The 54,946-nt window shown below is 71.4% G+C and carries 59 protein-coding genes (1 of these 59 cut by a window edge); 22 read left to right on the top strand and 37 right to left on the bottom strand.

Translation table 11 applies throughout. From position 1 onward, the window contains the following. Positions 1-639, top strand: partial view of a TetR/AcrR family transcriptional regulator gene (locus IEX47_RS12405; protein WP_188784324.1) — the 3' portion only. 39 nt of this gene lie to the left of the window's left edge; 639 of the gene's 678 nt are visible here — the last part of the coding sequence; the start codon falls outside the window, past its left edge; its stop codon occupies positions 637-639. 87 nt (positions 640-726) lie between these two features. On the opposite strand, the gene IEX47_RS12400 is transcribed toward IEX47_RS12405, so the two are convergent. Continuing rightward, positions 727-2,007 carry an acetyl-CoA C-acetyltransferase gene (locus IEX47_RS12400; RefSeq protein WP_188784323.1) on the bottom strand — a complete coding sequence of 427 codons (1,281 nt, stop codon included), beginning with the start codon at positions 2,005-2,007 and terminating at the stop codon, positions 727-729. A 192-nt stretch (positions 2,008-2,199) separates the two neighbouring features. Here IEX47_RS12400 and IEX47_RS12395 point away from each other — a divergent pair, with 192 nt between their 5' ends. Further along, positions 2,200-3,531, top strand: coding sequence for a 3-oxoacyl-ACP reductase (locus IEX47_RS12395; RefSeq protein WP_188784322.1), 1,332 nt, complete (start codon positions 2,200-2,202; stop codon positions 3,529-3,531). Position 3,532: 1 nt separating this feature from the next. Further along, on the top strand, positions 3,533-4,408 hold the full coding sequence (locus IEX47_RS12390; RefSeq protein ID WP_188784321.1) for a MaoC family dehydratase: 876 nt from the start codon (positions 3,533-3,535) through the stop codon (positions 4,406-4,408). Positions 4,409-4,501: 93 nt separating this feature from the next. Here the strand turns inward: IEX47_RS12390 and tesB are convergent, their stop codons facing one another. Both tesB and IEX47_RS12380 read right to left on the bottom strand, forming a co-directional pair. Then, the gene (tesB, locus tag IEX47_RS12385) at positions 4,502-5,374 is read right to left on the bottom strand and encodes an acyl-CoA thioesterase II (RefSeq protein ID WP_188784320.1); all 873 of its coding nucleotides are present in this window, start codon (positions 5,372-5,374) and stop codon (positions 4,502-4,504) included. Further along, entirely contained in the window at positions 5,374-6,309 is a 936-nt protein-coding gene (locus IEX47_RS12380; protein WP_188784319.1) for a proteasome assembly chaperone family protein, read from the bottom strand. The genes tesB and IEX47_RS12380 overlap by 1 nt, the downstream gene beginning before the upstream one ends. A 133-nt stretch (positions 6,310-6,442) precedes the next feature. Between IEX47_RS12380 and IEX47_RS12375 the strand changes: the two genes are divergently transcribed. Next, positions 6,443-7,654, top strand: coding sequence for a thiolase family protein (locus tag IEX47_RS12375; RefSeq protein ID WP_188784318.1), 1,212 nt, complete (start codon positions 6,443-6,445; stop codon positions 7,652-7,654). Further along, positions 7,651-9,741, top strand: coding sequence for a 3-hydroxyacyl-CoA dehydrogenase NAD-binding domain-containing protein (locus IEX47_RS12370; RefSeq protein ID WP_229662838.1), 2,091 nt, complete (start codon positions 7,651-7,653; stop codon positions 9,739-9,741). Before IEX47_RS12375 ends, IEX47_RS12370 begins: the two co-directional genes overlap by 4 nt. A gap of 70 nt (positions 9,742-9,811) precedes the next feature. On the opposite strand, the gene IEX47_RS12365 is transcribed toward IEX47_RS12370, so the two are convergent. The 12 genes from IEX47_RS12365 to acnA all read right to left on the bottom strand — a co-directional run bounded on the left by IEX47_RS12365 (position 9,812) and on the right by acnA (position 21,731). Beyond that, positions 9,812-11,308: an amino acid permease gene (locus IEX47_RS12365; RefSeq protein ID WP_188784317.1), complete on the bottom strand. Its 1,497-nt coding sequence runs from the start codon at positions 11,306-11,308 to the stop codon at positions 9,812-9,814. Positions 11,309-11,326: 18 nt separating this feature from the next. Then, positions 11,327-12,583 carry a hypothetical protein gene (locus IEX47_RS12360; RefSeq protein WP_188784316.1) on the bottom strand — a complete coding sequence of 419 codons (1,257 nt, stop codon included), beginning with the start codon at positions 12,581-12,583 and terminating at the stop codon, positions 11,327-11,329. After that, positions 12,564-14,438, bottom strand: coding sequence for a 1-deoxy-D-xylulose-5-phosphate synthase (gene dxs / locus IEX47_RS12355; RefSeq protein WP_188784315.1), 1,875 nt, complete (start codon positions 14,436-14,438; stop codon positions 12,564-12,566). The genes IEX47_RS12360 and dxs overlap by 20 nt, the downstream gene beginning before the upstream one ends. 38 nt (positions 14,439-14,476) lie before the next feature. After that, a complete protein-coding gene (locus tag IEX47_RS12350; protein ID WP_188784314.1) occupies positions 14,477-14,944 on the bottom strand; it encodes an NUDIX domain-containing protein in 468 nt (155 codons plus the stop codon). Then, positions 14,941-15,375, bottom strand: a complete 435-nt coding sequence (locus IEX47_RS12345; RefSeq protein WP_188784313.1) for an NUDIX domain-containing protein — start codon at positions 15,373-15,375, stop codon at positions 14,941-14,943. Before IEX47_RS12345 ends, IEX47_RS12350 begins: the two co-directional genes overlap by 4 nt. Position 15,376: 1 nt before the next feature. Further along, positions 15,377-15,925, bottom strand: a complete 549-nt coding sequence (locus tag IEX47_RS12340) for a thioredoxin-like domain-containing protein (RefSeq protein WP_188784312.1) — start codon at positions 15,923-15,925, stop codon at positions 15,377-15,379. Continuing rightward, positions 15,922-16,233 carry a thiamine-binding protein gene (locus IEX47_RS12335; RefSeq protein ID WP_188784311.1) on the bottom strand — a complete coding sequence of 104 codons (312 nt, stop codon included), beginning with the start codon at positions 16,231-16,233 and terminating at the stop codon, positions 15,922-15,924. The genes IEX47_RS12340 and IEX47_RS12335 overlap by 4 nt, the downstream gene beginning before the upstream one ends. Further along, positions 16,230-16,613 carry an MmcQ/YjbR family DNA-binding protein gene (locus IEX47_RS12330; protein WP_188784310.1) on the bottom strand — a complete coding sequence of 128 codons (384 nt, stop codon included), beginning with the start codon at positions 16,611-16,613 and terminating at the stop codon, positions 16,230-16,232. Before IEX47_RS12330 ends, IEX47_RS12335 begins: the two co-directional genes overlap by 4 nt. A 1-nt stretch (position 16,614) precedes the next feature. Then, positions 16,615-17,019, bottom strand: a complete 405-nt coding sequence (locus IEX47_RS12325) for a secondary thiamine-phosphate synthase enzyme YjbQ (protein ID WP_188784309.1) — start codon at positions 17,017-17,019, stop codon at positions 16,615-16,617. Positions 17,020-17,039: 20 nt separating this feature from the next. Further along, positions 17,040-17,519 (bottom strand): SigE family RNA polymerase sigma factor, encoded by a 480-nt coding sequence (locus IEX47_RS12320; protein WP_188784308.1) that lies wholly within the window; start codon positions 17,517-17,519, stop codon positions 17,040-17,042. After that, a complete protein-coding gene (locus IEX47_RS12315) occupies positions 17,506-18,858 on the bottom strand; it encodes a hypothetical protein (protein ID WP_188784307.1) in 1,353 nt (450 codons plus the stop codon). The genes IEX47_RS12320 and IEX47_RS12315 overlap by 14 nt, the downstream gene beginning before the upstream one ends. A 191-nt stretch (positions 18,859-19,049) precedes the next feature. Next, positions 19,050-21,731, bottom strand: a complete 2,682-nt coding sequence (gene acnA / locus IEX47_RS12310) for an aconitate hydratase AcnA (protein WP_188784306.1) — start codon at positions 21,729-21,731, stop codon at positions 19,050-19,052. 320 nt (positions 21,732-22,051) lie between these two features. On the opposite strand from acnA, the gene IEX47_RS12305 reads away from it, so the two are divergent. Continuing rightward, positions 22,052-22,543 (top strand): sigma factor-like helix-turn-helix DNA-binding protein, encoded by a 492-nt coding sequence (locus IEX47_RS12305; RefSeq protein ID WP_188784305.1) that lies wholly within the window; start codon positions 22,052-22,054, stop codon positions 22,541-22,543. Here IEX47_RS12305 and IEX47_RS12300 read toward each other — a convergent pair. Both IEX47_RS12300 and IEX47_RS12295 read right to left on the bottom strand, forming a co-directional pair. Then, a complete protein-coding gene (locus IEX47_RS12300; RefSeq protein ID WP_373289219.1) occupies positions 22,515-23,750 on the bottom strand; it encodes a class I SAM-dependent RNA methyltransferase in 1,236 nt (411 codons plus the stop codon). The two genes, IEX47_RS12305 and IEX47_RS12300, sit on opposite strands and share 29 nt — an antisense overlap. Further along, complete coding sequence (locus tag IEX47_RS12295) at positions 23,747-25,804, bottom strand: APC family permease (RefSeq protein WP_188784304.1); 2,058 nt, start codon at positions 25,802-25,804, stop codon at positions 23,747-23,749. The genes IEX47_RS12300 and IEX47_RS12295 overlap by 4 nt, the downstream gene beginning before the upstream one ends. Before the next feature lie 95 nt (positions 25,805-25,899). On the opposite strand from IEX47_RS12295, the gene IEX47_RS12290 reads away from it, so the two are divergent. Continuing rightward, positions 25,900-26,547, top strand: a complete 648-nt coding sequence (locus IEX47_RS12290) for a potassium channel family protein (protein ID WP_444544083.1) — start codon at positions 25,900-25,902, stop codon at positions 26,545-26,547. Continuing rightward, positions 26,547-27,215: a potassium channel family protein gene (locus IEX47_RS12285; protein WP_188784302.1), complete on the top strand. Its 669-nt coding sequence runs from the start codon at positions 26,547-26,549 to the stop codon at positions 27,213-27,215. The genes IEX47_RS12290 and IEX47_RS12285 overlap by 1 nt, the downstream gene beginning before the upstream one ends. Positions 27,216-27,270: 55 nt before the next feature. On the opposite strand, the gene IEX47_RS12280 is transcribed toward IEX47_RS12285, so the two are convergent. The 4 genes from IEX47_RS12280 to dut are packed head-to-tail and all read right to left on the bottom strand — an operon-like array spanning position 27,271 to position 29,508. Then, positions 27,271-27,999 (bottom strand): DUF3159 domain-containing protein, encoded by a 729-nt coding sequence (locus tag IEX47_RS12280; protein WP_188784301.1) that lies wholly within the window; start codon positions 27,997-27,999, stop codon positions 27,271-27,273. Beyond that, positions 27,996-28,361, bottom strand: coding sequence for an OB-fold nucleic acid binding domain-containing protein (locus tag IEX47_RS12275; RefSeq protein ID WP_188784300.1), 366 nt, complete (start codon positions 28,359-28,361; stop codon positions 27,996-27,998). The genes IEX47_RS12280 and IEX47_RS12275 overlap by 4 nt, the downstream gene beginning before the upstream one ends. A gap of 23 nt (positions 28,362-28,384) precedes the next feature. Next, positions 28,385-29,011, bottom strand: a complete 627-nt coding sequence (locus IEX47_RS12270; protein WP_188784299.1) for a DUF3710 domain-containing protein — start codon at positions 29,009-29,011, stop codon at positions 28,385-28,387. Then, positions 29,011-29,508, bottom strand: coding sequence for a dUTP diphosphatase (dut, locus tag IEX47_RS12265; protein ID WP_188784298.1), 498 nt, complete (start codon positions 29,506-29,508; stop codon positions 29,011-29,013). Before dut ends, IEX47_RS12270 begins: the two co-directional genes overlap by 1 nt. Before the next feature lie 53 nt (positions 29,509-29,561). Between dut and IEX47_RS12260 the strand changes: the two genes are divergently transcribed. Together IEX47_RS12260 and IEX47_RS12255 are read left to right on the top strand one after the other, a co-directional pair. Next, entirely contained in the window at positions 29,562-30,008 is a 447-nt protein-coding gene (locus IEX47_RS12260) for a DUF3093 domain-containing protein (RefSeq protein ID WP_229662837.1), read from the top strand. 55 nt (positions 30,009-30,063) lie between these two features. After that, the gene (locus tag IEX47_RS12255; RefSeq protein ID WP_188784297.1) at positions 30,064-30,441 is read left to right on the top strand and encodes a DUF4235 domain-containing protein; all 378 of its coding nucleotides are present in this window, start codon (positions 30,064-30,066) and stop codon (positions 30,439-30,441) included. A 69-nt stretch (positions 30,442-30,510) separates the two neighbouring features. Here the strand turns inward: IEX47_RS12255 and IEX47_RS12250 are convergent, their stop codons facing one another. From IEX47_RS12250 to IEX47_RS12240, 3 genes are all read right to left on the bottom strand, one after another. After that, a complete protein-coding gene (locus IEX47_RS12250; RefSeq protein ID WP_188784296.1) occupies positions 30,511-30,801 on the bottom strand; it encodes a DUF4193 domain-containing protein in 291 nt (96 codons plus the stop codon). A gap of 149 nt (positions 30,802-30,950) precedes the next feature. After that, positions 30,951-31,781, bottom strand: coding sequence for an inositol monophosphatase family protein (locus IEX47_RS12245; RefSeq protein WP_229662836.1), 831 nt, complete (start codon positions 31,779-31,781; stop codon positions 30,951-30,953). Then, entirely contained in the window at positions 31,778-32,878 is a 1,101-nt protein-coding gene (locus IEX47_RS12240) for a ferrochelatase (protein ID WP_188784295.1), read from the bottom strand. Before IEX47_RS12240 ends, IEX47_RS12245 begins: the two co-directional genes overlap by 4 nt. Positions 32,879-32,954: 76 nt before the next feature. Here IEX47_RS12240 and sepH point away from each other — a divergent pair, with 76 nt between their 5' ends. Further along, positions 32,955-33,902, top strand: coding sequence for a septation protein SepH (gene sepH / locus IEX47_RS12235; RefSeq protein WP_188784294.1), 948 nt, complete (start codon positions 32,955-32,957; stop codon positions 33,900-33,902). 5 nt (positions 33,903-33,907) lie between these two features. Here the strand turns inward: sepH and IEX47_RS12230 are convergent, their stop codons facing one another. From IEX47_RS12230 to IEX47_RS12220, 3 genes are read right to left on the bottom strand one after another with little or no spacing between them, the layout of a single operon-like run. Next, positions 33,908-34,696: a DUF2127 domain-containing protein gene (locus IEX47_RS12230; protein WP_188784293.1), complete on the bottom strand. Its 789-nt coding sequence runs from the start codon at positions 34,694-34,696 to the stop codon at positions 33,908-33,910. 22 nt (positions 34,697-34,718) lie between these two features. Further along, a complete protein-coding gene (locus IEX47_RS12225) occupies positions 34,719-35,540 on the bottom strand; it encodes a sulfurtransferase (protein ID WP_188784292.1) in 822 nt (273 codons plus the stop codon). A 39-nt stretch (positions 35,541-35,579) separates the two neighbouring features. Continuing rightward, complete coding sequence (locus tag IEX47_RS12220; protein WP_188784291.1) at positions 35,580-36,590, bottom strand: aldo/keto reductase family protein; 1,011 nt, start codon at positions 36,588-36,590, stop codon at positions 35,580-35,582. A gap of 76 nt (positions 36,591-36,666) precedes the next feature. Here IEX47_RS12220 and IEX47_RS12215 point away from each other — a divergent pair, with 76 nt between their 5' ends. Next, positions 36,667-37,314: a thymidine kinase gene (locus tag IEX47_RS12215; RefSeq protein ID WP_188784290.1), complete on the top strand. Its 648-nt coding sequence runs from the start codon at positions 36,667-36,669 to the stop codon at positions 37,312-37,314. Here the strand turns inward: IEX47_RS12215 and IEX47_RS12210 are convergent, their stop codons facing one another. From IEX47_RS12210 to IEX47_RS12200, 3 genes are all read right to left on the bottom strand, one after another. Then, a complete protein-coding gene (locus IEX47_RS12210; protein ID WP_188784289.1) occupies positions 37,315-37,794 on the bottom strand; it encodes a hypothetical protein in 480 nt (159 codons plus the stop codon). An 85-nt stretch (positions 37,795-37,879) separates the two neighbouring features. Continuing rightward, positions 37,880-39,001, bottom strand: a complete 1,122-nt coding sequence (locus tag IEX47_RS12205) for an alkaline phosphatase family protein (RefSeq protein ID WP_188784288.1) — start codon at positions 38,999-39,001, stop codon at positions 37,880-37,882. After that, complete coding sequence (locus IEX47_RS12200; RefSeq protein WP_188784287.1) at positions 38,998-39,582, bottom strand: DUF5998 family protein; 585 nt, start codon at positions 39,580-39,582, stop codon at positions 38,998-39,000. The genes IEX47_RS12205 and IEX47_RS12200 overlap by 4 nt, the downstream gene beginning before the upstream one ends. Positions 39,583-39,732: 150 nt before the next feature. Between IEX47_RS12200 and IEX47_RS12195 the strand changes: the two genes are divergently transcribed. The 4 genes from IEX47_RS12195 (at position 39,733) to IEX47_RS12180 (ending at position 45,314) form a co-directional block, all read left to right on the top strand. Continuing rightward, positions 39,733-41,235, top strand: a complete 1,503-nt coding sequence (locus IEX47_RS12195; protein ID WP_188784286.1) for a pyridoxal phosphate-dependent decarboxylase family protein — start codon at positions 39,733-39,735, stop codon at positions 41,233-41,235. Beyond that, the gene (locus IEX47_RS12190; RefSeq protein WP_188784285.1) at positions 41,235-42,563 is read left to right on the top strand and encodes a lysine N(6)-hydroxylase/L-ornithine N(5)-oxygenase family protein; all 1,329 of its coding nucleotides are present in this window, start codon (positions 41,235-41,237) and stop codon (positions 42,561-42,563) included. The genes IEX47_RS12195 and IEX47_RS12190 overlap by 1 nt, the downstream gene beginning before the upstream one ends. Next, positions 42,560-44,839: a GNAT family N-acetyltransferase gene (locus tag IEX47_RS12185; RefSeq protein WP_188784284.1), complete on the top strand. Its 2,280-nt coding sequence runs from the start codon at positions 42,560-42,562 to the stop codon at positions 44,837-44,839. Before IEX47_RS12190 ends, IEX47_RS12185 begins: the two co-directional genes overlap by 4 nt. Positions 44,840-45,035: 196 nt before the next feature. Beyond that, positions 45,036-45,314 (top strand): hypothetical protein, encoded by a 279-nt coding sequence (locus IEX47_RS12180; RefSeq protein ID WP_188784283.1) that lies wholly within the window; start codon positions 45,036-45,038, stop codon positions 45,312-45,314. On the opposite strand, the gene IEX47_RS12175 is transcribed toward IEX47_RS12180, so the two are convergent. Next, complete coding sequence (locus tag IEX47_RS12175; RefSeq protein ID WP_188784282.1) at positions 45,307-46,752, bottom strand: FAD-dependent monooxygenase; 1,446 nt, start codon at positions 46,750-46,752, stop codon at positions 45,307-45,309. The two genes, IEX47_RS12180 and IEX47_RS12175, sit on opposite strands and share 8 nt — an antisense overlap. 111 nt (positions 46,753-46,863) lie before the next feature. Between IEX47_RS12175 and IEX47_RS12170 the strand changes: the two genes are divergently transcribed. Further along, positions 46,864-47,673 (top strand): isocitrate lyase/PEP mutase family protein, encoded by an 810-nt coding sequence (locus IEX47_RS12170; RefSeq protein WP_229662835.1) that lies wholly within the window; start codon positions 46,864-46,866, stop codon positions 47,671-47,673. Here IEX47_RS12170 and IEX47_RS12165 read toward each other — a convergent pair. Beyond that, on the bottom strand, positions 47,636-48,571 hold the full coding sequence (locus IEX47_RS12165) for a hypothetical protein (protein WP_188784280.1): 936 nt from the start codon (positions 48,569-48,571) through the stop codon (positions 47,636-47,638). The genes IEX47_RS12170 and IEX47_RS12165 overlap by 38 nt on opposite strands. A 106-nt stretch (positions 48,572-48,677) precedes the next feature. Between IEX47_RS12165 and IEX47_RS12160 the strand changes: the two genes are divergently transcribed. Then, a complete protein-coding gene (locus tag IEX47_RS12160) occupies positions 48,678-49,499 on the top strand; it encodes a class I SAM-dependent methyltransferase (protein ID WP_188784279.1) in 822 nt (273 codons plus the stop codon). Positions 49,500-49,520: 21 nt separating this feature from the next. On the opposite strand, the gene IEX47_RS12155 is transcribed toward IEX47_RS12160, so the two are convergent. From IEX47_RS12155 to IEX47_RS12140, 4 genes are all read right to left on the bottom strand, one after another. Then, positions 49,521-49,952 carry a VOC family protein gene (locus IEX47_RS12155; protein WP_188784278.1) on the bottom strand — a complete coding sequence of 144 codons (432 nt, stop codon included), beginning with the start codon at positions 49,950-49,952 and terminating at the stop codon, positions 49,521-49,523. Between the two features lie 172 nt (positions 49,953-50,124). Continuing rightward, the gene (locus IEX47_RS12150) at positions 50,125-50,331 is read right to left on the bottom strand and encodes a hypothetical protein (RefSeq protein WP_188784277.1); all 207 of its coding nucleotides are present in this window, start codon (positions 50,329-50,331) and stop codon (positions 50,125-50,127) included. A gap of 91 nt (positions 50,332-50,422) precedes the next feature. Next, positions 50,423-50,887, bottom strand: coding sequence for a hypothetical protein (locus IEX47_RS12145; RefSeq protein WP_188784276.1), 465 nt, complete (start codon positions 50,885-50,887; stop codon positions 50,423-50,425). Then, positions 50,884-51,492: a CDP-alcohol phosphatidyltransferase family protein gene (locus tag IEX47_RS12140; protein ID WP_188784275.1), complete on the bottom strand. Its 609-nt coding sequence runs from the start codon at positions 51,490-51,492 to the stop codon at positions 50,884-50,886. The genes IEX47_RS12145 and IEX47_RS12140 overlap by 4 nt, the downstream gene beginning before the upstream one ends. A 157-nt stretch (positions 51,493-51,649) precedes the next feature. Between IEX47_RS12140 and IEX47_RS12135 the strand changes: the two genes are divergently transcribed. The 3 genes from IEX47_RS12135 to IEX47_RS12125 are packed head-to-tail and all read left to right on the top strand — an operon-like array spanning position 51,650 to position 53,988. Further along, on the top strand, positions 51,650-52,747 hold the full coding sequence (locus IEX47_RS12135) for a sensor histidine kinase (RefSeq protein WP_188784274.1): 1,098 nt from the start codon (positions 51,650-51,652) through the stop codon (positions 52,745-52,747). Further along, complete coding sequence (locus IEX47_RS12130) at positions 52,744-53,391, top strand: response regulator transcription factor (protein ID WP_188784273.1); 648 nt, start codon at positions 52,744-52,746, stop codon at positions 53,389-53,391. The genes IEX47_RS12135 and IEX47_RS12130 overlap by 4 nt, the downstream gene beginning before the upstream one ends. A gap of 51 nt (positions 53,392-53,442) precedes the next feature. Then, positions 53,443-53,988 (top strand): DUF6226 family protein, encoded by a 546-nt coding sequence (locus IEX47_RS12125; RefSeq protein ID WP_188784272.1) that lies wholly within the window; start codon positions 53,443-53,445, stop codon positions 53,986-53,988. Here the strand turns inward: IEX47_RS12125 and IEX47_RS12120 are convergent. Then, positions 53,951-54,166, bottom strand: a complete 216-nt coding sequence (locus tag IEX47_RS12120; RefSeq protein ID WP_188784271.1) for a hypothetical protein — start codon at positions 54,164-54,166, stop codon at positions 53,951-53,953. The two genes, IEX47_RS12125 and IEX47_RS12120, sit on opposite strands and share 38 nt — an antisense overlap. A 403-nt stretch (positions 54,167-54,569) precedes the next feature. On the opposite strand from IEX47_RS12120, the gene IEX47_RS12115 reads away from it, so the two are divergent. Further along, on the top strand, positions 54,570-54,946 hold a 377-nt coding region (locus IEX47_RS12115; protein WP_229662834.1), incomplete at its 3' end, for a CPCC family cysteine-rich protein.

Here is a 54,946-nt window from a genome sequence, read left to right as displayed (position 1 = left end):
GCCTCGCGGCGCCGCGAGCGCCGTGCCGAGATCATCGCCGCCACCCGGGAGCTCTTCGACGAGCGCGGTGTGCGCGACGTGCAGATCGAGGACGTCGCCCGGTCGGTCGGCATCAACCGCGCCATCATCTACCGGCACTTCTCCGGCAAGGAGGAGCTCTTCGCGCTCACCCTGTGCGGCTACCTCGACGAGCTCGACGCGCAGCTGGCCGAGGCCGTCGCCCGTCACCGCGCGCCGATGGCCCAGCTGGCTGCCGCGGTCGAGGCCTTCGCCGACTTCGGCATCGCGCACCCGGCGTTCGTCGACTGCTGCCTCACGCTGATGCGCCGGCCGGGTCCCGAGCTCCTCGACGAGGTGAGCGAGAGCGCGATGTTCCGCCTGGGTCGTGGCATCACGGGCTGCATGGAGAAGATGGCCGCCGTCGTCGAGCGTGGCAACGCCGACGGCGAGATGAAGGTCGAGGACCCGTACCAGCTCATCAACACGTTGTACGCCGCCGGCCTCGGGTCACTACAGCTGGCGCGCCTCGGCATCACGGTGCGTCCCGCCTCCCCCGGCATCCCGACGGTCGTTGCGCTCCCGGCCGAACAGGTGAAGGCCTACATGGTCGAGACCGCCAAGGCGCTCACGCGCATCTGAGCTGGCCACCGGCCGCCCGGGCGACTCCGCCGTCAACGACAGGAAGCCCCCGCCCGAAGGCGGGGGCTTCCTGCGTGGAGCAGCGGATCAGCGCTCGACGATGGCGACGATGCCCTGGCCGCCGGCCTCGCAGACGGACAGGAGCACGCGGCCCTTGCCCTTCTCCTTGAGCAGCTTCGCGGCAACGGGGATCAGGCGACCACCGGTGGCGGCGAACGGGTGCGCCGCAGCGAGCGACGAGCCGTTGACGTTGAGCTTCGAGCGGTCGATCTCGCCGAGCGGCTTGTCGAGGCCCAGGCGCTCCTTGCAGAAGACCGGGTCGGCCCAGGCCTTCAGCGTCGAGAGGACCTGCGCGGCGAACGCCTCGTGGATCTCGTAGTAGTCGAAGTCCTGGAGCGTCAGGTTGTTGCGCTCGAGCAGCTGGGCCACGGCGTACGCCGGAGCCATCAGCAGGCCCTCGTGGCCACCGACGAAGTCGACAGCCGCGACCTGGAAGTCGCTGATGTAGGCGAGCGGCTCGTAACCGTTGGCCTTGGCCCACTCCTCGGAGGCGAGGAGGACGGCGGAGGCGCCGTCGGAGAGCGGGGTCGAGTTGCCGGCCGTCATCGTGGCCGCCTCGCCCTTGCCGAAGACCGGCTTCAGCTTGGCGAGCTTCTCGACGGTCGAGTCGGGGCGGAGGTGGTTGTCACGCTCGACGCCACGGAACGGCGTGACGAGGTCGTCCTGCCAGCCCTCGTCCCACGAGCGGGCGAGGTTCTGGTGCGAGCGCGCGGCGAGCTCGTCCTGGTCCTCGCGGGTGATGCCCCACTCGAGGGCGGTGATCGCCTGGTGGTCACCCATCGCGAGACCGGTGCGCGGCTCGGCGTTGGCCGGGGGCAGCAGGCCGATGTCACCCGGGCGGATGCCGAGGAGCGCCTTGACGCGGTCCTTGTTGGTCTTGAGCTGGTTGATCTTGATCAGCTTCTTGCGCAGCTTCTCGGAGATCGCGATCGGCGCGTCGGAGGTGGTGTCCGAGCCACACGCGATGCCGGCCTCGATCTGGCCGGTGGCGATCTGCATGGCGACGACGTTCGCGGCGAAGAGGCCGGTGCCGCACGCCTGCTGGATGTCGACGGCCGGCGTGGCCGGGTCGAGCTGCGTGCCGAGGACGGACTCACGGACCAGGTTGAAGTCACGGCTGTGCTTGACGACGGCGCCGCCGGCGACGAGGCCGAGCTGCTTGCCCTCGAGGTGGAAGCGCGACACGAGGCCGTCGAGGGCCGCGGTCAGCATCTCCTGGTTCGACGCCTCGGCGTACACGGTGTTGGAGCGGGCGAACGGGATGCGGTTGCCGCCGATGATGGCGACGCGGCGGGTCTTGGCCTGCATTGGTCACTCCTCTAGAGGTCTGAGATGTCCCTATCCTTGCCGGTCGGGACGCGTGATGGAACGGTGTGAGTGGCAGATCACGAAATGTGGACACTGAGTTACACGTCTAGTTACATGTTCTCATCACGCCGGCGCGCCTTTCGCGCGCGACCCGCCCGGCCAAGCCGCCCATTCCAGTGGAGGAACCACGCAATGACCGACCGTTACCAGGGCTTCGCGAAGTCGTCGATCGGCAAGCTGCTCGTGAAGCAGCTCGGCCTGCCCAACCCCGTCGAGCTCGACCGCTACACCGAGGGCGCTCCCCTGGTGAAGGGCACCGTCCTCGTCGGCGGCAGCGGCAAGCTCGCCTCCACCCTCCCCGCCACGCTCTCCGGCCTCGGCATCGAGTCGGCGACCTCCGTCGAGGAGGGCGCGAAGTTCAAGGGCCTCGTCTTCGACGCGACCGCCTTCGACTCCGAGGCCGACCTGGTCCAGCTGCAGCAGTTCTTCACCCCGGTGATGCGCAAGCTCGAGAACTGCGCCCGCGTGGTCGTCCTGGGCACCAACCCGACCGAGGTCAAGGGCGGCGCCCGCATCGCGCAGCGCGCCCTCGAGGGCTTCACCCGCTCCCTCGGCAAGGAGATCGGCAAGGGCGCCACCGTCCAGCTCGTCTACGTGACCCCGGGCGCCGAGGACGCGATCGACTCGACCCTCGCCTTCTTCCTCTCCCCCAAGTCCGCCTACGTCTCGGGCCAGGTCGTCCGCATCGGCACCAACGCCAAGAAGGCCGCGGTGAAGGTCGACATCGAGAAGCCGCTGAGCGGCAAGGTCGCCATCGTCACGGGTGCCTCGCGCGGCATCGGCGAGCAGATCGCCCGGGTCCTGCACCGCGACGGCGCCACCGTCCTCGGCATCGACATCCCGCAGGCCGCCTCCGACCTCGCCGCCGTCATGGGCGAGATCGACGGCGTCTCGCTGACGCTCGACATCACGCACGCCGACGCCCCGCAGCGCATCGCGCACTTCGCCAAGGAGCAGTTCGGTGGCGTCGACATCGTCGTGCACAACGCCGGCATCACGCGCGACAAGAAGCTCGCCAACATGGACGAGGCCCGCTGGCAGTCGGTCATCTCCGTCAACCTGACCGCCCCCGAGCGGATCACCCGCGAGCTCCTCGCCCAGGGCGCGATCAACAAGAACGGCCGCATCATCGGCGTCTCCTCGATCGCGGGCATCGCCGGCAACATGGGCCAGACCCAGTACGCCGCGTCGAAGGCCGGCGTCATCGGCTTCGTCGACTCCCTCGCCGACGAGCTCAAGGACGGCATCACGATCAACGCCGTCGCGCCGGGCTTCATCATCACCGCGATGACCGCCGCGATCCCGTTCGCCACCCGCGAGGTCGGTCAGCGCATGAATGCGATGCAGCAGGGTGGCCTCCCGGTCGACGTCGCCGAGACCATCGCCTGGTACGCCTCCCCCGCGTCGACCGCCGTCAACGGCAACGTCGTCCGCGTGTGCGGCCTGATGATGCTCGGTGCCTGACATGGCCGAGACCCGCATCGTCGACTCCCCGGCGGGCGCCGGCGCGATGCTGAAGGCCGTCCTCCCGACGGTCCCCGGCATCAACCAGCTCCCGGGCGTCAAGAAGACCTCCAGGGAGCTGCCCGACCTCGTGCTGCGTCGCGAGGGCGTGGAGATCACCCGCGAGGCCGTCGCGCCGTACGCCGCCATCGCGGGCTTCCCGACCAAGGACGTCGCGCCGCTGCCGTACGTCCACAACCTGGCGTTCCCGCTGCACATGGCGCTCCTCACCGACCAGTCCTTCCCGTTCGCGGCGATGGGCCTGGTGCACCTGGAGAACTCCATCTCGCAGCTCCGCCCGATCGCGTTCGGCGAGAAGGTCGACGTCGAGGTCAAGGCCGCCAACCTGCGCAAGTCCACCAAGGGCAAGGCGTTCGACATGCTGACCACGGTCAGCGTCGGCGGCGAGACCGTGTGGGAGGAGACCTCCACCTACCTGCGCGTCGGTGGCGGCGACAAGGAGAACGGCGACGCCGGCATGGCGCTCTCCGACGTCGAGGCGACCGGCGCGATCTGGTCGCTCCCGACCGACCTCGGCCGCCGCTACGCGGCCGTCTCCGGTGACCGCAACCCGATCCACCTCTACCCGCTGACCGCCAAGGCGCTCGGCTTCAAGGGCCACATCGCCCACGGCATGTGGACCATGTCGAAGGCGGTCGCGACCCTCGAGGCGCGGCTCCCCGACGCGGTGCGGGTCGACGTGGCCTTCAAGACGCCGATCTTCCTGCCGGGCAAGGTCCGCTTCGGCGCCGTCCCCGTCGACGGTGGCCTGGACTTCGCGGTCACCAACCCGAGGAACGGCGCGCCCCACGTGCTCGGACGCACCCGGGCGCTCTGACCCGACGCACCAGACGACGGCCGCGAGTCCCTCAGGGGCTCGCGGCCGTCGTCGTTCCCGGCGGTCACGCCCGTGCCCGGGCGCGCAGCAGGCTCACCTGCCGGCGCGCACCCGGATCAGGCCCTCCTGGGCCGTGCTCGCGATGAGCCGCCCGTCCTGGGTGAAGAGCCGGCCGATCGCGAGCCCCCGCCCCTGCGACGCGCTCGGCGAGACCTGGTCGTAGAGCAGCCACTCGTCGGCCCGGAACGGCCGGTGGAACCAGATCGTGTGGTCGAGCGAGGCCGCCTGCATGTGGGGATCGGCGAAGTTGACGCCGTGGGCGACGAGCGCGCTGCCGAGCAGAGTGACGTCGGTCAGGTAGGTGAGCGCCGCCTTGTGGATCATCGGGCCGTCGGGCAGCCGGCCGTCGACGCGCACCCAGAAGCGCTGCCGGGCCGGGTGGTGCGGGTCGCCCGCGAGCACGCCGCCGGGGCGCGAGTCGCCGGCCGCGCGCATGTCGAGCACGGACCACTCCTGCTCGAGCACCTTGACGTACTCCTCCGGGGCGCGCTTGCGCAGCAGGTCGAGGTTGCGCGGGCAGTCGTCAGGGGCCGGCACCTCGGGCATGGCGTCCTGGTGCTCGAGCCCCTCCTCGGCCACCTGGAAGCTCGCGGTCAGGTAGTAGATCGGGCGACCGTGCTGGCGCGCCTCCACCCGGCGGGTCGCGAACGACGAGCCGTCACGGATCCGCTCGACGTCGTAGATGATCGGAACGTTGGGGTCGCCGGGGCGCAGGAAGTAGCTGTGCAGGGAGTGCATCGTCATGCCCTCCGGCGCCGTCCGCTCGGCCGCGACCATCGCCTGGCCCGCCACCTGCCCACCGAAGACCCGCTGGAAGAACGTGATCGGCTGGCGGCCGCGGTAGAGGTTGGCATCGATGGTCTCGAGGTCGAGCAGGTCCACCAGCTCTTCGACGGACGTCGGCATCAGTCATCTCCTTCAGGCGCCTCGACAGGCGTCGTGTCAGGGCCGTCGAGCCCGGCGAGGAACCGCTCGAACTCCGCGCCGAGCTCCTCCCCGGTCGGCAGCGGCTGCTCGGTCGCGAGGAGGCTGTCGTCGCCGCCACGCTGGAACGCGTCGTACTGCTGCTCCATGCCGGCGACCAGCTCCGCGACGTCGGGGTTCTCCTCGAGGTGCTCGGTGATCTCCGCGAGGCGCTGCGCCGCGGCCACCTTGAGGGCGTCGAGGTCGAAGGTCAGGCCGGTCGAGTCCTCGACACCGGCGAGCAGGGCCCGCGCAGCCTCGGGGTAGTCACTGCCCTGGACGTAGTGCGGCACGTGGGCGACCCAGCCGGTCATCGGGTGGTCGGTCTCCCCCAGCCGCACCTCGAGCAGCGAGTGCGCCGACGACGGGATCCGTAGCTCGCCGCGCCAGTGGTTGACGCGGCGCATCAGCTCGCGACGGTTGGCGTGCTGCGTCACCGCGATCGGACGCGTGTGGGGCACCGCCATCGGCACCGAGCCGAGCGAGACGACGAGGCCCACGCCGAAGTGCTCGACGACCGCGCGCACGGCGTTGACGAACGCCTCCCAACGGTTGTCCGGCTCGGGGCCCGAGAGCAGCAGGAACGGCTTGTCCGCCGCATCGCGCTGCAGGCGAACGACGAGGCGGGGCGCGTCGTACGCCTCGTAGTGGTCCTCGACGAAGGAGATCGCCGGACGACGGGCGCGGTAGTCGTGGAACGCGTCGACGTCGAACGTCGCGACGACCGGACCGGCGCCGCCGGTCCGCTCCAGCTGGTCGACGGCGAGGACCGTGCCGTTGCCCGCGTCGAGGAAGCCGTGGAGCGCGACGACCAGGACGGGAGCGTCACCCAGCCCGTCGACGTCGTCGACGATGTGCACGAACCGATTGCCCGTCACGCGGCGCTCCTCAGGAGTAGTTTCTCGATGGCCTGAGCGTAGTGGTCAGCACCACTCGCAACATGCCTGCCCTGAACTAGTTACTGGCGGGTAGCATTCCCGGTGACATCCACGAACAATCGAGGAGATCCTGTTGTCCCGACAGCTCCGCGACGTCGTCTTCGTTGACGGCGTTCGTACTCCCTTCGGCCGGTCCAAGGGCCAGTACGCCGAGACCCGAGCCGATGACCTGGTCATCAAGTGCATGCGCGAGCTCCTGCGCCGCAACCCGAGCCTCCCGCCCGAGCGCATCGACGAGGTCGCCATCGCCGCGACCACGCAGATCGGCGACCAGGGCCTGACCCTCGGCCGCACCGCCGGCATCCTCGCGGGCCTGCCGAAGACCGTCCCCGGCTTCGCCATCGACCGCATGTGCGCCGGCGCGCTGACCGCCGTCACCACCACCGCGGGCGGCATCGCCTTCGGCTCGTACGACGTGGTCATCGCGGGCGGCGTCGAGCACATGGGCCGCCACCCCATGGGCGAGGGCGTCGACCCGAACCCGCGGATCATCTCCGAGAAGCTGGTCGACCCCGAGGCGCTCGCCATGGGCAACACCGCGGAGAACCTCCACGACCGCTACCCCGCCATCACCAAGGAGCGCGCCGACGCGTTCGCCGTCCAGTCCCAGCAGCGGGCTGCTGCGGCGTACGAGGCGGGCATCATCCAGCCCGACCTCGTGCCGATCGCGACCCGCTCCGCCGAGGACGGCTGGGGCCTGGCCACGACCGACGAGCCGATGCGTCCGCAGACCACCATGGAGACGCTCGGCGCGCTGAAGACGCCGTTCCGCTCGCACGGCCGGGTCACCGCGGGCAACGCGGCCGGCATCAACGACGGCGCCACCGCCGCGCTGCTCTGCGCCGAGCCCGTCGCTGCCGAGCTGGGCCTCGAGCCCAAGATGCGCCTGGTCTCCTTCGCCTATGCGGGCATCGAGGCCGAGTTCATGGGTGCCGGCCCGATCCCGTCGACCGAGAAGGCGCTGGCCCAGGCCGGGCTGACCATCGACGACATCGACGCCTTCGAGATCAACGAGGCGTTCGCCGTCCAGGTCCTCTCGCTGCTCGACCACTACGGCATCGCGGACGACGACGCGCGCGTCAACCCGTTCGGTGGCGCCATCGCCTTCGGCCACCCGCTCGCCTCCTCCGGCGTGCGCCTCATGAACCAGCTCGCTGCGCAGTTCAAGCAGGACCCGGCCAAGCGCTACGGCATCACGACCATGTGCGTCGGCCTCGGCCAGGGCGCCACGGTCGTCTGGGAGAACGTCAACTGGAACGGCGAGAAGAAGGAGAACGCCAAGTGAACGACGTCATCACCCGCGCCCAGGCGCTCGTGACCGACTCCGAGGTCATCACCAAGGCGAAGCTCCGCAAGGTCACCCTCGCCGGTGACGCGGGCGTCATGGGCCTGATCACCCTGGACAACGGCTTCGACCACACCAAGCCGAACACCTTCGGCCCGGGCTCGCTCGTCGAGCTCAACACCGCGATCGACGCCGCCCTCGCAGACGACGAGATCACCTCGATCGGTGTCACCGGCAAGCCGTTCATCCTCGCGGCCGGTGCCGACCTGACCGCACTGCGGTCGGCGGGCTCCCCCGACGCGATCCGCACGATCGCCGAGCTGGGCCACTTCGTCTTCGGCAAGCTCGACTCCGCCGTCGGCGGGAAGAAGTCGTTCGGCTTCATCAACGGCCTCGCCCTCGGTGGTGGCCTCGAGGTCGCCCTCAACTGCGACTACCGCACCTCGATCGACTCCCTGCCCGCGGCGGGCCTGCCCGAGGTCATGCTCGGCCTGGTCCCCGGCTGGGGTGGCGCGTGGCTCGTGCCGAACCTGATCGGCGCCGCGGGCGCGGTGAAGGTCGCGCTCGAGAACCCGCTCAACCAGGGCAAGGTCCTCAAGGGCACCGAGCTCTTCGAGGCCGGCCTGTCGGACGCGTCGTTCGGTGGCGCGGACTTCCTCGAGCAGTCGCTCGTCTGGGCCGGCAAGGTCCTCACCGGCGAGATCAAGGTCGAGCGCCCCGAGGTCGACCGCGGCCAGGCCTGGGACGACGCTGTCGCCTGGGGCCGCGCCGTCGCCGCGGGCAAGACCGGTGGCAAGTCCGTCGCCGCGACCCGCCTGCTCGACCTGGTCGAGGCTGCGAAGACCAACACCAAGGCCGAGGGCTTCGCGCTCGAGGACCAGGCGCTGGTCGACATGGCGCAGACGCCCGAGCTCGACGCGTCGCTCTACTCGTTCGACCTGGTCCAGAAGCGCGCCAAGCGCCCGGCCGGTGCTCCGGACAAGGCGCTCGCCCGCAAGGTCACCAAGGTCGGCATCATCGGCGCCGGCCTGATGGCCTCGCAGTTCGCACTGCTGTTCGCGCGCCGCCTGAAGGTTCCGGTCGTCATGACCGACCTCGACCAGTCGCGCGCCGACAAGGGCGTGGCCTACGTCCACGGCGAGATCGACAAGCTGGTCGCCAAGGGCCGGATCTCCTCCGACATGGGCAACCGCCTCAAGGCGCTCGTGACCGCCGAGGTCGACTACGAGAAGGCCTTCTCCGACGCCGACTTCATCATCGAGGCCGTCTTCGAGGAGATGGGCGTCAAGAAGACCGTCTTCGCGAACGCCGAGAAGGTGGCCCCCGCCGAGGCGGTCTTCGCGACCAACACGTCGTCGCTGTCGATCACCGAGATGGCGGCCGACCTCGAGCACCCCGAGCGGGTCGTCGGCTTCCACTTCTTCAACCCGGTCGCGATCATGCCGCTCGTCGAGATCATCACCGGCGAGGCCACCTCGCAGGAGGCGCTCGCCACGGCGTTCGCCACCTCGAAGGGGCTCGGCAAGACCTCGATCCTGGTCAAGGACTCGCCGTCGTTCATCGTCAACCGCCTGCTCGGCCGCTTCATGGGCACCGTCGCGCAGATCGTCGACGAGGGCACGCCGGTCAAGGACGGCGACGCCGCGTTCGCCGGCCTCACCCCGATGCCGCCGTTCGTGCTGCTCGGGCTGGTCGGCCCGGCCATCGCGCTGCACAACAACGAGACGCTGCACCGGGCCTTCCCGGACCGGATGTACGTCTCCCCCACCCTGCAGCGGGTCGTCGAGGCGAAGCTCCCCGGCTTCTACGGTGCCGACGGCAACGTCGCGCCCGAGGTCGAGGCGCTGCTCGAGAAGCCGGCCAACCCGGTCGTCAAGACCGTCGACGAGACCCGCACCGCGGTCCTCGAGGCGATGGCCGACGAGATCAACCGCATGCTCGAGGAGGGTGTCGCCTCCGCGCCGGAGGACATCGACCTCGCGATGATCACCGGTGCCGGCTTCCAGTTCTGGAACGGTGGCATCACGAAGCTCCTCGACCGTGAGGGCATCTCCGAGAAGGTCACCGGCAAGAAGTTCCACGCCTGACCCAGCTCCACCACGACGACGCCGCCGGCCCCGAGGGGACCGGCGGCGTCTGTCGTCTGCGGGCGAGCCGTCAGGCCTCGCCCTCCAGCACCTTCGCGTGGTGGAGCTGACCGCGCCGGCCGACGCGGCTGTTGGCGTAGCCGTAGGTGAAGTAGATGACGAAGCCGATCACCATCCAGACCAGGAACCGCAGCCACGTCTCGGCGCTCAGGTTGAGCATCAGGTAGAGGCAGACCAGCGCGGCGACCACGGGCAGCACCGGGGAGAGCGGCACGCGGAAGCCACGCTCGAGGTCCGGACGGGTACGCCGGAGCACCGGCACCGCGAGCGAGACCAGTGCGAACGCCGCGAGGGTGCCGATGTTGACCATCTCCTCGAGCTTGCCGATCGGCGTCACCGAGGCGACGATCGCGACGAGCACCGCGATGCCGGCGCTGATCCGCAGCGGGGTGCCGGTGCGGGGGTTGACCTTCGCCAGCGTCTCCGGGAGCAGGCCGTCGCGGCTCATCGCGAAGACCACGCGCACGGCGCCGATCATCAGCGTCATCACGACGGTCGTGAGGCCGGCCACGGCCCCGGCGGAGATGAGCGTGGCGTAGCCGTCCTTGCCGTGCGCCACGAAGGCGTTGGCCAGCGCGGCGTTCGGGTCGATGTGGTCGTAGCGGACCATGCCGGTGATGACGAGCGCGACCGCGACGTACAGCACGGTGCAGACGGCGAGCGAGCCGAGGATGCCGATCGGCAGGTCGCGCTGCGGACGGCGCGCCTCCTCGGCCGTGGTCGCGACGACGTCGAAGCCGATGTAGGCGAAGAAGACCACCGAGGCGGCCGAGATGATGCCGAGCACGCCGTAGACCTGCGGCTGGACGCCGAACACGGTCTGCAGGAGCGGCGCGTGGAGCCATCCCCCGGCGGTGCCCACCGTGCCGGCGGCGTCGGGCACGAACGGGTGGTAGTTGCTGCTGTCGATGAGGCCGATGCCGGCGACGATCACGAAGAGCACGATGAAGAGCTTCACGCCGACCAGCACGAGGTTGACCCGCATGCTCTCCTTGATGCCGTAGCAGACCAGCGCGCCGAGCACCGCGACCATGAGGAACGCCGCCAGGTTGAACGAGCCCTCCGGCCCGAGGTCCGCCGGCCAGGTCAGGCCGATCTCGTCGAGGAACGTCACGAAGTAGGTGCTCCACCCCTGCGCGACGACGCTCGCACCGAGGAGGCACTCCAGCAGCAGGTCCCAGCCGATGATCCACGCGACCAGCTCACCGAGCGTCGCATAGGAGAACGTGTACGCCGACCCGGCGACCGGCACGGTGGAGGCGAACTCCGCGTAGCAGAGGGCCGCCAGCGCACAGCACAGCGCGGCGATCAGGAACGAGAAGACGACGCTGGGACCGGCGTACTGGGCGGCCACCTTGCCGGTGAGGGTGAAGATGCCGGCACCGATGACGACACCCACGCCGAAGACCGTGAGGTCGAGGGCGGTGAGGGTCCGCTTCAGCTGGTGCTCGGGCTCGACGGTCTCGGCGATGGACGCCTCGACGGACTTGGTTCGCAGCAGATCCATGGGGAAGACGCTAGCGGCTCAGCCGAAGTACCTGACGATCCGGCGGCCCGCAGCCGCGGCGAGCTGGGCGCCCGTCATGCCGATGACCCGCTGCAGGACCGCGTCCTGGTCGGCCTCCGGCGTGCCGTCCCCCTTGCCCATCTCGGCGAGCAGGGCCCAGATCCGCTCGGGGCCGAACCGGTCGGCGATGACCTCACAGGCCCACCACGCGATGCCGTAGTTGGCCGACGCGCGCGCCCCATTGAAGTCGGTGTCGCCGGGCAGCGCGGTCAGCCCCGCCTGCGCCATCTCGACCGCGTCGCGCGAGATCACCCGCTGGTCGCGCGGCTCGTCACGGACCGACACCCACTCCGCGATGCCCTCGGCGAGCCAGATCGGAACCCGGTCGTCGCGGTCGGCGATCGCCACGTGGGTCAGCTCGTGCCGGATGAGCCGGTCGCGCCGCGGGTCGTCGTGCTGCAGCATCCGCGGGTTGAGCATGAAACGCACCGAGGCCAGGCCGGAGTTGCCGCCGCCTGCCGGCACGCTGAACGCGACCCCCTCGAGCCGCTCCGGGTCTCCCCCGGGCAGCTCGTCGAGCGAGGCCATCTGGGCCACGTCGCTGAGCGCGTAGACGACCACGTGGTGCGACCACGCCAGCGGGATGCGCGGCGCGATCGCGGCGATGCCGCGCTGCACGGCACGCATCACCTGGTAGGCGTCGTCGACGCTGCGGTCGTCGAAGATGCCCAGCACACCGCCCTGGTTCTCGGCCTGGATGCGGGTGCGCTCCCACGGCTGCAGGTCGACGTCGTGGGCCGCGTCGTACGTCGCGTCGTGGTCGGAGGTGACCTCCCAGTCGCCGTCCACGCGGGCGAAGGTGAAGAGCGCGGGCGTGCGGACCGGGACCGCGTCGTAGCCGTCGAGCTGCATGATCACGGTGACCTCGCCCTGCGCCCGGCCGCCCGGGAGCCGCCGGACGTCGTTCAGCTCGAGGTCGTACGCCGCGAGCGGGAGCTCCTGCAGGTTGGCGAAGAGCCGCCGCTGGCGCTTCCTGAACGCCGAGGGCTTCGGGTCGACGGAGTCCATGAACACCGGCTGGTCGTGCAGCAGCACCGCCTTCGCGCGGCTGCTCAGCAGCGCGGCGAGTGCGACGTCGACGGGCGGGCTGCCGGGCGCGGGCTCGGGGCCGGTGCCGGGCGCGGTGGGCGAGCAGCCGGCGAGCACCAGGGTGCCGAGGAGCAGCGCTGCCAGCGTGCGGAGCCGGCGTCGCGGGTCAGCCGACGCGCTGGGCATCGACGGCAGCCGCGATCGCCGCGGTGAGGTGCTCCGGGGTGAGGCCGAGGCGCTCCAGGATCACCGCCCGCTTGGCGTGGTCGAGGAACTCCTGGGGGATGCCGTGGAGCTGGACCGGCGTGCGGATGCCGGCGGCCGTCAGGGCCTGCAGGAGCGTGGCGCCGACTCCGCCGGTGACGCCGTTGTCCTCGACGCTGACGACGAGCTGGTGGGTGCGGGCCAGGTCGAGCAGCGCCGGGTCGACCGGCTTGACCCAGCGGGGGTCGACCACGGTGACCCCGATGCCACGCGCCTCGAGCAGCGCCGCGGTCTCGAGGGCGGTCGCCGCCATCGCCCCGACGGCGACGAGGAGGACGTCGTGGGTGGTGCCGCGGGCGAGCACGTCGACGCCGCCGACGCGGTCGATCGCCGCCATGTCGAGCGGCGGTGGACCCTTGGGGAAGCGGACGACGGTGGGCGCGTCCTCGACCGCGACGGCCTCGCGGAGCAGCTCGCGCAGGCGGGCACCGTCGCGCGGCGCCGCGATCCGCAGGCCGGGGACGACCTGGAGGATCGACATGTCCCACATGCCGTTGTGGCTGGCGCCGTCGTCGCCGGTGACACCCGAGCGGTCGAGCACGAAGGTCACGCCGCAGCGGTGCAGCGCGACGTCCATGAGGACCTGGTCGAAGGCGCGGTTGAGGAAGGTGGCGTAGACCGCGACGACGGGATGCACGCCGCCCATCGCCAGACCGGCGGCGGCCGTGGCGGCGTGCTGCTCGGCGATGCCGACGTCGAAGGTGCGCTCGGGGAAGCGGGCGGCGAAGCGGTCGAGGCCGACCGGGTGCATCATCGCGGCGGTGATCGCCGCGACGTCGGCCCGCTCCTCCCCCAGCTTGACCATCTCGTCGGCGAAGACGTCGGTCCAGATGGCGGCCTTGGGCTGCTCCTCGCCGGTCTCGACGTCGAACGGACCGGGAGCGTGGAACTGGTCGGCCTCGTGCTGCTCGGCGGCCTGGTAGCCGTTGCCCTTGCGCGTGAGCGCGTGGACGATGACGGGGCCATTGAACCGCTTCGCGTGGGCCAGCGCCTGCTCGAGCGCGTCACGGTCGTGACCGTCGATCGGCCCGACGTACTTGAGGCCGAGGTCCTCGAAGAGGCCCTGCGGGGCGATGGCGTCCTTGACGCCCTTCTTCATCGCGTGGAGCGCGTCGTAGGCGATCGGACCGACGCCCGGGATCGCAGTCAGGCGGCGCTTGACGGTGTCAAGCGCCTGCTCGTAGCGCGGGTCGGTGCGGAGGCTGGTGAGCGCGGTCGCGAGGCCGCCGATGGTCGGCGTGTACGAGCGCTCGTTGTCGTTGACGACGATGACGAGGCGGCTCTTGTCGGAGATCGCGATGTTGTTGAGCGCCTCCCAGGCCATGCCGCCGGTCAGTGCGCCGTCGCCGATGACCGCCACGACGTGGCGCTCCTCGCCCTTGAGCGCGTAGGCCTTGGCCAGGCCGTCGGCGTAGCTGAGGCTGGTCGAGGCGTGGGAGTTCTCGACGACGTCGTGCTCGGACTCGGCACGGCTCGGGTAGCCGGAGAGGCCGCCCTCCTGCCGCAGCGTGCCGAAGGCACCGGCGCGGCCGGTCAGCAGCTTGTGGACGTAGGCCTGGTGGCCGGTGTCGAAGACGACCCGGTCGTGCGGGGAGTCGAAGACGCGGTGGATCGCCACCGTCAGCTCGACGACCCCCAGGTTGGGACCGAGGTGGCCGCCCGTGCGGGCGCACGTGTGGACCAGCGTGTCGCGGATCTCCGCGGCGAGCTCGTCGAGCTGCGCTGCCGTCAGGTCCCGGAGGTCACGCGGGGTCGTGATCGACTCCAGGTAGCCCATTGCGTTCCTCCGGCTCAAGCTGCGAATGAGTGGGAAGTCTAGCCGTGCGCACGGCTGGTCAGTGCGGTGTGGCTCGCCGATCCGACGAACGCCGGCATCAGCGCCGCGGCGCCGGCCGTGAGGTCGAGCCGGAGCACGTCGTCCGGGGCGACGAAGACCATCTGGCGACCCTCGCCACAGACGACCTCGGCATCGGTGGCTGCGGTGGCCCCGGCGTACAGGTGGACGGCGTCGAGCCGGCCCCGGCGGTGCTCCACCAGGGCGACGGTGACCTCGACCAGCGGGCCGTCCGGTGCCAGGCCGGTCTCCTCCAGCAGCTCGCGGTACGCCGCCGCGAGGGGCTCCTCCCCCGGCTCGACGTGGCCGCCGGGCAGGCCCCACTTCTCCGGGTCGATCTCGGGGAACTCGTCGCGCTCCTGCATGAGGATCCAGCCGCGCGGGTCGACCAGCGCGACGCTGGCGAAGACCCGGTCGATCGCGCGGTTGGCGCCACACCCGGTGCTCATCGGCGAGCCGCCAGCCCGGCGTACGCGTCGGAGGCCAGGAAGGCGGGCACGAAGTGGCGCGCCGACTCCCACAGGTCGAGCCCGCCGATGGCGGCAGGGTCGACGAAGGTCATCTGCCGGCCCTCGTGGCACGCGACGTCGGCGTCGGTCAGCTCCGCGCGGCCCGCCCACAGCTCGTAGTGCGCGACGCGGTCCTCCTCGGTGTAGTGGAAGACCTCCTCGCGCCAGCGCCGGAGCGAGCCGGGCGGCAGGACGACGCCGGTCTCCTCGGCGAGCTCGCGGTAGGCGGCCGCCTCGTGGGTCTCGCCCTCCTCGACGTGGCCACCCGGCGGGCCCCACTGGTCGGGGCAGCGTGGCGCCAGCTCGTCGCGCTCCTGCAGCAGGAGCGCGCCGGTGGCATTGACCACGAGGACGTTGACGGTGCGGTGCACGTCAGGCCTCCGTGCCCGTCGCGGTCGCGTAGCGGACCAGGCCGCCTGCGCAGCTCGCCATCGCCTCGGGCGCGGTGTGGCCGTCGCCGTACTCCGCGAGGAAGGCGTCGAGCCCCTCGTCCCCGGCGCCGGTCAGCACGAGCTGGCGGCCCCACACGGTGACGACCACCGGCCCCGGCAGCCCGTCGTACGGCGAGAGGATGCCCTCGGCGGGCAGCTTGCGGGCCAGGTCGGCGATGTCGTCGGCGGCGAGCCCGGGCGCGTAGGTGATCCAGACCGCGCCGTGCTCGAGCGCATGGACGGCGAGGCCGTTGTCGACCGGACGGTCGTAGACGCCGCAGGCAAGCCACTGCGGGGAGTGCTCACCGCCGACCGGCGGCGACGTCTGCCAGTGCGGCTCCAGCACGTGGTTGCGGTCGGTGATCGTCCAGGAACGCACGTCGTGGACGGGCGTGTCGCGGTCGTGGCCGGGAACGGCGACGGCAGCGGTGAGTCCTGCGACGGCGAGGAACCCGGCCAGGCCGAGGGCGATCCAGGGTCCGCGGCTCACTCGGCTCCCTCGTCGCCCAGCAGGGCGTTGACCCGCTCGACCTTCGCGGTCAGCTGGCCGTCCCACCCCGGCCGGATGTCGGCCTTGAGCACGAGGCCCACGCGCGGGCTGACGGCCGCGACGGCGTCGACGGCGCGCTTGACCACGTCCATGCACTCGTCCCACTCGCCCTCGATGTTCGTGAACATCGCGTTGGTCTCGTGGGGCAGCCCCGACTCGCGGACCACGCGCACCGCGGCGGCGACCGCCTCGCTGACACCGCCGGTCTCGTCGCCGGTGGTGGGGCTGATGCTGAACGCCACGATCATGCGTCCAGTCTCCCACCTGGACGCGGCACCTGGTCGGCGAGGTGGCTCGGCGCCTGCACGCAGTAGGAGTCGGTGAGCAGCTCGGCCACCTCGTCCCAGTCCGTGTCGCCGTCGAGGACGAGGCCGACGACGTTGGCACCCCACGAGGCCTTGAAGTACGGCGGACCGAGGTGCTGCAGCGCCATCACCTCGTCGGGCTCCGCCCGGACGACCAGCCGGATCAGCTGGTCCTCGCCGCCGAAGACGTGGGCGACGGTCGCCGCACCGACCTTCCAGCTGGTGCCGGTCCACGCAGGGACGCGCTTGCACTGCGGCAGCGAGCCGAGGGTGGCGTCGATGCGGTCGACCCACGCGGGTGGCGGCTCCGGGCGCTCGGCCACGTCAGCCCTCCAGGAGGCTGAGCCGGACCTCGCGGTCGGGGTTGTCGACGTTGAGGTCGACCAGGCAGATGCTCTGCCACGTGCCGAGCGCGAGCCGGCCCCCGATCACCGGCACCGTCGCGTACGGCGGCACGAGGGCCGGCATCACGTGGTCGCGCCCGTGCCCCTTGCTGCCATGGCGGTGGCGCCAGCGATCGTCCTTGGGCAGCAGGTCCTGCAGGGCGGCGAGCAGGTCGTCGTCAGAGCCGGCCCCCGTCTCGAGGATCGCCACCCCGGCCGTCGCGTGGGGGACGAAGACGTGGAGCAGCCCGTCGTTCGCTGCTGCCACGAACTCCGCGCACCGGTCGGTGAGGTCGAGCACGACCTCGCTGCGGCCGGTGTGGACCTGGATGACCTCGGAGCGCATGGCGTCACCGTAGCCGCCACCTAGGACAGTGCGGCGAGCTCGCTGACCCGCAGCCGGGCGAGGGCGTCGCGGCACTGGGACTTCACCGTGCCGACCGAGATGCCGAGCGCCTCCGCGGTCTGCCGTTCGGTCATGTCCTCGTAGTAGCGCAGCACGATCACCGCGCGCTGCCGGGGAGCGAGCCGGGCGAGCGCGGAGCGGAGCGCCTCACGGCCAGCCACGTCGACCTCCGCCGTGCGTGTCTCGGGCAGCATGTCGCTGGTGACCTCGCGCCACCTCCGCCGCCGCCACCGGTTGACGCTCTCGCGCGCCAGGATGGCCCGGACGTAGGGCTCCGGGTCGTCGGCGATCCGCCCCCACTTCGGCACCGCCTTGATCAGGGCCGTCTGCACGAGGTCCTCGGCGTCCTCCGCGCTGCCGGTGAGCAGGTACGCCGTCCGGACGAGCGCCGGGCGCCGCGCCCCGACGTACGCGGTGAACTGCTCCTCAGCGCTGCTCACGACGCCTCCAGACCCCGAGCGCTCCGAGGAGGAGCACCAGCGCACCCACGCCGAGGCCGATGAAGACCCGCGGATCCGTCGGCCAGTCGGGCTCGCCCCGGTCGACGGGCGGAGTGCCGAGCAGGTCGCTGGCCAGCTCGGGCGAGTTCAGCTGCTGCGAGGGCATCCTGATGAACGGCGCGCTCCTTCCGGTCGTCACGTCCACCTCGGCGATCCGGGTGCTGCCGACACCGTCCTCCGACGGCGCGCCGAGCCCGACCACCACGTGGGTCGCGTCGGCCCAGCCGTAGACGTCGAAGGCCCTGAGATCGCGGAAGTTCCGGGCCCGGCCGTCGGGGAAGGTGACCGCGAGGAAGGACCCGTGCTCGTCACCGGCGGCCACCGCCGTCTTGCCGTCCCTCGAGGCGGCGACCGCCGAGGACGTGCCGTTGGAGTCCGAACGCCGCACCCTGACCTGCTGCGCCTCCTTCGGGTGCGCGGGGTCGAGCAGGAAGTAGCGGGAACCGCCGCGCGGGTCGACCAGGAGCCGTCCGTGACCGTCACTGGCGACCACGTCGTCGATCGCCTCGCCGCCCGGCATCGCCAGAGGCACGCGCCGTTGCACACCATCGACGTCCCAGACCCACCCGCGGCCGATCGCGCGCGAGCTGGAGGCGCGGTCGGTGCCCGGCGCGCCACCGATCTCGCCCGCGCGGAAGTAGAGCCGGGAGTCGTCGACCCAGAGGAGGGCCCACGCGCTGATCCCGTACGGCGCGTCCACGAGCTCCCGCCGCACCTTGCCGGTTCGGGTGTCGTAGACGGCGACACCCGAGAGCGCCTCCATGCCGCCGTGGTCGTCGGCCCGGTCGCCCGGGCGTTGCAGCCAGTAGGCGACGTAGCGACCGCTGGGCGAGAGGCTCGCAGCTGTCTCCGAGAAGCCGAGCTCCGGAGGAAGGCCGCCCGGAAGGGTCACCCTCCGGTACTCCCCCGTCGTCGCCGAGACACCGACCAACGACGTCTTGACGGGCCAGCCCTGGCCGGCGGACAGGAGCACGGCGAAAGGACCAGCCGGGTCGTCCTCGTTGGAGATCAGGCCGTGGCCCGGGACGTGGAGCCGGTCAGGAAGGGCGGGGGCGGTCTTCGTCGCGGAGGGCGCTTGCGAGAGGTCGCCCGACGGCAGCAGCAGCCCTGCCCCCGAGACACCGGCGAGCACGACCACGCACGCGGCCACCGCCGCTGCCGCCGTACGCCGGCGCTGGCGACGCTTGCCGGTGTGCCACAGCCCCGCAGGGTCCAGGGGCGCAGGGGTCGCCACGTCACCGGCCAGGTCGGCCAGGCGCTCGTGCAGCTGCTCGGTCATCGCTCCTCCTCGGATGAAGTCTCACCCGTACTCACGCCCTGACGCGTCGGAAAGGAGGGGTGATCACGCCCGAAACTTCGTGCCGCTCCGTGGTCCGGAGTCTCCGTTCGTGATCGGGCCAAATGCGGACCGGCCCGCCACCACGAGGGTGACGGGCCGGAACGCGGACTGCGACAGGCTCAGCTGAGCTGTCAGGCGCCCTTGACCAGGTTGCGCAGGACGAACTGCAGGATGCCGCCGTTGCGGTAGTAGTTCGCCTCACCGGGGGTGTCGATGCGGACGACCGCGTCGAACTCCACACCGGTGTCGGTCGACACGCGCACGGTCTTCGGCGTGGTGCCGTCGTTGAGCGCGGTGATGCCGGTGACCGAGAAGGTCTCCTCGCCGGTCAGACCCAGCGAGTCGGCGTTCTGGCCGGCCGGGAACTGCAGCGGGAGGACGCCCATGCCGATCAGGTTGGAGCGGTGGATGCGCTCGTACGACTCGGCGATGACGACCTTGACGCCCAGGAGCGAGGTGCCCTTGGCGGCCCAGTCACGCGACGAGCCCGAGCCGTACTCCTTGCCGGCCAGGACGACGAGCGGAATGCCCGCGGCCTGGTAGTTCTGCGAGGCGTCGTAGACGAACGACACCGGGCCGTCGGCCTGGGTGAAGTCGCGGGTGAAGCCACCCTCGGTGCCCGGGGCCACCTGGTTGCGCAGGCGGATGTTGGCGAACGTGCCGCGGATCATGACCTCGTGGTTGCCGCGGCGCGAGCCGTAGGAGTTGAAGTCACGCGGCTCGACACCGTTGGCGGTGAGGTACTGACCAGCCGGGGTGTCGCCCTTGATGTTGCCCGCGGGCGAGATGTGGTCGGTCGTGACCGAGTCGCCGAGCTTGAGCAGGACGCGCGCGCCGGAGACGTCGGTGACCGGGGAGGTCTCGAGCGACATCCCGTCGAAGTACGGCGCCTTGCGGACGTACGTCGAGGCCTCGTCCCACTCGAAGGTGTTGCCCTCCGGGGTGGGCAGCGACTGCCAGCGCTCGTCACCGGCGAAGACGTCGGCGTAGTCCTTGGTGAACATCTCCTGGGTGATCGACTCGGCGATGACCTGCTCGACCTCGAGCGGGGTCGGCCAGATGTCCTTGAGGAAGACGTCGTTGCCGTCGGTGTCCTGGCCGATCGGGTCGTTGAACAGGTCGATGTTCATGTTGCCCGCGATGGCGTACGCGATGACCAGCGGCGGCGAGGCCAGGTAGTTCATCTTGATGTCGGGGTTGATGCGACCCTCGAAGTTGCGGTTGCCGGAGAGCACCGAGACCACGGCGAGGTCGTGCTCGTTCACCGCGGCGGAGACCTCGGGGATGATCGGGCCCGAGTTGCCGATGCAGGTGACGCAGCCGTAGCCGACGAGGTCGAAGCCGAGCTTCTCGAGGTACGGCGTGAGGCCGGACTTGTCGTAGTAGTCGGTGACGACCTTGGAGCCGGGCGCGAGGGTGGTCTTGACCCACGGCTTGCGGGTCAGGCCCTTCTCGACGGCCTTCTTCGCCAGCAGCGCGGCGCCGAGCATCACGGACGGGTTGGACGTGTTGGTGCAGGAGGTGATCGACGCGATCGTGACCGCGCCGTTCTCCAGCTCGAACGACGTGCCGTCGGCCAGCGTGACCGGGATCTTCGCCTCCGGCTGCGTGGTGTACGTCGGCAGGTGGCCGGCGAACGAGGTGGCGGCGTCGGTCAGCGCGACGCGGTCCTGCGGGCGCTTCGGGCCGGCGATCGACGGGACGACCGTCGACAGGTCGAGCTCGAGCTTCTCCGAGAAGCGCGGCTCGGCGGCCGGGTCGAGCCAGAGGCCCTGCTCCTTGGCGTACGCCTCGACGAGGGCGAGCTGCTGCTCGTCACGGCCGGTGAGGCGCATGTAGTTGATCGTCTCGTCGTCGATCGGGAAGATGCCGATCGTCGAGCCGAACTCCGGCGACATGTTGCCGATGGTGGCGCGGTTGGCGAGCGGGAGGGCCGCGACGCCGGCGCCGTAGAACTCGACGAACTTGCCGACGACGCCGTGCTTGCGCAGCATCTCGGTGATCGTGAGGACGAGGTCGGTGGCGGTCGCGCCCTCGGGCAGGTCGCCGGTCAGCTTGAAGCCGACGACGCGCGGGATGAGCATCGAGACCGGCTGACCGAGGAGGGCCGCCTCGGCCTCGATGCCGCCGACGCCGAAGCCGAGCACGCCGAGGCCGTTGACCATCGTGGTGTGCGAGTCGGTGCCGACGCAGGTGTCGGGGTAGGCCTGGAGAACACCGTCGACCGTGCGCGTGAAGACCGTGCGGGCCAGGTGCTCGATGTTGACCTGGTGGACGATGCCGGTGCCCGGCGGGACGACCTTGAAGTCGTCGAACGCGGTCTGGCCCCAGCGCAGGAACTGGTAGCGCTCACGGTTGCGCTGGTACTCGATCTCGGTGTTCTTCTCGAAGGCGTCCTTCGAGCCGAACGCCTCGGCGATGACGGAGTGGTCGATGACCATCTCGGCCGGCGAGAGCGGGTTGATCTTCGACGGGTCGCCGCCGAGGTCGGCCGCGGCCTCACGCAGGGTCGCCAGGTCGACGATGCAGGGAACGCCGGTGAAGTCCTGCATGATCACGCGCGCCGGCGTGAACTGGATCTCCTTGTCGGGCTCCGCGGTCTCGTCCCAGCCGGCGAGCGCACGGATGTCGTCCGCCGTGATGTCCGCGCCGTCCTCGGTGCGGAGGAGGTTCTCCAGCAGCACCTTCAGCGAGAAGGGGAGGCTGTCGACGTCGAGGCCCTCGCCCGCGACGGCGTTGAGCCGGAAGATCTCGTACGACGTCCCGTTGACGTCGAGGGCGCCCTTGGCGCCGAAGCTGTCCTGACTGGCCATCAGTCACTTACTCCTCGTGTTGGTGGTGCTGCTGCGCAACTCGGACCCATCCTGCACGCCTCCCCCGGGTATGGGGAGTGCTCCGGCAGAAGTCTCAGAAACCGAAGTCTCTTGATATCAAGATACATCACGTCGAGCGAGCTTCGCGATGCCGTCGCGCGGCGAGTCCCCCGGCCCGGTCGCCGGCGGCCGGGGCAGGGCCGAAGGTCTCTCCCGAGCGGGACGCACGACGGTGGCGAGCCCCTCAGCGCACGCCGGATGCTGGTCCTGCCGACGTCGAGGAACAGACGCGGTGCAGATGTACCCGGGAGGTGGACGTGATGGCCGTCATCGAGCTGCGGACCGCACCGGTCCAGCGACCCGACGCCGACGCCGCCCTCGAGGCCCTGTACGCCGCCCACTGGCAGCCCCTCGTGCGACTCTCCGTGCTGCTGGTGAGCGACCTCAGCACCGCCGAGGAGGTCGTCGAGGATGCCTTCGTGGCGATGCACCAGCGTTGGCACCGGCTGCGCGACACCGAGAAGGCGCTCGCCTACCTGCGGAAGACGGTGGCGAGCCGCTCCCGGGCCGGCGCGCGTCACCGACGCGCCAGGCCGGACCTGGCCGGCGCCCCGCCGCAGCTCGTGCTCGGGGCGATCCAGGCGCTTCCCCAGCGACAGCGCGAGGTGGTGGCGTTGCGCTGCTACCTCCAGCTCTCCGAGGCAGACATCGCGGACACGCTCGGCATCCGCCGCCGCTCGGTGAGGCGCCACGCGTCGGAGGGCATGGCCGCCCTCTCGGCCGTCAGTGCTGGCCGGAGTCGGACCGCGTGAACTGCGCGACGCACTCGACGTGGTGCGTCATCGGGAAGAGGTCGAACGCCCGCAGCGCCGTGAGGCGGTAGCCGTGCTCCCCGAAGAGCGCGACGTCACGGGCGAGCGCGGCGGGATCGCACGCGACGTACGAGACGGTGCGGGGGGCTCGGTCGACCACCTGCGCCACGACGGCCTGCTTGGCGCCCTCGCGCGGAGGGTCGAGGACGACGAGGTCGAACGGCTCGTCGAACTCCTCCTTGAGGACGTCCGCGACGCTGCCCGCGGTCGCCGACGCGTGGCGCCACATGCCGAGGTTCCGCTTCGCGTGCTGCACCGCGTCGGCGTCACCCTCGATGGCGACCACCTTGCCGCGCTCCCCCACCGCATCGGCGAGGTACGCCGCGAAGAGGCCGACGCCGGCGTACAGGTCGAGGGCCTTCTCGCCCGGCTGCGGCTGGAGCTGCTCGAGCACCGCGTCGACGAGGATGCGCGGAGCGTTGGGGTGGACCTGCCAGAAGCCGTCGGCCGCGACCTGGAACTCGCGCGTGCCGGCAGCCGCCTCCACGGTGCGGGTCACCAGGCCCGACGTGGGCGCCTCGCCCTGGGCCGTGATCAGGCAGTCCTCGACCTCGATGACGTCGTTGGAGCGGTACCTGCGCAGGCCCTTGCGGCCGGGCGCGCCCGGAAGTCCGACGAACGTCGTGCGGGTGCGCCAGCGCAGGCCCGCCTTGAGCTGCTTGTCGCCACCGGAGCAGTCCTCGACGACGAGGCCGGCGACGAGCGGGTCTTCTGCGGCCAGGCGACCGATGCGGGTCAGCTGCTCGCGGACGACCGTCGCCTTGAGCTCGCGCTGCGCCTGTGGGCGCACGTGCTGGAAGTCGCAGCCGCCGCACTTGCCCGGGCCCGAGACCGCACAGGGCGCGGCGACGCGGTCCTTGGACGGCGTGACGACCGTGACGGCGTCGGCACGCCAGAAGCGGTCGCCCTCGGTGCCCTCGGTGATGCGCGCGACGACGGTCTCGCCCGGCAGGGCGTGGCGCACGAAGAGCACCCGCGAGTCCTCGCCGACCGGGACTCGGGCGATGCAGAAGCCACCGTGGGCGATGTTGCCCACCTCGACGGTGTGCTCCTGGCCGACGACCGACGCCCCGCGCGCCTGCTTCTGCCGGTTGATCCGCTGGTTGCGGCGCTGGGGACCGCGGGCGCCGCGCTGTGCGCCGCTCACGCGTCGGCCTCGTCCGAGGCGGCGGGCTGGTCGTCGCCACGGGCACGCCCACGGCGGAGGTCACCGGCGTGGACGCGGCTCTCCTCGCGGCGCTCGCGCTCGATGGCCACCGCGGAGGACCGCAGCTGGAAGGGGACCGAGGTCACCATGACTCCTGGAGTGAAGAGAAGACGGCCCTTGAGCCGCAGTGCGGTCTGGTTGTGGAGCAGCTGCTCCCACCACCGGCCGACGACGTACTCGGGGATGTAGACCGCGACGACGCCGCGGGGGTACTGCTTCCGGACCTCGACGGCGTAGTCGACGATCGGACGGGTGATCTCGCGGTACGGCGAGTGGAGGACCTTGAGCGGCACGTCCAGGCCCCGGTGGTCCCACTCCTCCAGCAGCCGCCGGGTGACGTCCTCGTCGATGTCGACGAAGACCGCCTCGAGCGTGTTGGGCCGGGTCGCCTTCGCGAACGCGAGGGCCCGCAGCGTGGGCTTGTGCAGCTTGGAGACGAGCACGATCGCGTGGACCCGGGTCGGCATGACCTTGTCCTGGTCGTCGGCCTTGAGCTCGTCGGCGACGCGGTCGTAGTGCGACCGGATCCCCTTCATGAGCAGGAAGAAGAGGATCATCGCGATGATCGTGATCCAGGCTCCGGCGAGGAACTTCGTGATCAGGACGATCACGAGGACGATCGCGGTCATGCCCAGGCCGAAGGTGTTGATCACCCGGGCGCGGAACATCAGACGGCGTTCGGCAGGGTCGCGCTCGGTCTTCAGGTGGCGCGTCCAGTGCCGGATCATGCCGAGCTGGCTCAAGTTGAACGAGACGAAGACGCCGACGATGTAGAGCTGGATCAGCTTGGTGGTCTGGGCGTCGAACGCCTGGATCAGGATGATCGCCATGACGGCCAGGAAGATGATGCCGTTGCTGTAGGCGAGCCGGTCGCCGCGCGAGGCGAGCGCCCGGGGCGCGAAGCCGTCCTGGGCGAGGATCGAGCCGAGCACCGGGAAGCCGTTGAACGCCGTGTTGGCCGCGAGCACGAGGATCACGCCGGTCACGGTGATGACGAAGTAGAAGCCCGGCGAGAAGTCGGCGAAGACGCCCTGCGCGATCTGCGTGATGACCGGGTGCTGCTCGTAGCCCTTCGGAAGCGCACCTCCACCGACCGAACGCAGCCGCTCGAGCTCGTGGGGGTCGACGTAGCGGATCATCATCTGCTTGGCGAGGACGATGACGCTCATCATCATCGAGACGGCGATCAGGCCCAGCAGGAGGAGCGTCGTCGCGGCGTTCTTGGACTTGGGCTTCTGGAAGGCCGGCACGCCGTTGGAGATCGCCTCCACACCGGTCAGGGCGGCACATCCCGACGAGAAGGCGCGGGCCAGCAGCATCATCAGCGCGACCTGCCCGAGCGGGCCCTCCCAGCCCTCCTTCGGCTCGATCTCGAGGCCCGCGCTCGCGGCGTGGGGCAGGTCGCCCGTCGCCAGCTGCAGCAGGCCGTAGCCGCACATGCCGAGGATCGCGGCCATGAAGAGGTACGTCGGCACCGCGAAGAAGCCGCCCGACTCACGGACGCCGCGGAGGTTCATCGCCGCGAGCAGGATCACCGCCACCGTGGCCGCGATCGCCTCATGGCCGATCAGGGCCGGGATCGCGCCTGCGGCGTACTGCGCGGCGGAGGAGATCGACACTGCGACGGTGAGGACGTAGTCGACGAGCAGGGCGCTGGCCACGGTCACGCCGGCGGTCTTGCCGAGGTTGGTCATCGCCACCTCGTAGTCGCCGCCGCCGGACGGGTAGGCGTGCACGGTCTGGCGGTACGACGCGACGACGGTCAGCATGACCAGCGCGACGACGACGCCGATCTTCCACGACCAGGCGTACGCCGACGCGCCCGCCACCGACAGCATGATGAAGACCTCGTCCGGGGCGTAGGCCACCGACGACAGGGCGTCGCTCGCGAAGACGGGAAGCGCGATGCGCTTCGGCAGCAGCGTCTCCCCGAGCTGGGAGGAGCTGAGCTTGCGCCCCAGCAGGATGCGCTTGGATACGTCGCCGACACTCACGAGCAGACAGGCTAGACCCTCGCGGGCCGAGCGCCAGCGTCGGCGACCACCAGAGGTCCGGCACCGGCTAGGGTGCCTGTGTGCACGTCGTGATCATGGGCTGCGGCCGCGTCGGTTCGACGCTCGCGCGCAGCCTCGAGGACCGGAACCACACCGTCGCGGTGATCGACAACAACGCCGACGCCTTCCGCAGGCTCGGTCCGTCGTTCAACGGCGAGAAGGTCGTGGGCTACGGCTTCGACCAGGAGGTCCTGGAGAAGGCCGGCATCCGCCGCGCCGACGCGTTCGCCGCTGTCTCCAGCGGTGACAACTCGAACATCATCGCCGCGCGCGTCGCGCGCGAGCAGTTCGGCATCCAGCAGGTCGTCGCACGCATCTACGACCCGGGCCGCGCCGAGGTCTACCAGCGCCTCGGCATCACCACCGTCGCGACGGTGAAGTGGACGGCCGACCAGGTGCTCCGGCGCCTGCTGCCCGCCGGCGCGGAGCCTGACTTCCGCGACCCGTCGGGCACGATCCGCGTCGACCACATCGCCGCTCCCGAGGCCTGGATCGGTCACAAGATGATCGACTTCCAGATCCAGTCCGGCGCCCGCGTCGCCTGGATCGACCGCCTCGGCGAGGGCATCCTGCCGACCCGCGAGACCTTCCTGCAGGAGGGCGACCGCCTCCACCTCGTGATGCGCGAGGAGACGGCGGGCGCGGCGTACGACGTACTTTCGAAGGGCCCGGAGGAGCACTGATGCGCGTCGCCATTGCCGGAGCAGGCGCTGTCGGTCGTTCGATCGCCCGCGAGCTCATCGAGAACGGCCACGAGGTCCTCCTCGTCGACCGCGAGCCCGACTCCATCCGTCCCGAGCGCGTGCCGAACGCCGAGTGGCTGCTCGCCGACTCCTGCGAGCTCAGTTCGCTCGAGGAGGCCCGGTTCGAGCACTGCGACGTGGTGATCGCCGCGACCGGTGACGACAAGGTCAACCTGGTCACCTCGCTCCTGGCGAAGACCGAGTTCGGCGTGCCCCGCACCGTCGCCCGGATCAACCACCCCAACAACGAGTGGCTCTTCACCGAAGCGTGGGGCGTCGACGTCAGCGTCTCGACGCCGCGCATCATGTCGGCGCTGGTCGAGGAGGCCGTCTCGGTCGGTGACCTGGTCCGGCTCTTCACGTTCCGCAAGGGCAACGCCAACCTCGTCGAGATGGTGCTGCCCGCCGACTCGCCCCACGTCGGTGTGCCCGCCGGCAACGTTCCGTGGCCGCCGAACTGCGCGCTGGTGACGATCCTGCGCGACGGCCAGGTCTACGCCCCCGACGCCGACCAGCCGCTGGAGTCCGGCGACGAGCTGCTCTTCGTGGCCGGCGCGGAGGTCGAGGAGGAGCTCGAGCACCTCCTGTCGCCGCGCTCGCACGGCTGAGACGGGTCGCGTCAGGCAGCGCAGCTGCCAGGCGCCCCGAGCGGGCCGACGCGCGTCAGGCGGCGTCGGGCTCGAGCGGCGTCGCGTTGCGCGCCACGAGCCAGACCATGGCCGACCACGCGCCGATGCGGAGCACCCAGCCGAGCACGGTGCGGAGCAGGAAGATGGTCAGCACGGCCGTGCCGGTGCCGATGGCGCCGCTGTGGCCGGCGAGCCACACGGGCCCCTGGAGCAGCACGCCGACGGCGCCCGGCAGCAGGAGCAGCCAGGTCAGCCGGCTGCACAGGGCCCGGATCTGGTCGTTGCGCTGCCACCCGAACGGGTCCTCGGGGTCGGTGACGCCGAGCATGAAGCCCATCATCGGCCAGCGCAGCAGGCACGACAGGCCCAGCACCACCGTGTAGCCCAGCGAGAAGAGGATGCCGGGCAGGTAGAAGTAGAGGCCCTGCTCCTCCGGCGTCGCGCCGGCCGAGCCGGCCCAGCGCACGAAGAGCCAGCCGAGGAAGACGCCGAAGACGGCGTTCCAGACGTACTGCGTCGAGCTGCGCTGGGCGAGTCGCAGCAGGAGGGCGGCACCCGCGATCGCGCCACTCGCGCCCACGGCCCAGACGACGTCCTTGGTCGGCAGCCAGACGATCGTGAAGACCAGGCCTGGCACGGCGGCCTCGAGGAAGCCGCGCCGCCCACCCAGGGCGGTCGCGAGCTGACGGCGGACCAGGGCCTCGACGGTGTCGACCGTCGGCACGTGTGCAGGGACGCCGTCGAGGTCGGCGATCTCGTTCACGAGGTGAGCTCGTAGCGCGGGTTGAACATCACCCGGTGGCCGTCCTGGACGCCGATGCGTCCCTCGACCCGCAGCTCGCGACCCGGCCCGATGCCGGTGATCCGGCGCCGGCCGAGCCAGACGAGCGTGAGCACGTCGGAGCCGTCGAAGAGCTCGGCCTCGAGCGCGGGGACACCGCCGCGCGGGCGGAGCGTCACGGTGCGCAGCGAGCCCTGGAGCTTGATGTGCTGGCGGTCGGGCGCCGCGGCGATCGAGCAGCAGCCGGAGCCCTCCACCGTCTTCTGCAGCTCGCGGGCATGCTGGTCGGAGCTGTCGGCCCAGCGGCTGATCGTGCGCCTCAGGCGCGAGCGTCCGTCTCCCATGACTCCAGCCTAGATCGTGTGTCTCAGGCGCGACGGGCGTTGGCGGGAACCGTCAGGGGCAGCGCGTCACCCGGCGCCATGGCGCCGGTGCCACGGCGGACCACCAGCGACGTCAGCGCCTCGTCGTACGGCGCGCGGACGGAGTCGTCGCGCACCGGTGCGCCGAGGAACGTGCCGCGGACGAACCAGCGCGGGCCGTCGAGGCCGACGATCCGGGTCTCCTGGAGGACCTGCGTGCCGTCAGGGAGCTCGGCGGGGACGCGGCAGACCAGCTCGGGGCCGAAGCGGCCCGGTGCCTCGGTGGCGGTGCCGCCACGCTGGGCGGCATCGGCGGCGATCTGGGGGCGGATCTCGTCCCACATGCCACCACCGCGGCTGGCGGCGAAGGCACGGACCTCGAGCGCGCCGTCCTCGGCCGCGAAGATCACGGACTGCACCTCACCGGTGGCCTCCTCGACCTGCATGCGGACCTCGAAGCCCTCGACCTGGGCCAGCACCATGCCGCCGAGGTCGACGCGCGCGACGCCGTCGCCGAGGTCGACCTCACTGACGTCGAAGGGGCGGTCGACGGCGACGGGCGTCTCGTCGGCAGCCGGCTGCGCGGCGTCCGCGGGAGCGACGGCGTCGTTCTTCTTGCGGCGGTTGAACATCAGAGGGTGCTCCCAGCAGTCGTGCGGTCGGAGGTGCCGGTGAAGGCGGGGTCAGTGACGGCGAAGCCGCCGGTCGAGCCGTGGCCGCCCGTGCCGCGCGCCGTCTCGTCGAGCGTGTCGACCTCGACGAAGCGGGCGTGCTCGACGCGCTGGACGACGAGCTGGGCGATGCGGTCACCGCGGCGCAGCTCGATCGGCGTCGCCGGGTCGAGGTTGACCAGGCAGACCTTGATCTCGCCGCGGTAGCCCGCGTCGACGGTGCCCGGCGCGTTGACGATGGAGAGGCCCGCCTTCCAGGCCAGGCCGCTCCGCGGGTGGACCAGGCCGACGTAGCCGTCGGGCAGGGCGATCGCGATGCCGGTCGGGACCAGCTGTCGCTCCCCCGGCGCAAGCGTCACGTCGACGGTGGTGACCAGGTCGGCGCCGGCGTCGCCGGGGTGCGCATAGGCGGGCAGCGGCACGTCCGCGTCCAGCCGGACGATGGCGATCTCACACATGATGGTCGACCCTACCTGCGTGCTCCCATCGCGGGGATGTCAGGATCTCCCCCGTGGAGTACACCGAGCGACTGTTCGTCCCCCTGCGCTGGTGGGTGCAGGCGACCATGCTCGTGGCCACCTTCTGGCTGGCACTGGTCGTGGCCGTGCCGCTCCTCGCCGCGAACCTGATCGTCGGCACCATCGCCGCGCTCGTCGCGGCTGCGTTCGTCCGCTTCGGCGCGTTCCGCATCGACGTCTCGGGTGGCGAGCTCCGCGCAGGACGGGCCCACGTCCCCCTCTCGTACGTCGGCGACGTGATGCCGCTCGACAAGGAGCAGACCCGGCTGCTCGCCGGGCGTGACGCCAATGCCCGCGCGCACCTCGCGATGCGCCCCTACGTGAAGCGGTCGGTCCGCGTCGCGATCACCGACCCGGCCGACCCCACGCCGTACTGGCTGGTCTCGACGCGGCGGCCGAAGCAGCTCGCCGCGGCCCTGAACGGTCACCTGACTCGGTGAGCCGCCTTCCGCACTAGGGTGGGTGAAAACGTCCACCCCGAGGAAGGGTTCATCGATGGCTAAGGGCTCGAAGGCCTGGTCGATCATGTCGCTCGGTGCCGCCGTCGGCAGCGCTGCGGTCGCGAAGAAGACGCTCAACACCGGCTGGACCAAGGCCACCGGCAAGACGCCGCCGGCCAACCCGGCCGATCCCGACGTCAACGTCTGGGAGGCTGTCGCCTGGGCGGCTGCGAGCGGCACCTTCGTCAACATCCTCAAGATGCTGGCCACCCGTCGCGCGGCGAACTACTACCTCAAGTCGACCGGCCACCTCCCCGCGGAGCTGCAGGCCGACGGCAACAAGGCGCCGGCCACCGGCAAGGGCAAGCGGAAGAAGTCCAAGGACTCCGTCTCCGACGACCTCGGCACGATCGTGGGCGCCAGCGTCGACTGACGCAGGCCTCGCCACGCACGAAGGGCGCTGTTCCTCGCGGAACAGCGCCCTTCGGCGTACGTGCGTGGATCAGGCGCAGTCGCGGCAGATCATCGACTTCTCGTCGGCGAGCTGGCTGCGGTGGTGCACCAGGAAGCAGCTCATGCAGGTGAACTCGTCCTCCTGCTTGGGCTTGACCTCGACGGTCAGCTCCTCGTGCGAGAGGTCCGCGCCCGGAAGCTCGAATGACTCGGCCGCCTCGGCCTCGTCCTCGTCCACCTTGCCCGAGGTCTTGTCGTTTCGACGAGCCTTGAGCTCCTCGATCGAGTCTTCCTTCTGCTCGTCCTCAGTCTTGCGAGGTGCGTCGTAATCAGTCGCCATGCGTATCTCCCAGGTCTTTCGTCTACCGCCGAAGCTCCGTGCGACTCCCGACGGCGGCGCGCCAGATTGTGCACCATCGACAGCGTGGATGCACGTGCATCGCGGAGTTGCGTGCCGTGAACTGCGCAGCGGCGCGTTCTATTCCCGGATCAGCCGAGGAAGCCGCAGGCCGAGACGAGGGTCCGGAACTCGGCGAAGCCGTGGGCCGGGGCGGCCACGAGGGCGTCCCGGCCACCCGCCCCACGGGTCAGCTCGACCTCCGCGCCGGCCTCCCGCGCGATGAGCACGCCGGCGGCGTGGTCCCACGGGGCCACGCCCTCCTCGACGTAGCCGTCGGCGCCGCCCTCTGCCACCCGGCAGAGGTCGAGCGCGCAGGAGCCGAGCCGCCGGATGTCGCGCACGCGGGGCAGCAGCCGGGCGGTCGCTGCCGCCTGGACGGCGCGCAGCTCCGACGAGTAGCTGAACCCCGTCAGCACCAGGCGCTCGGCCACCGGCGCCGGCCCACGTACGCCGATCGGTCGCCCGTCGCGGGTCGCCCCGCCGCCGTGGGTGGCGGCGTACTCGGTGCCGGTGGCGACGTCGAGCACGACGCCGAGGATCGTCTCGCCGGGACCCTGCCCGTCGCGCTCGTTGAACCGCTCCGCAGCGATCGAGATCGCGTAGTGCGGGATGCCGTAGAGGAAGTTGACCGTGCCGTCGATCGGGTCGACCACCCAGCGGATCCCGCTGGAGCCGTCGATCGAGCGGCCGCCCTCCTCGCCGAGGAAGCTGTCGTCGGGGCGGGAGGCGAGGATCCGGTCGCGGATCAGCGCCTCGCTGGCGCGGTCGGTGTCGGTGACGACGTCGACGGAGCTGGACTTGGTGGCCGCGACCTCGACGACCCCCGTGCGCGCTTCGCGCACCAAGGCGGCCGCCTCGCGGGCCGCGGAGATGGCGAGCACCAGCAGGTCGGCGGGGCGCGAGGTCACCAGGGAGCTCACCCGTCGACACCGCCCACCGCCGGGCGCGGGCCCTGCTGGAGGTTGCGGCAGCAGTCGGTCGAGCAGCGGTCCCAGCACGCGGGCAGGCCGCCCTCGGCCTTCCGGGCCGTCGGCACGCCCCGCTCGACGGCGGCGCGCTCGAGGACGAGCTCACGGACCATCGCGACGAAGCGGGGGTCGATGCCGGCGGTCGCGGCGCGCACGTAGGTGAGGCCGAGCTTCTCGGCCGTCGCGGCTGCCTCGGTGTCGAGGTCCCAGACCACCTCCATGTGGTCGGAGACGAAGCCGATCGGGATCGCGACGACCGCGGGGCTCCCCTGCTCGGCGAGCTGGGCGAGGTGGTCGTTGACGTCGGGCTCGAGCCACGGCACGTGCGGGGCACCCGAGCGGGAGCAGTAGACGAGCTGGTGGCGGAACCGGTGGCCGGTCTCGAGGCGCACGCGCTCGACGATCTCCTCCATGACGCTGCGGTGCTGCAGCTCGTAGGCGCCGCCCTCGGGACCGCTCGCGTCGTTCATCGCCAGCGGGATCGAGTGGGTGACGAAGGAGAGGTGCGCGGTCTCGCGCGCGGCGTCGGGCAGGTCGGCCACGGCGGCGAGCGTGGCGTCGACCATCGCGTCGATGAAGCCCGGGTGGTTGAAGGAGCGGCGGAGCACGTCGAGCTCGATCGCGGGGGTGCCCTCCGGCAGGCCGGCGAGCGCGTCGGCCAGGTTCTCGCGGTACTGCCGGCAGCTGGAGTAGCTGGAGTAGACCGAGGTGAAGAAGACCGCGGCGCGCTGCACGCCGTCGGCCGCCATCTGCTCGAGCGCCTCGCCGATGTAGGGCCCCCAGTTGCGGTTGCCCCAGTAGACCGGCAGGTCGAGCCCGTTGCCGGCGAAGTCCTCGCGCAGCGCCGCGAGGAACTCGCGGTTGCGGTCGTTGATCGGCGACTTCCCGCCGAAGTGGAAGTAGTGCTCCCCCACCTCGACGAGGCGTTCGCGCGGGATGCCGCGTCCACGGGTGACGTTCTCGAGGAAGGGCACGACATCGTCGGGTGCCTCAGGGCCACCGAACGAGACGAGGAGGACGGCGTCGTACGGCGAGGGGTCGTGCTGCATGCCCCCATCGTAGAGAGACGTGGCGTAGGGTTCGGGAACAACGACTGTCGACGACCGCCCTGTAAGGATCATCACGATGCAGCACCTCTCGCTCACGGGGTTGAGCGATGACGGTCGGCGCCTCGTGATGACCGACGGAGCCGGCAACGGCTTCGAGCTGGACGTCGACCACCGGCTGCGTGCCGCGCTTCGTGATGACCGCACCACCGGCCCCGGCCCGAGGGAGAAGAAGATGGAATCCACGCTTCGTCCGCGCGACATCCAGGCCCGGATCCGGGCCGGCGAGTCGGCCGAGTCCGTCGCCCAGGCGGCGGGCACCTCCGTCGACCGGATCATGACGTACGCCGGCCCCGTGCTGGCCGAGCGTGAGCACATGGCGCAGCGGGCCCAGAAGGGTGCCGTGCGCCGCCGCGGCACCGCCGAGTCGGGCGCGCGCAACCTCGGCGACGCGGTCGCCCTCCAGCTCCGTCCCCACGGCGTCCACGCCGAGGACGTCGAGTGGGACGCCTGGCGCCGCGAGGACGGCCGCTGGGTGCTGACGGCCGACTTCCTCTGCGACGCGCGTGCCGGCCAGGCCCGCTTCGCCTTCGACGTCCCGGGCAACTACGTCCTCACCGAGAACGACGACGCCCGCTGGCTGATCGGCGACGCGCTCGAGACCAGCCCCGTCGCTCCGGTCCGTGACGACCTGCAGCAGGTGCGCGAGCGCCGGCTCGCTCCGGTCGAGGACGCCGAGCCGACTGTCCCGGTCATCACCCACGCCCAGCCTGACGCGCCGGCTGCTCCCCCGGCGCCGGCGGCCCCGCCTGCCGCTCCCGCCGCGCGCACGCGCGACGAGGTGCCGCTCGGCGAGGCACCTGCGCGGCAGCCGGAGCGCCAGCCCGAGCGCGTGGCAGAGCGTCAGGCCGAGCCTGCGGCCGAGGCAAGCGAGCCCGCCCGCAAGCCCGCGGCGAAGAACAAGCGCGGTCGCGCCTCCGTCCCCAGCTGGGACGAGATCATGTTCGGCGGCCCGTCGGAGCGCTGAGCTCCTCAGACCTCGGCGTCGGCGGCCAGCGCTGCCTTCTCGACCTCGAGCACGGCGACCGAGTGCCGCTCGGCCTCGAAGGCCGCATGGCCGCCGCGCACGCCGAAGAGCCGCTTGGACCACACCAGGTAGGCGACCGCAGCGAGGTTGACCAGCAGCGCCAGCACCTTGATCACGCTGGCGTGGTGGACCACCTCGTAGACCTCCCACGGCACGAACGCCGAGGTGCCGACCACCGCGACGTACTCACCCCAGCGCTTGAGCAGCCACAGGCCGATGCCCTCGAGGAACTGCAGGCCGGCGTACGCCGCGACGCCGACGGCGGCCCAGATCAGCGTGTCGTGCCCGAAGTGCATCGCCTTCTGGATCAGGTGGATCGGGCTGGTCTGCTCGACGTCGAGGTGCATCCGGTCGGCGACCGGCTTCAGCAGCGGCAGGTAGGTGTCGAACCAGCGCTGCAGGCTGTTGCGGGCACCCTCGAAGCGGTAGATGCCGTAGGCGATGCCCGCCAGGATGATGCCGCGCAACAGCCGCTCCACCGCGAGCAGGCGCAGGATGAACGCGTCCTTCAGCGCCTGGCCGCGCAGCACGATGGGCGCGGTGTCAGCCGGTCCCGCGAGTGCGGGCGGACCGGGCACGTAGAGGTCGCAGCGCAGGCAGCGCCACGCCTCACCCGCGGGCGTCTTCACGTGCAGACGCGCGGCGAGCGCCTCCTCGTCCGGACGGAAGGTGACGTGGCCGTGGGCGCCGCACGACCGAAGGTTCCAGTCACGCCTGCGCGGCTTCAGCTCCATGCGCGCAGTATGTCGGGTTGGCTCAACGGAGCCGGCGCGGGTCGGAGATCCAGCCGCTCCAGCTGCCCGGGTAGAGCGCGGCACGCACCCCGAGCACCTCCAGGGCGAGCAGGTCGTGGCAGGCCGTCACCCCACTGCCGCAGTACGCCGCCACCTCGATGTCGCCCATGACCCCCACCCGTGCGTACGACGCCCGCAACGCGTGGGCGTCCTGGAAGTGGCCGTGGTTGTCGAGGTTCCATGCGGTCGGGTGGTTGACCGCGCCGGGGACGTGACCGGCGACCGGGTCGACCGGCTCGACCTCGCCGCGGTAGCGCTCGGGTGCCCGTGCGTCGATCAGCACGCCGCGCTGCGCGAGCGCGGCAGCACCGTCGGCGTCGACCACCGGCATCGATCCCGGGACGCCGTGGAAGTCGCCGGGCAGCGGGTCGGTCTCGCCGGTCTCGACCGCTCCGCCGGCCGCGCACCAGGCGGACCACCCGCCGTCGAGCACCCTGACGTCGCGGTGGCCGTAGTGCCGCAGCAGCCACCAGGCGCGCGAGGCGGCGTGGCCGGACCAGTCGTCGTAGACCACGACCGGGGTCTCCAGGCCGACGCCGCTGCGCCGCATCGCCGTGTTGAAGACGGCCGGGTCGGGCAGCGGGTGCCGCCCACCCTCACCCGGGGGTGCGGCCAGGTCCGCGTCGAGGTCGACGTACGCCGCACCGGGGACGTGGCCCGCGGCGTACTCCTCGAAGCCGGGCGGGCCGCCCATCTTGTAACGGACGTCGAGCACGGCCGGCGGGTGCTCCGCGGCCAGCAGGCCGCGGAGCTCGTCGGCGGAGACCAGGGGTGAGCTGCTCATGCCCCCAGTCTCCACCGATCCGTCAGCGAACCAAGCGGCTCAGGTGGGGCGCTTCTTCGGGGTGCCCTCGGCGGTCTTCGCGGGATCGCGGGTGACGACCGCGCCGAGCGTGGCGTCGATCTTCTCCATGACCGCGGGCTCCAGCTTCACGCCGGCGGCCCTGACGTTCTCCTTGACCTGCTCGGGCCGCGAGGCACCGACGATCGCGGAGGCGACGTTGTCGTTCTGCAGGACCCACGCGACGGCGAGCTGGGCAGGCGTCAGGTCGACCGACTCCGCGATCGGCACGAGGCCCTGGACGGCGGTGAGGACGTCGTCCTTCATCCAGCGCTCGATCATGCCGGCGCCGCCCTTCTCGTCGGTGGCGCGGGAGCCGGCCGGCGGCGGCGTGCCGGGGAGGTACTTGCCGCTCAGGACGCCCTGCGCGATCGGTGACCAGACGATCTGCGAGACCCCGAGCTCACGCGACGCGGGGACGACCTCGTCCTCGATGACCCGCCACAGCATGGAGTACTGCGGCTGGCTCGAGATCAGCTGGATGCCGAGCTCCTTCGCGAGCGCGTGGCCCGCGCGGAGCTGGTCGGCGGTCCACTCGCTGACGCCGATGTAGAGCGCCTTGCCCTGGCGGACGACGTCGGCGAAGGCCTGCATCGTCTCCTCGAGCGGCGTCTCCACGTCGTAGCGGTGGGCCTGGTAGAGGTCGACGTAGTCGGTCTGCAGCCGCTTCAGCGACCCGTTGACCGACTCCATGATGTGCTTGCGCGAGAGGCCGGAGTCGTTGGGCCCGCCCGGGCCGGTGGGCCAGTAGACCTTCGTGAAGATCTCGAGGGACTCGCGCCGCTCGCCCTTCAGTGCCTCGCCGAGGACCGTCTCGGCCGCCGTGTTGGCGTAGACGTCCGCGGTGTCGAACGACGTGATGCCGGCGTCGAGCGCCGCGCGTACGCACTGCGAGGCGACGTCGTTCTCGACCTGGGAGCCGTGGGTGAGCCAGTTGCCGTAGGTGATCTCCGAGATCTTGAGACCGCTGTTGCCGAGGTACCTGAAGTCCATGCCGGCCAGTCTGCCCGAGCGCCGCAAGCGCTTGCGTGGCCCTCGGGGCTCCGCCGGGCTGGCATGATTCGCCCTTGTGGCTGAGCTGATCTTCCGGACCGGGACCATGGACGCAGGGAAGTCGACCCTGGCCCTGCAGACGAACCACAACCACGCGGCGCGTGGGCGGGTCGGGCTGATCTTCACCACCAACGACCGCGCCGGCGAGGCGGTGCTCTCCTCGCGCCTCGGGCTGACCCACGAGGCCGTCGAGGTGAACCCCGACTTCGACTTCTGGAAGCACGTCGTGCACTCGCTCACCGCGGGCGCGCGGATCGACTACCTGATCTGCGACGAGGCCCAGTTCTACACGCCGAAGCAGGTCGAGGACCTCGCCAAGATCGTCGACGAGCTCCAGATCGACGTCTTCTGCTTCGGCATCCTCACCGACTTCCGCACGCGGCTCTTCCCCGGATCCGCCCGGCTGGTCGAGCTCGCCGACCGCACCGAGGTGCTCCAGGTCGAGGCGCTCTGCTGGTGCGGCAAGAAGGCGACCCACAACGCCCGCACCGAGAACGGCGCGATGGTCACCGAGGGCGACCAGGTGGTCGTCGGCGACGTGGCGATCGACGCGGCCGTGCGCGTCGGCTACGAGGTGCTCTGCCGCCAGCACCACCGCCGCGGCCTCACCGCTGCGCGCGCCAAGGCGGTCTCGCTGGCTCCGGACCCGCTGCCGTTCGGCTGATCAGCGGCCGTTGCGGCGCTTCCACCGTCGGTGCCGCTCGGCCGACTCGCGGTCGTGCTGAGCGAGCATCTCGGCCTTCACTTGCCCAACCTGCTCGGAAACCGTGGCGGCGTCCGTCTCGGCGAGCCAGGCGAGCACGGGCGGCAGCTCCTCCGCCCAGCGAAATCCCTCCGGCTGCACGCCCGCGCCGTTGAGACCGGAGTCCGGGAAGAGATCGGTCCACGCGACGCCACGGCACGCGGGCATCAGGAGCTGGAGCTGGTGCGAGTCCGCGGCGCTGCGCCCGGCGTGGAGGTTCCAGTAGCCGCGCTCCACCTCGACGTACACGCGGAAGGGACCCTCGAAGACGAGGTGGCTCGCCCAGGTGCCGAGCGTGGTCTCCGCCTCCGTGAGCCGGTAGCCGTTGGCCTCGAGCCACCCCTTCGCATCCGCCACGTCCTGGGGCAGGGAGAGATCCACCTCGACCGGTCGCTTCACCATGCGCGAAGGCTACGACGCGCAGCGCACGCCGGGCGCGCCACCGAGTCGCACGTGCGAAGTCATGACCGGTGGCCGCCGTCAGCCGTCAGCCGACGAGGATGGGGATCTCCATCTCGTCACGGGTGAGCGAGCCGTGCAGGCCGACCATCTGCTGCTCGCGCGGGAAGTCGCGGGTCGAGAAGACGGCGACGTCGTCGTGGCACGCGACCATCACGTCACCGAGGCGGCCGGCCACCCGCGCCTCCACCGAGCCGAACCAGCCCCGCTCGACCGCCTCGTCGCGGGAGAGCACGGTGGCGCGGTCTCCCAGCTCCTCGCGCCAGCCGGCGAGGACGTCGTCGAGCGCGCCGGGCTTCACGTAGAGGTGGCGGAACCGCGCCTCTCCGCCGACCAGCGCGACGCCGCGGCGCAGGTGCGAGAGCCGGTCGAGCTCGACGCGCGAAGCGGCAGGCGAGTCGATCATCCCGTGGTCGGCGACGACGAGAAGGCGCACGGAGCGAGGCAGCGCGGAGCGCAGGTCCTCGGCGAACTCGTCGATCAGCTGGAGCTCGACGAGCCACTCGGCCGAGGCCACGCCGTACTGGTGGCCGACCTTGTCGAGCTCGCCGTCGTAGACGTAGGTGAACGACGGGCCGTCGGCCGCCTCGAGCGCCTGGGCGAGCCGGTCGCCCGGTGTGTCGGCGCCGCGGTACGCCGCCCCGCGGTGCGCCGCGCGGGTCAGGCCCGAGGTGGCGAACTGCTTCTTGTTGACCGCCGAGACGTAGATGCCGAGCGCGGAGAGCTGGTCGAACGCCGTCTCGTGCGGCTGGTACGCCAGCGGGTCGACGTCGCGGTCCCACTGCAGGTGGTTGAGGAGCTCGCCGGTCTCGGGCACGCGCGCGGTGTAGCCGACCAGTCCGTGCTGTCCGGGCGTCAGCCCGGTGCCGAGCGAGGTCAGCGAGGTCGCGGTCGTCGACGGCACCCCGGCCGTGCCGGAGCCGCCGCGCAGCGACGTCAGGAACGGCGCGGCGTGGGCGTAGCGCTCGAGCAGCTGCTGGCCCAGGCCATCGACGAGCAGCACGACGTAGGCGGGCGCCGGCGGGAGGACGAGCCCCGGCGCCGGGCCGTCGAGCCTCTTGCCCAGCGCCGCAGCGACCGCGGGGACGACGTCGGCGATGGAGCGCTCGCCGTACGCGGGAAGGCGGAGCTCGAAGCCCGGGAGGGTCATCCCTGCGTGTGGGCCGAGAGCGAGGCCGCGAAGGCGAGCAGCCGGTCGACCTCGGCCTGGCCCTCGGCAGCGGCCGAGACGCGGAGCGAGAAGTCGTCGGAGGCGAGGACGCCGGTGTAGCCGTGGTCGGCGTCGCAGTTGGGGTCGTTGCAGCCGGCGGGCTCGAGGTCGATGCGGCCGACGCCGCCCCAGCCGATGGTCAGCACGGCCTCGGCGGCCGGCTGGGCGCCGCGGTCGGGGTTGGTGACCATGCGCGTGACGACGACTGACTTGACCGAGCTCAGGGCGATCGCCTCGGTCGACGTCGACGTGTAGGGGTGCGGCAGCAGGTCGTCGCCGCCGTGCTCGTCGGTGTGGGCGAGGATCAGCCGGCTCGGCGTGAGGACGACCACGGTGATGTGGCGGCGCACCTCGTCGTGCTCGATCGTCGGCTCGTGGTGGACGTGGAAGTCCACGATCTCCTCGCCGGCGAGCGCGGTGGCGACTCCGTCGAAGACCACCTCGGGGTAGTAGCCGGTGCGCTCGATCGCCCGCTTGAGGGCGGAGTCGGAGCTGGCGGCGTCGAACGGGGTCTTGCGCATGCGCTCAGTGTTTCACGCCGGCCGCGGACGTCGGCCACAGCAGAGGACCCGTACGTCGGAGAGGGCGGGGTTGCAGAGCACCACGTCCTCATGAGTAAGGTAAGCCTTACTTAGGCCTGCCTTACCTAACTCGTATCTCGGGAGGACCCCATGACCACGCCCTCGTTCGACCCGCCGCCCCCGTCGGTGCCGCGCCCCCGTGCCGCGGAGTCCGCGGGGTACGCGCAGCTCTTCCACCCCGACAACGCCGGCCGCTACGCCTCTGCGGTGACCGACGCGCTGCGGCTCCTCCTCGACCAGCTCGCCACGGTCGAGGGTCCGGTCACCGGCCTCTCCCCCGCCGCGGCGGCCGCTCCGGTCACCGGCGTCGACCTCGACGCGCCGCTGGGCGACGTGACTGCCGCGCTGACCGAGGTCCGGGACCTGTGGCTCGCCGACGCGGTCTGGTTCCACGACACGACGTACGCCGCACACCTCAACTGCCCCGTCGTCATCCCGGCGCTCGCGGCCGAGCTGCTCATGGCCGCGGTCAACACCTCGATGGACACCTTCGACCAGTCGGTCGGCGGCACGTTCATCGAGCGCCACCTCATCGACTGGACGGCCGCCCGTGCGGGCTACCCGGAGGGCATGCGGGACGGCGTCTTCACCAGCGGCGGCAGCCAATCGAACCTCCAGGCGCTGCTCCTGGCGCGCGGCGAGGCCCAGCTCCGCGGCGTACCGCTGGAACGGCTCCGGTTCTTCACCTCGGCCGACAGCCACTTCTCGATCGCCAAGTCCGCGCGCCTGCTCGGCCTGGGCGACGCCGCCGCGATCGCCGTGCCGACCGACGCTGCCCGCCGCATGGACGTCGACGCGCTCGAGCGGATGCTCGCCGACTGTGTCGCCGACGGCCTGGTCCCGGCCGCCGTCGTCGCCACCGCCGGCACCACCGACTTCGGCGCCATCGACCCGCTCGACGAGATCGCCGACGCCTGCCGCCCCTACGACGCGTGGTTCCACGTCGACGCGGCGTACGGAGGAGGGCTGCTCGCCTCGCCGCGGTACCGGCACCTCCTCGCCGGCATCGAGCGCTCCGACTCGGTGACGATCGACTTCCACAAGTCGTGGTTCCAGCCGGTCTCCTCGAGCGCGCTGATCGTGCGTGACCTCGCGACGATGCAGCACGCCTCCTGGTACGCCGACTACCTCAACCCGCAGGAGTCGGAGAACCCCAACCAGGTCGACAAGTCCCTGCAGACCACCCGCCGCTTCGACGCGGTGAAGCTCTGGATGACGCTGCGCGTGATGGGGCCCGACGGCCTCGGTGCGTACTTCGACGCCGTCATCGACCTCGCCCGCGAGGTCCACGACCGGCTCGCCCTGATGGACGACATCGAGACCGTCGCGCCCTCGCAGCTGTCGACGGTCGTCTTCCGCTACGCGGCGCCCGGCCTCGACGAGGAGCCTCTGGGTGAGGTCAACCGACGGATCCGCGCCGCGCTGTGGTCCTCGGGCCGCGCGGTCGTGGCCGCCACCAGGGTCGAGGGGCGCCAGTTCCTCAAGCTCACCCTGCTCAACCCGAAGGCGACGGCCGAGGAGCTGCTCGACGTCGTCGACACGGCCCGCGCGCTCGGCCGGGAGCTCACCAGCGTCGCGGCGGAGGTGGCGTGATGAGCGGCTCGCACGTGCATGACCTCGTCGGCATCGGACTCGGTCCGTTCAACCTCGGCCTCGCCGCCCTGTCAGCTCCCGTCACCGAGCTGGATGCGGTCTTCGTCGAGGCCCACGACGGCTTCGACTGGCATCCCGGGCTGATGTTCGAGGACGCGACGCTCCAGGTGCCCTTCCTGGCCGACGTCGTCTCGCTCGCCGACCCGACGTCGCGGTACAGCTTCCTGAACTGGCTGAAGCAGACCGGCCGGCTCTACCCCTTCTACATCCGCGAGGCCTTCCTCCCCCACCGCCGCGAGTACAACCAGTACTGCCAGTGGGTCGCTGGCCAGCTCGAGGCCGCAGGCCGGGTCCGGTTCGGCTTCGCCGTCGCGTCCGTGACGTACGACGGCGGCGTGTACGTCGTCCGCTCGGCCTCCGGCGAGGTCGTGAGCGGCAGGCGGCTGGTCCTCGGCACCGGCACCCCGCCGTACCTCCCGGAATGTGCGCGGCAGCTGGTGTCGACGGCTCCGACGAGCGCCCTCCACGCCGCCGACTACCTCACGCATCGCGACGAGCTCGTGCAGCAGGAGAGCATCACGGTCGTCGGCAGCGGCCAGTCGGCGGCCGAGGTCTACCTCGACCTGCTGACCGCGCAGCCCGACCACGGCTACCACCTGACCTGGGTGACGCGGAGCCCGCGGTTCTTCCCCATGGAGTACACCCGTCTCACGCTCGAGCTGACCTCGCCGGAGTACACCGCCTACTTCCAGGGTCTCTCCGAGGACCAGCGGGCCCGCCTGCTCGAGGACCACCAGCAGCTCTACAAGGGCATCAGCAGCGACACCGTCACCGCGATCCACGAGCTGCTCTACACCCGCTCGATCGAGGGCAGCCCGGACACCACCCTGCTGACGGCGAGCGAGCTGGTGGCGACGACCTCGACCGGCGCGGGCCACCGCCTGCAGTTCCGGCACACCGAGACCGGCGAGGCGTACGCCGTCACCACCGGCGCCGTCGTCCTCGCCACCGGCTACCGCCCCGTCCTGCCCGCCTTCCTCGACGGCATCAAGGAGCGGGTCCGCCTCGACGACCGGGGGCGCTACACCGCGTCCTCGACGTACGACGTCGGGGTGACACCGGGTGAGCTCTTCGTACAGAACGGCGAGGAGCACACCCATGGCTTCGTCGCGCCCGACCTCGGCATGGGCGCCTTCCGCAACTCGGTGATCCTCAACAGCATCCTCGGCCGCGAGGTCTACCCGGTGGAGAAGCGGATCGCCTTCCAGGAGTTCGGCGTGCCGGACAGGTTCCGGAGCGGGCACACCGTGACGGAGGCGGCCCGATGAGGATCACGATCGAGCCGCTGCACATCGACGAGCACCTCACCACCGTCCATGCGTGGGTCACGCACCCGCGCTCGGCGTACTGGATGATGCTCGGCTGCACGCCCGAGGAAACGAGGGCGGCGTACGACGAGATCGCCGCGCACCCGCACCACGACGCCTGGCTGGGCCGGGTCGACGGCGAGCCGGCGTTCCTCTGCGAGACCTACGACCCGTTGCGATCCGACCTCGCCGGGATCGCGCACCTCCCCGAGCTCGCGCCGGGTGACCTCGGCATGCACGTGCTGGTCGCGCCGCCTGCTGCCGAGCCGGTGCCGGGCCTGACCACCGCCGCCTTCCGCGCGGTGATGCGGCACTGCTTCGCCGATCCCGCCGTACGCCGCGTGGTGGTCGAGCCGGATGCGCGCAACCTGCCGATCCGGCGGAAGAACACCGACGCCGGCTTCGTGGAGCTGCGCGAGGTCGGGCTGGGCGAGAAGACCGCCATGCTCTCGGTCTGCACGCGCGAGGCCTTCGCCGCCAGCCATCTGCGCCCGGAGAACCTCGAGCGCGCCAGCCGGCACCTGGTCGCGAAGGCGATCGGCGAGTTCAGCCACGAGCGACTGCTGTCGCCGGCGCGGGGAGCGAGCGCCACGACCTACTCCCTCGAGGGGCCGACCTCGCGGTGGACCTTCGAGGCCCGGCGCTTCGCCCTCGAGCACTGGGCCGTGCAGCCGGCGTCGATCACCCGCACGGTCGGAGGGGCCGAGGCGCCCGTCGACGCGCAGGCGTTCGTGGCCGAGTTCGCACGCGACCTCGGCATCCCGGCGCAGCTGCTGCCGACGTACCTCGAGGAGCTGGCCGCGACCCTGGCCAGCGCCTGCTGGAAGCTCGAGCACCAGACGCTGAGCGCGGCTGACCTGGTCGCGGCCGACCACCAGACGGTGGAGGGCGCGATGAGCGAGGGGCACCCGGCGTTCGTCGCCAACAACGGGCGGATCGGGTTCGACGTCGAGGACCACGCGCGCTGGGCTCCGGAGACGAGCAACGACCTGCGGCTGCTGTGGGTGGCGGTCCGGAAGGACCAGTCGCACATCGCCGTCGGTCGTGGGGCGCACGAGGCGAGCCTCTACGACGACGAGCTCGGCGCCGAGACACTGACGCGCTTCGCCGACGTGCTGCGGAGCCAGCAGCTGGACCCAGCCGACTACCGCTACCTCCCCGTCCACCCCTGGCAGTGGCGGCACAAGCTCGCGGTGACCTTCGCCCCCGACGTCGCGCGGCGTTCGCTCGTGCTGGTCGGCGAGGGCAACGACGCCTACCGGCCGCAACAGTCCATCCGGACCTACTTCAACAGCAGCCGCCCCGAGCGGCACTACGTGAAGACGGCGCTGTCGATCCAGAACATGGGGTTCATGCGCGGCCTCTCCCCCGCCTACATGCGGGCGACGCCGGCGATCAACGACTGGGTGGCCGACCTCGTCGAGGCCGACGTCGAGCTGAAGGAGCGGGGCTTCGGCGTGCTGCGGGAGCTGGCCGCCGCCGGCTGGACCGGCGATGTCTTCCACACGCTGCCCGAGCCGTCGGCGCACAGGAAGATGGTTGCCGCGCTGTGGCGCGAGAGCCTCGTCCCGCGGCTCGGGGCGAACGAGCAGGCGGCCACGATGGCGGCCCTCCTCCACCGCGACGCCGCGGGCACGTCGTACGCCGCGGAGCTGGTGCGCGCCTCGGGCCTGGAGCCACGCACGTGGGTCAGGACCTATCTCGACGCCTACCTGCGCCCGCTCGTGCACTGCCTGCTCGCCTACGACCTGGTCTTCATGCCGCACGGCGAGAACCTGATCATGGTGCTGCGCGACGGGGCGCCGGTGCGCATGTTGATGAAGGACATCGGCGAGGAGATGGCGGTCATGGGGACCCTGGAGCTCCCGCCCGAGGTGGAGCGGGTCCGGTGTGACGTGCCCGACGACGTGAAGGCGCTGGCGATCCACACCGACGTCTTCGACGGGTTCCTGCGCCACCTCGGCGCGCTCCTCGACCTCGACGGCGTGCTGCCCGAGGCAGCGTTCTGGGCGGAGGTCCGCGGCTGCATCGTCGACCACGCGGCGGACCACCCGGAGCTGGCGGAGGCGGTGGAGCGCTACGACCTCCTGCGACCGGAGTTCCGCCACTCGTGCCTCAACCGGCTCCAGCTGCGCAACACCTTGCAGATGGTGGACCTGGCCGACCAGGCCGAGTCGCTGATCTTCGCCGGCACGCTGCCCAACCCAGTTGCCAACCCGGTTGCCAGCCCGGATTGAGCGGGCCCGGGCGTGATCGCCGCAGCCGGAGGATCCGGGTTGTTGCCGTGCCGTGGGTGCCTTGTGGGGCAAGGGGGCGTACCGTCTAGAGGGAAGTCCCTTTTACAACCGACGTGGGGCCCGGATGGAGGCTCCCGTGAGCACAAGCAGTGACACCAGCACAGACCCGCAACATACGCGGCCCACTCAGGGACTGATGGTCCGTACGGACGGCCTCGTCGAGGTCTCGTTCCTGGACCGCGAGTGCGGCATGCTGATCGGCGGCGCCTTCCGCGGCGTCGACTGGCAGGCCTGCCTGGAGCAGGCCTCGCAGCACGAGAACCATCCCGCGACCGACCTGGCCCGCGTGCTCGGTTGGCAGGGCAGCGGTCCCCTGCGCGGCAACGCGTTCTTCTTCGGTGGCCTCGCCAACCCCGACGTCCCGGGCAAGGTGCTCGCCGCCGCCGTGCGGATGTGGGACGTCGTCCTCAACTGAGGACTCCCCCTCCGAACCACGTGGCGACGGCCTCGCCGAGACCGTCCTCGGAGCCCTCACCGACCCACGCCACGTGGCCGTCCGGCCGGATCAGCACCGCGGTCGGTGCGCTCACCTCGCCGACGACCGGCAGCACCCACTCCCCGTCGTACGCCGCGTGGTGGAGCTCGACGCCCGCCCGCGGCGCCAGGTCCGGCGTCGCGCCGAGGTCGAGCAGGACCGGCCTGGCCGGACGCAGGAGCTCGTAGGCCCGCACCGGGCGGCCCTCGACGACCAGGTCGAGGTCCGGCATCCTCCGCCCGAGCAGCGGGTGCCCCTCGCCGAGGTCGTAGGCGGCGTCCAGGCCGGAGAGCAGCCCGGCCATCCGGGTGCGTGCCTCGTCGCCCCGCATCAGCTCCGCGAACGTGCGACGCACCGCGTCCGTCCGCCGGTCGCTGCGCTGCAGCCAGGCCTGCGTCATCACGTTGTCGAGGATGCGCTCGGTCACGGGGTGCCGCTCGGCCTGATAGCTGTCGAGCAGCTCGGCGGGTGACTGCCCGCGCGCGACCTGGGCGAGCTTCCAGCCGAGGTTCACGGCGTCGCCGACCCCGAGCCCGATGCCCTGGCCGGCGACCGGCGGGTGCGTGTGAGCCGCGTCGCCGGCGATCAGCACCCGGCCGTCGCGGTAGCCGACCGCCTGCCGCGTCGCGTCGGTGAAGCGTGACAGCGACGTCGGGTCGTGCACCCCGAAGTCGGTGCCCCACGCGCCGAGCATCGCAGCGCGGAGGTCGTCCAGGGTCGGCTCGTCGGTGCCGACCTCGAGCTCCGTGACGACCACGCCTGCGCTCGTGCCGTCCGGCTGGACGTTGATCGCGTGGATGCCGAGCTCGTCGATGCCCATGCCGGTCTCGGCGGGCTCGGTGATCGACACCTCCGCGATCAGGTGGCTGCGCGTCGGCTCGGCGCCGACGAAGTCGATGCCCGCGCCCTTGCGGACGACGCTGCGCCCGCCGTCGGTGCCGACCACGTACGCCGAGGTGAGCGGCCCGGCGCTCGTCTCCAGGCGCACGCCGTCGGCGTCCTGCGTGAAGCCGGTGACCTCCACGCCGCGCGTCACCGCGACACCCAGCTCGGTGATCCACTCCAGCAGGATCCGCTCGACCTCCGCCTGCGGGATGCCCACCGTGTAGGCGTGCCGGCTCGGCAGCGCGGCGACGTCGAGCGGCAGGTTGGCGAAGCTCAGCACCTGGGCCGTCATGCCCGCCTCGAGGAACCGCTCCGCGATCCCCCGCTGGTCGAAGAGCTCCACCGTCCGCCCGTGGAAGCCGCGGGCCCGCGAGCCCACCAGCTCCGTCGTCGTACGCCGTTCGAGGACGGCGACGTCCACCCCGGCCAGCGCCAGCTCTCCCGCCAGCATCAGGCCCGTCGGTCCGGCGCCCACGATCGTCACGTCAGCCATGCACTCCCCCTCGTCATGCCTTCCCCGCCGCGCCCCGATGGCGGCAGAGCGAGCAGTGTGGGGCACCGAGGGGGCCTTGCCGCAAGGCCCCCTCCCGGCTATACCTTGGAAGTGGCGACAGGTGCAGCGGCGTTCCTCGCCCTCCATGAGGGTCCCGGCTTCGTCCTCCCCAACGCGTGGGACGCCGGCTCGGCCCGCACGCTCGAGCAGGTCGGCTTCCCGGCCCTTGCCACCACCAGCGCCGGCATCGCCTGGTCGCTCGGCCTCCCCGACGGCGGCGACCTCGACGTCGACACGATGCTCGAGCACGTCGGCCGGATCGTCGCCTCCGTCGCGGTGCCGGTCAGTGCCGACCTCGAGGACGGGTACGCCGCGACCTCGGCCGGCGTCGCCGACACCGTGCGACGCGCGGTCGACCTGGGCGTGGTCGGCGGGAACCTCGAGGACTTCTCCTCGGGCCACCTCCTGCCGGCGGCCGACGGCGCCGCGCGGATCGCGGCAGCCCGGGCAGCCGCCCCTGCCGGCACGTTCGTGATCAACGCCCGCACCGACACCTACTTCTCGGGCTTCGGCGGCTCCGCCGACGAGGTCTTCGACGAGACCGTGGCGCGGTGCGTCCGCTACCTCGACGCCGGCGCGGACTGCGTCTTCGTCCCCGCCGTGCGCGACGCGGAGACCATCGAGCGGCTCTGCGCCGCGATCCCCGGACCGGTCAACATCGTGGCCGGCCTGGCCAACACCCTTTCGCCTGCGGCCCTGTTCGAACTGGGCGTGCAGCGGGTCAGCATCGGCGGCGGCATCGCCCGCGCGGCCCTGTCGTTCGTGGAGCGCGCCGGTCGCGAGCTCCTCGACGGAGGCAGCCTCGGGTTCCTCGACGGCGCGGTCAGCTATGCCGAACTGCAGGAGCGGATGCGTTCCTGAGGACCCGGTCGAGGGTCGTGGTAAAGCCGGGCTGGGGATCGAGCGCCGGACCCACCCTCCTGCCGTCACGGAACAGGCTGAGCACCGGGTCACACCTCCGGGTCGAGACGGCGGTCCACTCTCCGTCGCTCGTCGAGAACGTGAGCGTGTAGGTCATCGGCGCGAGCGGCCGCAGGCAGCCGTGGATGAACGACGCCGTCATCGCCCCCGGCTGCCGGTTGACCAGCTCGACGAGGCCCGCGACTGCCGCCGGTCGGTCGAGGAGCACGGCCACACCGCGGCCTTTCCGCTTCCCTGCCGGAACGTTGCGTCGCTCGACCGTCACCGAGGTCGCGTCCTCCGGCACGAACGCCGTCCGTCCGAACCGGGCGCCGACGAAGGTGTCGACGCGGACAGCGACCCCGCCGGCGTACGCCGTGAAGGCGAGGTTGAGGAGCGCCCGCGTCCTCGCCAGGTTGCCGGGCGAGGCAAGCGCGACCTCATGCTCCACGAGACCGTCCGAGACCGAGCTGGAGGGGGCGTCGCCCTCGTTGCTGAGTCCACGAGGCACGTGCCGGTCGACCCAGTCACGGAAGGCGTCGGGCGGCAGCGGCACGGTCCACCAGGTCGTGTGCTGGAAAGCCTCGTCCGAGGGTCCGTAGGCGGTCCCCATCTCCTCGAAGCGGTTCGTCGGTGAGTGCTTCCGCTCGCGGGACCCTCTCGGCATGGGCACCGCGTGGAGGAGCCACCCGGCGTACTTCCGTGTCGCGGCGACGTTCTCACGTGTGGACGGAGCCGCAGCGTGGCTCGGGGCCCGCGGCGCGGTCGAGGGCGCCGGACCGGCCGACGGCTGGTTGCCCGAGCACGCTGCGAGGGCCAGCACGAGCAGCAGGGCGGCGATCGCGCGCACGGGCGTCATGGGCCTCATGCTGGCTGAGACGGCGGCGCGGCGGAGGTGGTTCCGCCAGGCCGGCGGTGACCCGACACCGATGTCCAGATCGTCGCGATGGATCTAGGGTGGGTTCATGGCCGACGCTGTCGTGGACCACTACTCCGGATCGCGCGATCTCACTGCGTCCATCGCCGCGGCCCTGGACGCCGCGGGCATCGCGCGCGCGGGCATGGCGACCACCACGCTGGCCCCCGTCGACGAGTTCCACATCCGCGGTCGTGCCGCGACGATCGAGATCGCCGAAGCGCTGCAGGTCGACGCGTGGTCGCGCGTGCTCGACATCGGCAGCGGCCTGGGCGGTCCGGCCCGCGCGATCGCCGAGCTGACCGGCGCCCACGTCACCGGCGTGGACCTCACCCCGGCGTTCTGCGACGCCGCCACGGCGATGTCGGAGTGGACCGGACTGAGCGACCGCACGACGTTCGTCGTCGGCGACGCGACGGACCTGGCCTTCGCCGACGGTGACTTCGACGCCGCCCTCACCGTCCACGTCGCGATGAACATCGAGGACAAGGCGGCCCTCCACCGCGAGGCGCACCGCGTCCTCAAGCCCGGCGGCCGGTACGTCGTCTACGACGTCCTCCGCGGCCCCGGCGGCGCGGTCCACTACCCCGTGCCGTGGGCGCGCGACGACGCGACCAGCTTCCTGGCCTCCACCGACGAGATGGTCGAGCTGCTCGCCGACGCGGGGTTCACGCTCGTCGCCCAGAGCGACTCCTCGACCGGCAGCCTCGCGTGGTTCGAGGCGATGGCCGCGCGCCTGGCCGAGTCCGGGCCTCCCCCGGTCACCTTCGCCACGTTCCTCGGAGCGGACTTCCCCGAGATGGCGCGCAACCAGGTCGCGAACCTCCGCGAGCAGGCGATCCAGACCGTCACGTTCGTCTGCGAAGCCTGACGGCTCCGACGCGTTGACAGCTCAGACGCGCTGGGCCAGGCCAATGACGAAGCCGCCCGGCCCGCGGAGGTAGCAGAGCAGGTAGACGTCCTCGTAGTTGGCGACCGTCCCCATGAGCTGTCCACCCAGCCGCCCGAGGCGGTCCAGCGTGTCGTCGAGGTCCTCCACCTCGAACATCACCCGGTGGAACCCGAGCGTGTTCGGCGCGGCCGGCTCGCTGCGGATCAACGCCGGCCGGTCGTACGCCGTGAGCTCCAGGCGGCCGCTGCCGTCCGGCGTACGCATCATCGCGATCTCGCTGCGCACGCCCTCGAGCCCGGTGCACTCGTCCGCGAAAGCGCCCTCGATCTCGGCCCGACCGTCGAGCGCCAGCCCGAGCTCGGTGAAGAAGGCGATCGCCGCGTCGAGGTCCTCCACCACGATCGCGACGTTGTCCATGCGCACCGTTGCCATGGGCACCACGCTACGCCGCACAGCTGCCACGTCCCGGGCTCGTGAGGGGCACCTTCGAGATGGATCTCGATCGGGATTGAGCTGCTGCTTCGGGCCGTCATCGTGCGCAGGGCCTGGACGTGGCCCCGAGCGAGCCGCGTCACCAGCGGACTGTGACACGGAGCGTGCAGCGTCAGCTCTGGCGCGCGGCCTCGATGCCCAGGGCGACGGCGCCGGCGATCAGCAGGAACACTCCAGGTGCCGCGAAGATCAGCGTGAAGATGATGAAGGTGCCCGGATCCTCGTTGATGTTCAGGAAGAGCTCCGCGGCGATGCCAAGCAGGATCATCGCAATAAGCAGGAAGCCAGCGGGACTGCCCAGGCGCACCTCGTTCTCCACGCTCGCACTGTAGGCGACCGCTTCGCAACCCATCCGCGCTTTCGCCGATCGTGCCTGCCGTTGCGGCGTGAACGAGCGGAGCGACGTCGGATCAGACCAGTACCCACGCCGCAGGAACGGCCACCGCAGTGAAACGGGCGAGCCGCCCGGCGAAGCAGACGGCACCGAAGACGACCCGCCGCTGCTGCGAGGAGCCGGCGGCCAGTGCGACGGCGGCCAGTGGCGGCAGGCCCAGCGCGGAGGACATCAGCACCAGGGGCACACCACTGCGCGGGCGGTCGAGCACTGCCTTCACCCGCGCGCTCCACGTGCCCGGGTGGTGACGCTCACGCCGGGTGATCGCGCTCAGCCGGGCGCTCCCCCGGCGCGCCGCCTCGAAGAGCAGGAGCTTGCCAGCCGTCTGGCCGAGCGCGAGAGCGAGGGCGACGCAGGCAGCGATCGCCACCGGTTCGCGCGTGCCGCTGATGACGGCGTACGCCTCGGCGTTCAGGATCGGCACCATCGCGGAGCCCAGCCCGAAGCCCACCGCGCCGAGCACGGCGACCAGCGCGCTCACTCCTGGCCCCGGTCGAGGAGGTCGATGACACGGGCAAGGGACCAGATCTTCACGGCTCCGATCGCGACGACGCACAGCAGCGCGACGACGTACTGCCCGAGGGCGAGGGTACCGATCACCCCCGCGGTATTCGCTGCCTTCGCGGCAGGCGACCAGTTGAGCAGCCAGACGGTCGGGTCGACGACGTGGAAGTGGTTCGGGCTGAGCACCGGCCAGCAGAGGAACGCCAGCGACAGCATCGTGTCGAGCACCATGAAGGACAACAGGAAGGCGGTGACGGGCACGAGCGCGCGGGGGTCGATGACCACCAGCGCGCAGGCCGCGACCGAGGTGCACGCGCGGTCGCTGATGATGTCGAAGACCGCGCCCGCCCGCGTCTCCTGGCCGAGCCGGCGCGATGTCCAGCCGTCGGCCATGTCCCCCACCCAGTAGACCGCGTACGCCGCGAGCAGCAGGCCGGCGTCGGCCCGGGCGAGAGCGGCCAGCCCGAGAACCACGGCGAGCAGGGTGCGCACCAGAGTCACGGCGTTCGGCACGGTGAGGAAGGGGCCGGGATGCGCGATCGCTGCCGGGGCCGTCGACGGGAGGGTGTCGTGAGTGCTCATGAACCGACCGTGGCGCGTGTCGGGCAGCCACCGGATCCGCCCACGGCACCGACGTCGGACCCGACTCAGTCCCCGGGACGGAGCGCGGCTGGTACCCGGGTACCAACTTTCCGCCAGCCTGCGGACGGGCAGTCGCCCAGTCGCGCAGAATGCCCGGGTGACACTTCCCCGCTGGCATGTTCCGGCGACGATCCCGCGCCCGGCGCTCTACGCCGTGGCCATCATGCTGATCACCCTCTGTCTGGGCTACGGCTTCAGCGACCCCCAGTTCTGGTTCTTCGGATGGGCCTGGCTGCTCGCGCCGACGGCGATCGTCGCGGGGATCCTGTATCCCACGCGCCGCTCCCTCATCCTCGCGGTCGGAGCCGCTGCGCTGGCTTTGTTCACCACCGGCGAGTCCGTCTATCTCGCGCTGGCGGTCGCTGCTCTTGTCTTCCTGTCGTTGATGGAGGACCCGGCACCCCGGCCGAAGGTCGGTCTGATCGCGGGACTCGTGGGCGGCATCGGCCCGAGCCTTGGTGGCGCACCTCCGTTCCCGGCCATCGCAGCGAGCCTCGGCGCGTATGCGTTCGCCAGCCTCCTGCGCTGGCACGAGCGCAACGCCGGCCTCACCGCAGAGCTGCTGGTCGAGACCGACGAGCTCCGCACCCAGGCGACGTGGCTCGAGCAGCGGACCGCCCTCGCCCGCGAGCTCCACGACGTCGTCGGGCACCACGTGACCGCGATGGTCGTGCAGGCGGAAGCCGGACAGGTCGCCGACCCGGAGTCGGCACTGCACCGCATCGCCGAGACCGGCCGAGCGGCCCTTCGCGAGCTCGATGCGCTCGTCGTGCACCTCCGCGACCCGCACGCCGCGATCACCATGACGGCGCCGCCCCGCCTCGGTGACATCGACGAGATCCTGGCCGAGCCGCTGCGGCAGCACGGCGTCACCGTCAGCGTCGCCATCGACGCCGACCACGGCCTCGACGAGGTGGGCTCCCTCGCGGTCTACCGCGTCGCCCAGGAGGCGCTCACTAACATCACCCGGCACGCCCGCGCGACCAGCGCCTGGGTCGAGGTACGCCGGCTCGCGGCCCACGTCCGGCTGCGGGTGAGCGACGACGGCATCGGCCCGCCGGCGTACGTCGAGCGCGGTGCGGGCCTCGTCGGCATCACCGAACGCGTGGCCGCACTGCAGGGCACCTTCGAGATGAGCAGCCGCCCCGGCGGCGGGACGATGGTCGACGTCGTCCTCCCGGTGGGCGAGGCATGATCCGCGCTGCGGTCGTCGACGACCAGGACATGGTCCGCGAGGGGTTCAGCCTGATCCTCTCGGCCCAGCCCGACGTCGAGGTCGCGCTGCAGGCAGCCGACGGTCAGGCGTTCCTCGACGGCGTACGGGCCGATCCACGTCTCGACGTCGCGCTGGTCGACATCCGGATGCCCGTGCTCGACGGCCTGCAGGCGACCCGTTCGCTCGCCGGCCTGCCGAGCGCGCCGGCGGTCATCGTCGTCACCACCTTCGACGACGACGCCTACGTGCTGGACGCCATCGCCGCCGGCGCGCGCGGCTTCCTGCTCAAGCGCTGCAGCGGCCGCGAGCTCGTCGAAGCCGTCCGGACCGTCGCCGCCGGCGGGTCGATCCTCTCGCCCCAGATCACCGGGGCCGTCCTCGCGCGCGTGCGCCAGACATCGACCTCCCGCCCGCAGGCGAGCATCGCCGGCCTCGAGCTCACCGACCGTGAGCACGACGTCCTCGAAATGATCGGTCTGGGCCTGAACAACACCGAGATCGCCGCACGACTCCACCTCACCGTCAGCACGGTCAAGACGCACGTCGGCAACGTGCTGGCGAAGACCGGCAGCCGCGACCGCGTGCAGGCCGCGATCCTCGCGATCCGCGCTGGTCTGGGCTAGCCCCTGCCCGTCCGTACGACGGGCGCGCGGTCGGTGTGGTGTGGTGGATTCGTGGGGACCTTCAACTGGGACTGGGAGAACGGCGGGCCGCCGGACGACGCGTACAGCCGGGTCACGCGCGACCTCGCTGCGGTCTGCGGCGACTTCGTCGCATGGCTGGACCGGCTCCCGGGCGAGCTGACCACGACGTACGACTGCACCGTCGAGGCAGACGGCCTGCTGACGACGATCACGCCCGCGGACGCTGCCGCCTCACCGCTCCGGCTCGAACGCCGCGACCACCCCGGCGGCGGCGTGGTCGTGACCGTCGCCTTCGGCCGGTGCATGCGGGACTGGGTCAGCGACTGCCTGTGCGACGCCTGCGACGGCGACTCGGCGGAGTTCATCGAGGCCGCCGAGCAGCTGGTGGCGGTCGTGACCGGTGGGTTCGACGAGTTCCGCCTGGACGACGGGCAGGGCTACCGGTCCGCGACGCGCGGCGCCGTGTCGTCCTGGCCCAGCAGCCCCGGTGAGTTCTTCGAGGTCACGTGGGCTCCGTGGCCGGCAATGCCGGCGGGCGTCACGGACGTCGGTGGCGCACCAGGTAGCGCAGGCTGATGCCGCAGGCGACGGCCAGCGTGGCGATGCCGAACGCCCGACCCACGCGGGCGGAAGGATCGGCGACCCAGGCCGCGAGCAGGGCGACGACTCCGCCCACGACCAGGACGACGGTGAAGAGCGCGACCGCGGTCGCGATCGTGACCGTCTGCTCGTCGCGTGCCAGCTGATCTCTCACGCCGACATCGTCTCCTACTGGGCCTCCCCGAGCCAGCGACGCGGCGCAGGCTCCTCGCGTACGATCGCTTCGTACGTTCCATCTCACCGACCGCGCCACGTCACGGCGCCTTTGATGACTGCTCACCATCTCGACGGCGTTTCCGGAAACGGAGCCGTCCCCGCGCAGTGATTCCGCAGCGGCCGCGCAGGCCGCGCTCCGTCAGTGCCATCGAGTTCCACCTGGCCTGCTGGGAATCAACGATTCGTCTGGCTGAGGCAGGAGCCGACTCGTACTTTGACGACTGCCCGTGCGGCAACGGATCCGAAGGGTTGGCGGCGCGCGAGGCGCTGGAGGCGATCATCCGACGGGGCGGCAGGCAGGGCCGACGAGCCAGCGCCTCTGTCCGGCACCTGGATGACCGGTGGGAACGCGCGACCTATCCGGGCACGAGCCGCGGGGACACCAGTTCGTGGTGGCACCGCCGTACCTGGAGATGACGCGTCGGCCTTACGAGAGGCGACACGGCGCCGCCGCGCTGCAGACTGTGCGGGTGCACCCGTGTCCCTGCTGCGGCTACAAGACGCTTCCCTCCCGGGGCGACTACCACCTCTGCCCTGTCTGCTGGTGGGAGGACGAAGGCACCGGACCGTGGGAGTACAGCGGGCCGAACAACGAGACCTTGTACGAAGCGCAGCAGGCGTTCCTGGCTGATGGCCGGGTCAAGTCCCTAGGCGTGGTGTACGAAACGAATCCTCCGTCGGGCGTGTCGCTAGGCGCTGATGGCGACCTCCTCGGTGA

The organism is Nocardioides phosphati (assembly GCF_014646375.1).
Taxonomy (GTDB): Bacteria; Actinomycetota; Actinomycetes; order Propionibacteriales; family Nocardioidaceae; genus Nocardioides; species Nocardioides phosphati.
The sequence above is the reverse complement of the archived record's forward strand: the minus strand, read 5'-3'. Positions and strand labels throughout refer to the sequence as shown.

Coding starts and splice junctions, on each gene's coding strand:
- IEX47_RS12400 (WP_188784323.1), bottom strand. CDS start 2,007: ATGCAGGCCAAGACCCGCCGCGTCGCCATCATCGGCGGCAACCGCATC.
- IEX47_RS12395 (WP_188784322.1), top strand. CDS start 2,200: ATGACCGACCGTTACCAGGGCTTCGCGAAGTCGTCGATCGGCAAGCTG.
- IEX47_RS12390 (WP_188784321.1), top strand. CDS start 3,533: ATGGCCGAGACCCGCATCGTCGACTCCCCGGCGGGCGCCGGCGCGATG.
- tesB (WP_188784320.1), bottom strand. CDS start 5,374: ATGCCGACGTCCGTCGAAGAGCTGGTGGACCTGCTCGACCTCGAGACC.
- IEX47_RS12365 (WP_188784317.1), bottom strand. CDS start 11,308: ATGGATCTGCTGCGAACCAAGTCCGTCGAGGCGTCCATCGCCGAGACC.
- IEX47_RS12360 (WP_188784316.1), bottom strand. CDS start 12,583: ATGCCCAGCGCGTCGGCTGACCCGCGACGCCGGCTCCGCACGCTGGCA.
- dxs (WP_188784315.1), bottom strand. CDS start 14,438: ATGGGCTACCTGGAGTCGATCACGACCCCGCGTGACCTCCGGGACCTG.
- IEX47_RS12350 (WP_188784314.1), bottom strand. CDS start 14,944: ATGAGCACCGGGTGTGGCGCCAACCGCGCGATCGACCGGGTCTTCGCC.
- IEX47_RS12335 (WP_188784311.1), bottom strand. CDS start 16,233: ATGATCGTGGCGTTCAGCATCAGCCCCACCACCGGCGACGAGACCGGC.
- IEX47_RS12325 (WP_188784309.1), bottom strand. CDS start 17,019: ATGCGCTCCGAGGTCATCCAGGTCCACACCGGCCGCAGCGAGGTCGTG.
- IEX47_RS12315 (WP_188784307.1), bottom strand. CDS start 18,858: ATGACCGAGCAGCTGCACGAGCGCCTGGCCGACCTGGCCGGTGACGTG.
- acnA (WP_188784306.1), bottom strand. CDS start 21,731: ATGGCCAGTCAGGACAGCTTCGGCGCCAAGGGCGCCCTCGACGTCAAC.
- IEX47_RS12305 (WP_188784305.1), top strand. CDS start 22,052: ATGGCCGTCATCGAGCTGCGGACCGCACCGGTCCAGCGACCCGACGCC.
- IEX47_RS12290 (WP_444544083.1), top strand. CDS start 25,900: ATGGGCTGCGGCCGCGTCGGTTCGACGCTCGCGCGCAGCCTCGAGGAC.
- IEX47_RS12285 (WP_188784302.1), top strand. CDS start 26,547: ATGCGCGTCGCCATTGCCGGAGCAGGCGCTGTCGGTCGTTCGATCGCC.
- IEX47_RS12275 (WP_188784300.1), bottom strand. CDS start 28,361: ATGGGAGACGGACGCTCGCGCCTGAGGCGCACGATCAGCCGCTGGGCC.
- IEX47_RS12270 (WP_188784299.1), bottom strand. CDS start 29,011: ATGTTCAACCGCCGCAAGAAGAACGACGCCGTCGCTCCCGCGGACGCC.
- dut (WP_188784298.1), bottom strand. CDS start 29,508: ATGTGTGAGATCGCCATCGTCCGGCTGGACGCGGACGTGCCGCTGCCC.
- IEX47_RS12255 (WP_188784297.1), top strand. CDS start 30,064: ATGGCTAAGGGCTCGAAGGCCTGGTCGATCATGTCGCTCGGTGCCGCC.
- IEX47_RS12250 (WP_188784296.1), bottom strand. CDS start 30,801: ATGGCGACTGATTACGACGCACCTCGCAAGACTGAGGACGAGCAGAAG.
- IEX47_RS12240 (WP_188784295.1), bottom strand. CDS start 32,878: ATGCAGCACGACCCCTCGCCGTACGACGCCGTCCTCCTCGTCTCGTTC.
- sepH (WP_188784294.1), top strand. CDS start 32,955: ATGCAGCACCTCTCGCTCACGGGGTTGAGCGATGACGGTCGGCGCCTC.
- IEX47_RS12230 (WP_188784293.1), bottom strand. CDS start 34,696: ATGGAGCTGAAGCCGCGCAGGCGTGACTGGAACCTTCGGTCGTGCGGC.
- IEX47_RS12225 (WP_188784292.1), bottom strand. CDS start 35,540: ATGAGCAGCTCACCCCTGGTCTCCGCCGACGAGCTCCGCGGCCTGCTG.
- IEX47_RS12220 (WP_188784291.1), bottom strand. CDS start 36,590: ATGGACTTCAGGTACCTCGGCAACAGCGGTCTCAAGATCTCGGAGATC.
- IEX47_RS12210 (WP_188784289.1), bottom strand. CDS start 37,794: ATGGTGAAGCGACCGGTCGAGGTGGATCTCTCCCTGCCCCAGGACGTG.
- IEX47_RS12205 (WP_188784288.1), bottom strand. CDS start 39,001: ATGACCCTCCCGGGCTTCGAGCTCCGCCTTCCCGCGTACGGCGAGCGC.
- IEX47_RS12200 (WP_188784287.1), bottom strand. CDS start 39,582: ATGCGCAAGACCCCGTTCGACGCCGCCAGCTCCGACTCCGCCCTCAAG.
- IEX47_RS12195 (WP_188784286.1), top strand. CDS start 39,733: ATGACCACGCCCTCGTTCGACCCGCCGCCCCCGTCGGTGCCGCGCCCC.
- IEX47_RS12190 (WP_188784285.1), top strand. CDS start 41,235: ATGAGCGGCTCGCACGTGCATGACCTCGTCGGCATCGGACTCGGTCCG.
- IEX47_RS12185 (WP_188784284.1), top strand. CDS start 42,560: ATGAGGATCACGATCGAGCCGCTGCACATCGACGAGCACCTCACCACC.
- IEX47_RS12180 (WP_188784283.1), top strand. CDS start 45,036: ATGGTCCGTACGGACGGCCTCGTCGAGGTCTCGTTCCTGGACCGCGAG.
- IEX47_RS12175 (WP_188784282.1), bottom strand. CDS start 46,752: ATGGCTGACGTGACGATCGTGGGCGCCGGACCGACGGGCCTGATGCTG.
- IEX47_RS12165 (WP_188784280.1), bottom strand. CDS start 48,571: ATGACGCCCGTGCGCGCGATCGCCGCCCTGCTGCTCGTGCTGGCCCTC.
- IEX47_RS12160 (WP_188784279.1), top strand. CDS start 48,678: ATGGCCGACGCTGTCGTGGACCACTACTCCGGATCGCGCGATCTCACT.
- IEX47_RS12155 (WP_188784278.1), bottom strand. CDS start 49,952: ATGGCAACGGTGCGCATGGACAACGTCGCGATCGTGGTGGAGGACCTC.
- IEX47_RS12140 (WP_188784275.1), bottom strand. CDS start 51,492: ATGAGCACTCACGACACCCTCCCGTCGACGGCCCCGGCAGCGATCGCG.
- IEX47_RS12130 (WP_188784273.1), top strand. CDS start 52,744: ATGATCCGCGCTGCGGTCGTCGACGACCAGGACATGGTCCGCGAGGGG.